This window comes from Comamonas flocculans (assembly GCF_007954405.1).
Classification (GTDB): Bacteria; Pseudomonadota; Gammaproteobacteria; order Burkholderiales; family Burkholderiaceae_C; genus Comamonas_C; species Comamonas_C flocculans.
In genome coordinates this window covers 439,543-494,119 of the sequence record NZ_CP042344.1, presented here as the reverse complement: position 1 = coordinate 494,119, position 54,577 = coordinate 439,543, and the positions used below count along the sequence as shown (strand labels likewise).

Below are 54,577 nucleotides of genomic sequence, written 5' to 3'. Positions count from 1 at the left end.
GCACACCCGCGTGCTGGTGCTGGGCAGCTTTCCGGGCGTGGCGTCGCTGCGTGCGCAGCAGTACTACGGCCACCCGCAGAACCAGTTCTGGCGGCTGCTGGCCGCGCTCTGGCCGCGGCAGCCCATGCCCGGGCCGCAGGACTATGCGGGGCGCTGCGCCTGGGTGCTGGCGCGCGGCCTGGGCATCTGGGACGTGTACGCCACCTGCCTGCGCGAAGGCAGCCTGGACACCAGCATACGCAATGCCCGGCTCAACGATTTCGCCGGTCTGCGCGCGCGCCTGCCGCAGCTTGCGGCCATCGCGCACAACGGGGGCGAGAGCTTCTCGCGGGCGCGGCGCGTGCGTGAGGACATGGGTCTGGCCTCCGGTTCGCCCGTCGCCTCGCTGCGCCTGCCTTCCACCAGCCCGGCCAATGCCTCCTGGAGCTTCGCGCGCAAGTGCGCGGCCTGGGAGCAGGCCTTCACGCAATGCGGACTGCTCTGATGCCACGCAAACCCCCGATCGAACTGCCCGAGGTCAGCATCTCCGACGATGGCGAGCTGCGCCACCTGCATCTGGGCACACCCTGGATCCAGGGTTCGATGCGCGTGGACGCGCCCTTCGACATCGCGCTCGAATACGTGCAGCGCATGATGGCCTGGCTGCTGTTCGTCGAGCCCGACAGCGTGCCCCGGCGCCGCGCGATGCAGCTCGGGCTGGGGGCCGGGGCCATCACCAAGTTCTGCTGCAAGCGCCTGCGCATGCATGCCACCGCGGTGGAGCTCAACCCGCAGGTGGTGCATGTGTGCCGCAGCTGGTTCAAGCTGCCGCCCGACGGCGCGCGGCTTTCGGTGGTGCAGGGCGACGCGGGCGAGGTGATCCGCGATCCGCGGTATCTCGCGAACGTCGACGCGCTGGCGGTGGACATGTACGACGACGACGCGGCCGCGCCGGTTCTCGACAGTGCGGACTTCTACCGCGACTGCCGCGCCGTGCTGACCGACGACGGCTGCATGACGGTCAACCTGTTCGGGCGCAGCAGCCGCTACGAGGAGAGCCTGGCGCGCATCTGCGAGGCCTTCGGCGCGCAGGCCGTCTGGGCCTTCCGGCCCACGCGCGAAGGCAATACCGTGGTGCTGGCCCAGCGCCACGCGAGCCGGCCCCGGCGGGCATTGCTGCTGCAGCGCGCCCAGGTGGTGGAAGAGCGCTGGGGCCTGGTGGCGCGCAAATGGCTGCGCACCCTCAAGCCCGTGGCGCCGTGATTTTTGCGGCACCATAGCGCCATGAGCTCCGCCGCCACCCCGCACCCGACCCGCCCCCGCCACCATCCGCAGGGCCCGCTGCACTGGCGCCAGGTGGTGGACTGGCTGTGCGAGGACGGCGTGATCTCGGAAGACCAGGCCGAGCGCACCGTGGAGCGCTGCGCCAGCGCCGAGAGCAGCCAGCACCCGCTGGTGCGCCTGGCGAGTGTGTCCATGGCGCGCGCCAGCGATGGCAAGGTGCTGGATCTGGATGCGCTGACCGAGTTCGTGGCCGGGCGCACCGGCCTGCCCTTTCTGCGCATAGACCCGCTCAAGGTCAACGTCGGGCGCGTGGCCGAGGCCATGAGCGCAAGCTACGCCGAACGCCACAAGATCCTGCCGGTGCAGATCTCCAACACCGAGATCGTCGTTGCCACGGCCGAGCCCTTCATCACCGATTGGGTGGTTGAAATTGAGCGCCAGGCCAAGCGCGGCGTGCGCCGGGTGCTATCAAGCCCGAAAGACATCACCCGTTACACCGCGGAGTTCTACGCTCTGGCCAAGTCGGTGCGTTCGGTGCAAAAAAGCGGCTCCAGCGCCGCCGGCAGCAGCTTCGAGCAGCTGGTGGAGCTGGGGCGCGCCAACCGCCAGCTCGACGCCAACGACCAGGGCGTGGTGCGCGTGGTCGATTGGCTCTGGCAGTACGCGTTCGATCAGCGCGCGAGCGACATCCACATGGAGCCGCGGCGCGAGCAGGGGGTGATCCGCTTTCGCATCGACGGCGTGCTGCACACGGTCTACCAGATTCCGATCGGCGTGCTCAACGCCATGGTGGCGCGCATCAAGCTGCTCGGGCGCATGGACGTGGTGGAAAAGCGCCGCCCGCAGGACGGGCGCATCAAGACGCGCAACCCCGGGGGGCAGGAGGTGGAAATGCGCCTCTCGACCCTGCCCACGGCCTTTGGCGAGAAGATGGTGATGCGCATCTTCGACCCGGACAACACCGTCAAGGACCTGGGCGCCCTGGGCTTCACCGCGCACGACGCGACGCGCTGGGAGCAGCTCATCGGCCGCCCGCACGGCGTGATCCTGGTCACCGGCCCCACGGGCTCGGGCAAGACCACCACGCTGTATTCCACGCTCAAGCGCGTGGCCACGGAGGAGGTGAACGTCAGCACCGTGGAAGACCCGATCGAGATGATCGAGCCGAGCTTCAACCAGACCCAGGTGCAGCCGCAGATCGACTTCACCTTTGCCGAGGGCCTGCGCTCGCTGATGCGCCAGGACCCGGACATCATCATGGTGGGCGAGATCCGCGACCTGGAAACCGCCGAGATGGCGATCCAGGCGGCGCTCACCGGCCACCTGGTGTTCTCCACGCTGCACACCAACGACGCACCCAGCGCCATCACACGGCTGATGGAGCTGGGCGTGCCCTACTACCTGATCAATGCGACGCTGCTGGGGGTGCTGGCGCAGCGCCTGGTACGCACCCTGTGCACGCACTGCCGCCGGCGCGAGCGCGACGCCGACCCGGCCGAGATTGCCGAGATCATCAAACCCTGGAAGCTCAGCGGCGGCTACCGCGCCTACCGCCCGGTGGGCTGCATCGAATGCCGCATGACCGGCTTTCGCGGGCGCATGGGCATCTACGAGCTGCTCACCGTGACCGAGGCGCTGCGCGGCAAGATCTCGCAAAGCCCCTCGATCGACGAGCTGCGCCGCCAGGCGGTGAGCGACGGCATGCGCCAGCTGCGCCTGGCCGGCGCACTGCGCGCCGCCGAAGGCGCGACCACGATAGGCGAGGTGGTGGCCGCCACGCCGCCGCTGCAATGAAGCGCGGCGGCTGCGCAGATAATTTGCGCCTTGTTGCATGAGGGCGGGTCGGGCTCGTGAAGATCAAGAACGAAAAGGACTTCTTCGCCGGGTTGCTGTTTCTGGTGCTGGGCACGGGCTACGCCTGGGGCGCCACCAGCTATCCCCTGGGCAGCGCGGCGCGCATGGGTCCGGGCTACTTTCCCCTGCTGGTGGGCGTGCTGCTGGCGCTGCTGGGCGTGCTCATCATGTTCAAGGCGCTGGTGATCGAGACCGAAGGCGGCGGGCGCGTCGGTGCCTGGGCCTGGCGCCCGCTGTTCTTCATACTGGGCGGCAACCTGCTGTTCGGGCTGCTGCTCGTGGGCCTGCCCGCCTGGCATGTCCCCGGCATGGGGCTGATGGTGGCGATCTATGCGCTGGTGCTGGTGGCCGGCATGGCCAGCCGCGAATACCGGCTGCGCGACGCCCTGGTGCTGGCCACGGTGCTGGCCGCCGGCTGCTACCTGGTCTTCGTGCAGGCGCTGAACATGCACCTGCCGGTCTGGCCGCAATTCCTCACGGGCTGAAGACCGCCGCCGAGACCCCCGCATGGAACTGCTCGACCACCTGATCCTGGGCTTTGGCGTTGCCTTCACCTGGCAGAACCTGGTGTACTGCTTCGTCGGCTGCTTTCTGGGTACCTTGATCGGCGTGCTGCCCGGCATAGGGCCGCTGGCCACCATCGCGATGCTGCTGCCGGTGACTTACGCGCTGCCGCCGGTGGCGGCGCTCATCATGCTCGCCGGCATCTACTACGGCGCACAGTACGGCGGCTCCACCACGGCCATCCTGGTGAACCTGCCGGGCGAGGTGTCCTCGGTGGTGACCACCATCGACGGCTACCAGATGGCGCGCCGGGGCAGGGCGGGGCCGGCGCTGGCCTCCGCGGCCATCGGCTCGTTCTTTGCGGGCTGCGTGGGCACGGTGGTGCTGGCGGCGTTTGCGCCGCCGCTGACCGAGCTGGCCTTCAAGTTCGGCCCGGCGGAGTATTTCTCGCTCATGGTGCTCGGCCTGATCGGCGCGGTGGTGCTGGCCTCGGGCTCGCTGCTCAAGGCCATCGGCATGATCGTGCTCGGGCTGATGCTGGGCCTGGTGGGGACCGACGTGAATTCGGGCACGGTGCGCTTTGCGCTGGACATCCCCGACCTGATCGACGGCATCGACTTCGTGCCGATCGCCATGGGCATCTTCGGCTATGGCGAGATCATCGCCAACCTCTCGCGCCCGGCCGAGCACCGCGAGGTGTTTGCCGCCAAGGTCTCGGGCCTCATGCCCAAGGCCGAGGACTTCCGGCGCATGCTGCCCGCGATGCTGCGCGGCACGGCGCTCGGCTCGGTGCTGGGCATCCTGCCCGGGGGCGGGGCGGTGCTGTCTTCCTTCGCCTCCTACACGCTGGAAAAGAAGACGCGCCTCGGCGAGGGCGAACTGCCGTTTGGCGAGGGCAACATCCGCGGCGTGGCGGGGCCCGAATCGGCCAACAACGCGGGAGCGCAGACCTCCTTCATTCCGATGCTGACCCTGGGCATCCCGCCGAATCCGGTGATGGCACTGATGATCGGTGCAATGACCATCCACAACATCCAGCCCGGCCCGCAGGTGATGAGCAGCAACCCCGAGCTGTTCTGGGGGCTGGTGGCCTCGATGTGGATAGGCAACCTGATGCTCGTCGTGCTCAACCTGCCGCTCGTGGGCATCTGGATCAAGCTGCTCACCGTGCCCTACCGCTGGCTGTTTCCCTCCATCGTGCTGTTTTGCGCGCTCGGGGTCTACACCAACAACAACAACCAGTTCGACATCTGGATGGTGGCGCTCTTCGGCCTGGTGGGCTACGTGTTTCACAAGCTGGAGCTCGAGGCCGCGCCGCTGCTGCTCGGCCTGATCCTCGGCCCGATGATGGAGGAATACCTGCGCCGCGCGCTGCTGCTCTCGCGCGGTGACTGGAGCGTGCTCTTCACCCGGCCGCTGTCCGCGGGGCTGTTGATCGCCTCGGCGCTGATGGTGGCGCTGGTGCTGCTGCCGGCCGTCAGCAGGAAGCGTGAAGAGGCCTTCATCGAAGAGTAGGCAGGCGCCGCGCTGGCGGCGTTTACGGAGACTGTCCATGACCGCACCCACCGCGCCGCCTTCGCATTCCCAGCGTGCGCTGCTGCACGAGGAGATCCATGCACGCCCGCCGCAGCCGGTCACCGCGCCGCAGGCGATCAGCCATGTGGTGATGTGGGCCGACGCGCCCGAGCGCGATGCGAGCCGCGCCCATCTGGCGGCGCTGCTGCAACAGCGCGGCCTGGCTGCGCCACCGGCGGGTGCGACGCATTGGCGCGCCGACCTGGGGTCCTTGCGCGTGGTCTGCGAGATGCATACCGAGTTCGTCTCCTGGACCTTCGCCACCGCGCTGGCGCCCGAAGGCCTTGGCCAGGAGCCGCCCGCAGCCGCCCTGGGCGCAGTGCCGGGCGAGTGGCTCGCCGGCCTGCCCGGGCAGTGCCTGTGCCGGCTCGACCTGTGGGTGCTGGACAGGCACAGCCACGCGGACGGGCGGCTGGTGGCGCAGGTGCTGCAGGAAGGCACGCTGGTGGCGTCTTGCGTGGCCGGGGGACAGGCCGAGGTCTACACCGACTTCGCGCTGCGCGCCGACGGCAGCTCGCGCATGGTGTTGCTGGCGGGCAGCCTGTCGCCGCGGCGCCTGGGGCGCGCGGTGCAGCGCCTGCTGGAGATGGAAACCTACCGCATGACCGCGCTGCTGGGCTTGCCGCTGGCGCGCGATGCGGCCGGCGCGCTGGCGCGGGCCGAGCGCGAGCTGGCGCAACTTGCTGAAGCCATCCGCCTGGCCGACCGCGACGCCGAGCCCCGGCTGCTCGACGAGCTCACGCGCCTGGCCGGGCAGGTGGAGAGCCTGTATGCCGCCACGCATGCGCGTTTCTCGGCCAGCAGCGCCTACTTCGACCTGGTGGCGCAGCGCATTCGCGAGCTTGGCGAGACGCCGCTGGCGGGCCTGCAGACCCTGGGCGACTTCATGGACCGGCGCCTGAGCCCGGCGCGCAACACCTGCGAATGGGCGGTGCGCCGCCAGAACGCGCTGTCCGAGCGCGTCTCGCGCACCAGCAACCTGCTGCGCACGCGCGTGGAGATCGCCCAGCAGCAGAGCAGCCAGCAGCTGCTCGCGGCGATGAACCGGCGCCAGGACATGCAGCTGCGCCTGCAGTCCACGGTGGAAGGGCTGTCGGTGGCCGCCATCACCTACTACGTCGTCGGCCTGATCAGCTACCTGGCCCAGGGCGCGCAGGCGCTGGGCTGGCCCTGGAGTGCGCCGGCGACGGCGGCTGCGGCCATTCCCGTGGTCGCGCTGGCGGTCTGGTGGTCGCTCAGGCGCATGCATCATCGGCTCTTCAGGAATTTGCATTGAAACCGGCTCAAACGCAGGTGGGACAAGCGCAAACAGCTCCTGAAAGCGCAGCGCACGGCCTCGTGCTCGCGGCGCTGGGCGCGGTCGCGTTCAGCGGCAAGGCCATCATCGTCAAGCTCGCCTACCGCTACGGCGTCGATGCGGTCACGCTGCTGATGTACCGCATGTTGTTCGCCCTGCCCATCTTTCTCGTCATGGCCTGGTGGGCCGGGCGCGGTCAGCCGCGCCTGTCGGCGCGCGACTGGCGCGGCATCATCGGGCTCGGGGTGTGCGGCTACTACCTGGCGAGCTTTCTGGATTTTGCCGGGCTGGCCTACATCACCGCCGGGCTGGAGCGGCTCATCCTCTACCTCAACCCCACCATCGTGATGCTGCTCGGCTGGCTGCTCTATGGCGAGCGCATGGGCCGCGGCCAGATGCTTGCCATGCTGCTGAGCTATTGCGGCGTGGTGCTGGTCTTCGGCATGGAGGCAATGTCGGGCGGCAACCCGGGCGGGCATATCGCCTGGGGCGTGCTGCTGGTGTTCGGCAGCGCCTTGAGCTATGCCTTCTATCTGGTCTACAGCGGCGCCATGGTGCGCCGCGTGGGCGCGCTGCGCCTGGTCGGCCTGGCCACCAGCGTGGCCAGTGTCTGCTGCGTGCTGCAGTTCCTGCTGGCGAGGCCGCTGTCGGCGGCGCTGGTGGCGCCCGAGGTGATCTGGCTTTCGCTGCTCAATGCCACCGCCTGCACCGCCGCGCCGGTGCTCATGGTGATGCTGGCGATAGAGCGCATCGGCGCGGCGCTGACGGCGCAGACCGGCATGCTCGGGCCGCTGTCCACCATCGTGCTCGCGGCCTGGCTGCTGGGCGAAGCGATCACGCCCTCGATGATCGCGGGCACCACCCTGGTGCTGGCCGGCATTTACCTTTTCACGCGCGCCGGCAGGGCGCGCTAGCGTGGTCTTTCAAGGGAAAACCCGTGTCTCTGCCCCGCGGGCGCTTGGCCATACCGTGCCAAAATCGCGCCCGCCGACCTTCCGGATCGTTTTTGCCGGGGGTCGTTTGTCAAACGCGTGTGAAGGCGTGATTCCGGTCCGGGCCCAAAAGGCCCTGGTGCCGGCTTCGCGGCACGGTCTGCAAGTGCCGTCCAGTCCTGCCCGGGGACTGGCGGTGGCGCCTCAGGCTGCGGCAAGCAGGCGGCACCTCGTGCCGTGTGTGCGCTGACGCACCACCCTAGAAGGACTGTCTTTATGGAAATCCTGCTGCAGCAGATCATCAATGGTCTGGTTCTGGGCAGCATGTATGCCCTCATCGCGCTGGGCTACACCATGGTCTACGGCATCATCCAGCTCATCAACTTCGCCCACGGCGAGGTGCTGATGTTCGGGGCGCTGATCAGCTGGACCTGCGTGGGGTACATGCAGGAGCACATGACTTACCTGCCCGGCTGGGCCATGTTGCTGATTTCGATGCTGATTGCCTGCGTGCTGGCGGCGGTGCTCAACTTCTGCGTGGAAAAGGTCGCCTACAAGCGCCTGCGCAACAGTCCGCGCCTGGCGCCCCTGATCACCGCCATCGGCATGTCGCTGTTCCTGCAGACGGTGGCGATGATGATCTGGAAGCCCACCTACAAGCCCTATCCGGCGCTGCTGCCGGTGGACCCGTACTTCATCGGCGGCGCCGTGATCACGCCGACGCAGATCCTCATCCTGTCGATCACCGTCGTGTCGCTGGCGCTGATGGTCTACGTCGTGGGCTACACCAGGCTCGGGCGGGCGATGCGCGCCACCGCCGAGAGCCCGAGCGTGGCATCGCTCATGGGCGTCAAGCCCGACATGGTCATTTCCGCCACCTTCGTGATCGGCGCCATCCTCGCGGCGATTGCCGGCGTCATGTGGGCGGCCAACTACGGCACGGCCTTTCACACCATGGGCTTCCTGCCCGGCCTCAAGGCCTTCACGGCAGCGGTGTTCGGCGGCATCGGCAACCTGGCCGGAGCCGTCATCGGCGGCGTGCTGCTGGGCCTGATCGAGGCCATAGGTTCGGGCTACATCGGGGACCTCACGGGCGGCGTCCTGGGTAGCCAGTACACCGACATCTTTGCCTTCATCGTGCTCATCATCATCCTGACGCTGCGCCCCTCGGGCCTGCTGGGTGAGCGTGTCGCGGACCGCGCCTGAGAGGAGACGGCACATGGACAAGAAAGTCATCAAATACCTGGCCTGGGGCATCGGACTGCTGGTGCTGCCGCTGATCCTGCAGCAGTTCGGCAATGCCTGGGTGCGCATTGCCGACCTGACGCTGCTCTACATCATGCTGGCGCTGGGCCTGAACATCGTGGTCGGCTACGCCGGCCTGCTGGACCTCGGCTACGTGGCCTTCTACGCCGTGGGGGCGTTTGGCTATGCCTTGCTGGCTTCGCCGCACCTGACGGAGAACTTCCCGGCCATCGCCGCCATGTTCCCGCAGGGTCTGCACATCTCCATCTGGTGGGCGATGCCGCTGGCGCTGCTGCTGGCGGCCGTCACCGGCGTGATTCTGGGCATACCGGTGCTCAAGCTGCGCGGCGACTACCTGGCCATCGTGACCCTGGGCTTCGGCGAGATCATCCGCATCTTCATGAACAACCTGGACCAGCCGCTGAACATCACCAACGGCCCCAAGGGCATCGCCAACGTGGATCCGGTGCACATGTTCGGCGTCGATTTTTCCAAACCGCACAACCTCTTCGGGCTGGAAATACCCTCGGTCACGCTGTACTTCTATCTGATCGTGGTGCTGATGCTGCTGACGGTGTTCATCTGCTATCGGCTGCAGGATTCGCGCATAGGCCGCGGCTGGATGGCCATCCGCGAGGACGAGGTGGCCGCCAAGGCCATGGGCATCAACACGCGCAACATGAAGCTGCTGGCCTTCGGCATGGGCGCGTCGTTCGGCGGCGTCTGCGGCGTGATGTTCGGCGCCTTCCAGGGCTTCGTCTCGCCCGAGTCCTTCAGTTTGATGGAGTCGATCATGATCGTCTCCATGGTGGTGCTTGGCGGCCTGGGCCACATACCGGGCGTGATCCTGGGCGCCATCCTGCTGGCCGCGCTGCCCGAGGTGCTGCGCTACGTGGCCGGCCCGCTGCAAGAGCTGACCGGCGGGCGGCTGGACGCGGCCATCCTGCGCCAGCTTTTGATCGCCTCGGCCATGATCGTCGTCATGCTGCTGCGCCCGCGCGGCATCTGGCCTTCGCCCGAGCACGGCAAGTCGCTGGTGCGCAAATCCTGAATCGGCTGACTGGGCAACGACATGACAGAAGCATCCAACGAGATAGTGCTCAAGGTCTCGGGCATCTCCAAGCGCTTTGGCGGCTTGCAGGCGCTCTCGGACGTGGGCATCACGATACGCAAGGGCCAGATCTACGGCCTGATCGGCCCCAACGGCGCCGGCAAGACCACCTTCTTCAACGTGATCACCGGGCTGTACACGCCCGACAGCGGTCACTTTGAGCTCGGCGGCAAACCCTATGCTCCGCATGCGGTGCACCTGGTGGCCAAGGCCGGCATTGCGCGCACCTTCCAGAACATCCGCCTGTTCGCCGAGATGACGGCGCTGGAAAACGTCATGGTCGGGCGCCATGTGCGCACGCACTCGGGCCTGTTCGGCGCGGTGTTTCGCAGCAGCGGTTTCAGGCGCGAGGAAAAGGCCATCACCCGCCGCGCGCGCGATCTGCTGGAATACGTGGGCCTGTCGGAGTACGCCGACTACAAGGCGCGCACGCTGTCCTACGGCGACCAGCGGCGCCTGGAGATAGCCCGCGCGCTCGCCACCGACCCGCTGCTGGTGGCGCTGGACGAGCCGGCCGCCGGCATGAATGCCACCGAGAAGGTGGCGCTGCGCGAGCTGATCGACCGCATCCGCGGCGATGGCAGCACCATCTTGCTGATCGAGCACGACGTCAAGCTCGTCATGGGCCTGTGCAACCGCGTCACGGTGCTGGACTACGGCAAGCAGATTGCCGAGGGCACGCCGGCCGAGGTCCAGAAGGATCCGAAGGTGATTGAAGCGTATCTGGGCACGGGAGGCCACTGACATGGCGGATAACGAAAAGGCGGTGCTGCTGCGCGTCAAGGGCCTGAAGGTTGCCTATGGCGGCATCCAGGCCGTCAAGGGCATAGACATGCAGGTGCGCGAGGGCGAACTGGTGTCGCTCATCGGCTCCAACGGCGCGGGCAAGACCACGACGATGAAGGCCATCACCGGCATGCTCGGGGCGAGCGATGGCGACATCGAATACCTGGGTCGCTCCATCAAGGGCCGCGGCCCCTGGGACATGGTCAAGGAAGGTCTGGTGATGGTGCCCGAGGGCCGCGGCGTGTTCGCGCGCATGAGCATCACCGAGAACCTGCTCATGGGCGCCTACACGCGCAACGACCAGGCGGGCATTGCCGAGGACGTGGAAAAGGTCTTCGGCATCTTTCCGCGCCTGCGCGAGCGCAAGAACCAGCTGGCCGGCACCATGAGCGGCGGCGAGCAGCAGATGCTGGCCATGGGCCGGGCGCTGATGGCGCGTCCCAAGGTGCTGCTGCTCGACGAACCCTCCATGGGCCTGTCGCCCATCCTGGTGGACACCATCTTCGAGGTGGTGCGCGACGTCTATGCGCTCGGGGTGACCATCGTGCTGGTGGAGCAGAACGCAAGCCGCGCTCTGGCGATTGCCGACCGCGGCTACGTGATGGAGTCGGGCCTGCTTACCATGGAAGGCACGGGCAGCGAACTGCTGGCCGATCCGCGCGTGCGCGCCGCCTACCTGGGCGACGAATCGAGCTGAGTCCGGGGCCTGCGGCCGCAGCATCCGGCCCGCGCCCCTTGCCGGGCGCGCGGGCGCCTTCAGCTCACCAGCTGGCGCAGATGCTCGGGCAGCGGCGCGGATTTTTGCCGCGGGAAATCCACCCAGACCACGGTGGCGCCGCCGGTGGCGTGGACGACGCCGGGCTGGTCGCTGCGCTCCATCACCGCCCAGGTGTCGAAGGACGAACGCCCCGGATTGCTCGCGTAGGTGCGCACCAGCACCTCGGCGGGAAATTCGAGCTGGCGGATGAAGTTGCAGAACGCGTTGGCAATCACCACGCCCTCGCCCTGCGGGTTGATCGGGCAGCCGACCGCCATCAGCCAGTCCAGCCGCGCAATCTCCATGTAGCGGAAATAGACGGTGTTGTTCAGGTGGCCCATAGCGTCCATGTCGCCCCAGCGCATCGGGATGGTGCTCTGATGGACCAGCTTTTTCTCTTCGGGCAGTTCGATTCTCATGGCGCGATTCTGGCGTGTAATCACGTCTTCGGCCGTCGCCGCCCGGACAGCGCACGCCATGAGCTGGTTTCACACCCTTCCCGTTCCCCTGCAGACCATCGCGCTGCTGGCGGCCAGCAACGTCTTCATGACCTTCGCCTGGTATGCCCACCTGAAGAACATGGGCAGCTTCCCCTGGTGGGCCGCTGCGCTGGCCAGCTGGGGCATTGCGCTGTTCGAGTACCTGCTGCAGGTGCCGGCCAACCGCATCGGCCATGCCGAATTCAGCGTGGCCCAGCTCAAGATCATGCAGGAGGTGATCACGCTGTCGGTCTTCGTGCCGTTCGCGTTGCTCTACCTGCACGAGCCGCTCAAGTGGGACTACCTCTGGGCCGGCCTGTGCCTGATGGGCGCGGTGTATTTCATGTTTCGGGGTGCTTGAGCACCGGCGCCGGCGCGCGCCGCTGCGATGCCAGCAGCGCCAGCGCCACGCCGCCGGTGATGCCCAGGGTGGCGAGCACCAGCCGCGTGGTGATGGCCTCGCCGATGAAGACCACGCCGCCCGCGGCAGCGATCGCCGGTACCGTGAGCTGCACCAGCGCCGCGCGCGAGCGCGACAGCCGGGGCAGGGCGCTGTACCAGATGATGTAGCCCAGACCCGAGGTGATCGCGCCCGACACCAGGCCCAGGGTCACGCCCTGCCAGCTCGGGCGCAGGCGCAGGAGCCCGAGGGCGATCAGCACCAGCCCGGCCGGCGCGCTGCGCGCGAAGTTGCCGGCGGAATCGGCCACCGGCGCCTGCGAGCCGCGCCCCACCAGGCAGTACGCGCCCCAGGCCACGCCGGCAACGGCCATCAGCACCGCGCCCGGCAGCGGCGGCGCCACCAGCCCGGGCGAGACCAGATAGACCAGCGCGGCAAAGGCGATGGCCATGCCCAGCCACTCCAGCGGCGCAGGGCGGTCGCCCCGATACACCGCCCAGGCGAGCATGGCTATCTGCACGAAGGCAAACAGGATCAGCGCACCCGGCCCGGTCGGCACCATGACGTAGGCCACCGAGAAGGTGGCGGCATACAGCGTGAGCGAGAACGCCCCCTGCCAGCTGCCGCCCAGCCAGGCAGCGCGCGGCCTGGCGGGCGCACCGGCGCCACGGTCGCCCCCTGCCTGCTTGCGCCGCGCGTGCCAGAGTGCGGCGCACACCAGCACGGCGGCGCCGGCGCTCAGGCGTATGCCGGTGTAGGCGAGGGGGTCGATGGCGCCGTCCGACAGCGCCATGCGCGCCAGCACCGAGTTGGCGGCGAAGGCCAGCATGGCGATGGCGGTGAGGAGGGCGGTCTGCACGCGGCGCAGCAAATGGCGCCTCCGGCAGGAATCGAACCTGCATCTGGCGCTTAGGAGGCGCCCGTTCTATCCATTGAACTACGGCGGCGGAAAACGGCCGATTGTACGGGCATGCCCGGGGCCGGAGAATTCGGGGATTCTTGAAATTGATAGCTGCTGGCGCTTGTGGGTCAAGCGCTGCGGGCCAATTTCGTCCTAATCATAGCGCAGGGTATAGATCAGGTCGAGCGCGCTCTGCGCCCCGGTCTGCCCGCGCAGCGTCAGGCTGCGCGACAGGTCCAGGAAGATGTAGAGCGTGCCCATGGCCCCGGCCAGGCTGTGTTCGTAAGTGACGTACAGCCTGCGCGAGAGGCGCTTGCCCAGCGTGAGCGCGGCGCCGTTCAGGCCGTTCGCGCCATCGGGCCCGCGAAAGCCGATCTCGTCCAGCCCCAGGCGCTGCGCCATGCCGCCGGCCGGGTCGCCGCCGCCGCTGAGCAGGGCCAGCGCCGCCTGCTGCATCAGCGCGGCTTCGGCCCCGCCGGCGGCGGCGCTGCGCCCCAGAACCAGCCAGGAGAGTTTTTCCGCGTCGGGCATCTCGGGGTCGGAGTACAGCCGCGCGCGCGGCGCCAGCGCGCTGCCGCTGACCTGCACGCCCACGCGCTCGCTGATCTGCGGGCGCAGCGCCAGGATGTCCAGTTGCGGGTTGTCCGCCGCGCCGGAAAAGCGCAGCAGCCCGGTTTCCACATCCAGCATCTGGCCCCAGGCGCGGTAGCGTCCCTGTTCGGTGCGAATCTCCCCGAGCACGCGCGGCATCGGCCCGCTCTTGCCGTCGCTGGTGATCTTGAGCCGGCCCTTGAGCCGCGTGGTCAGGCCGCGACCTTGCACCGCGAAGTCGTCGCCCAGGTCCAGCTCGATGTCCATGGCCGGCGCGTTGGCCGCCTGGACCCGGGCGTCCTCCGCATCCTGGGCCGATGGCGCGTCGCCGCCGTGCACCACCACGTCCTCGCCGAGCCTGGGCGCGCTGTCGTCGGGCAGCAGGATGCTTGCGCGGTCGGTCCTGAGCCGTCCGCTGAGCACCAGCTGTCCGTCCTGCAGTTGCGCGTGCAGCTTGCCCGACAGGCTCAGCTGGCGGTCGGCGCGCACCAGCAGCTGCAGCGCGTCGGCCTCGGCGTTCATGTCCATGCGCACCTGCGGGCCCTGCCAGGTGATCAGGCCGCTGCCGCGCAGGCTGCCGCCGTCGCCGGGTGCGCGCGTCAGGTTGCCGCTGGGCCCGAGGATGCGCGCGCCGCTGCCGCTGCCCCCGCGCACGAACAGTTCGGTGATCTGCAACTGCTCGCCCTGCAGGCTGGCGCGCACCCGCCCGTCGCGCAGATCGATGCCGTCGAGCACCGAGCGCACCGCGAAATCGTCGGCGCCGAGTGTGCCGCTCAACTGCGGCATGCCCAGACTGCCCGCCAGCCGTACGTCGGCGCCGAGGCTGCCCTGCACGCGCCAGCCCGGTGGCGCAAACATGGACCACACGCCGACATCGGGCAGCGCTGCGTGCGCACGGCCGGACAGCGGCGCGTCCTGCGCAATCTGCCAGGCGCCGCCCACGCGCTGCAGGGGCACGCTGGCCTGGGCGCTGGCCTGGCCGGCGCGCTCGCTGTCCCAGGCGGCGTCCAGCTTGAGCTCGCGCCCGTCTGCAAGCATTTGCAGTTGCAGCTGGCGCAGGCCGGCGGCGGTGCTCTGGCCGTCGATCGGCAGATGCAGGTCGCCGCCGCTGCGCCGCAGCGTGACGCTGGCCTGCAGGGCCTCGCCCATCTGCACGTCCCAATCGGCGCCCAGCACCAGGTCGCCGCCCAGGCCCAGGCGCTGCAGCAGCGGCGTGGGTTCGGCGTCCAGCGCGTTGGCCCAGGCCAGCGGCAGGTCGCGCAGGCTGCCCCGGGTGTTCAGCCGCAGCGCCTGGGGCGCCGCGCCAGCGGCGGGCAGGGCCAGGTGCAGGGCTTCGGCCTGCAGCAGGGCGGCGCCCGCCTGCGGACCTTCGAGGCGCGCGTCCAGCGCGCTGGCGTCGATCTGCAAGCCCGCCTGCGTCCGCAGCACCAGCGTGGCTGGCGACTGCAGCTGCAGCCGCCAGGGGCCGGGGCGCCGGCCCTGGCGCGCCTGCAGCGACAGCTCGGCCAGATGCGCCTGCCAGTGCCCCTGGCCCAGCACAGCGGCGCTGCCCCGCAGGTGCACGCCGGCGCTGAGCAGCGCTTCGTCCCGACCCTGGCTGGCGCTGGCGTCCAGGCTCAGCGCCATGTTCGCGGGCGTGCCCTCCAGGCGTGCCTGCAGCTTGCGCAGCGCCAGCGGGGCGCCTGCGGCCGGCCGGTAGTCCAGCTGCGGCACCTGCAGCGTGGCCTGTACGGCGGGCGCCTCGGCGGCGCTCTTCCCCTGGGCCGCGTCCAGCAGCGTCTGCCAGCCGCCTTGCCACTGCGCCTGCAGCCGCCCCTGTCCCTTGATTTCGGCCTGGGTCAGTTCGGGCGGCAGCGGCAGCGGCAGCGGCAATGCGCCCAGCCAACCCTGCAGCGCCTGCGCGTTCTGCAGCGCCAGCTCGACCTGGCCCTTGCCGCGGCGCGGCGCCAGTTCGCCTTGCAGCTGCAGGCTGGCGCCGGGCACGCTGGCGCCGACGCGGCCGCTGCCGGCGCGTGCCGCCAGGTCGAGGCTGAGCCCGCTTGCCTGTACCTTGGCCTGCAGCGCGGCCAGGGTCAGCGTGGAGATGTGTATCGTCTCGCCCTGCCAGCGCGCCTTGAGCTGCAATTGCTCGAACTGCCAGCGGTCGCGCTGGTGCGCGGCGGCGCCGCGCAGGCTGGCCTGCAGGTCCAGGCCATCCTGCAGCGAACCTGAGGCGCTGATCTCGCCGTTCACCGGCGCCGCTTCCAGTTGCCGGTGCAGCAGCGCGGGCTTGAGCTCGTGCACGCTCAGCCTGCCCTGCAGCGCGCCGCTGGCAAGCCCGTAGCGCGCCTGCTGCACCTCGATGCGGCCGCTGCCCACTTCGACGCGGGCGCTGTCGAGCTCTAGCAGCGAGCCATCCAGGCGGGCGCTCGCCTGCAGCGCGCTCAGGGGCAGGCGACCCGCGTCCCACGGGCCGGAGAAAGCATTGGTCAAATCGGCCTGTAGCGCCCATCCAGCTTGCGCTGGCTGCTCCTGTGGATGTAGCGACAAGCGCCCGGTGAGTTCGGTCTGCGGCGCGGCTGGCCAGAGCAGCGCCAGATTCAGCGCCTGCAGTTGCGCGCTCGCTTCGTGCAGCGGCTGCGTGGCCCAAGGCAGCACGGTGGCGCTGGCCCGGGCCCGCAGCGGGTTGCCGTCTTCACCCTTGAGCCGGGCATCCAAGACCAGGCGCGCATCGTGCCCGGCCAGCGGGCCTGCGGCCTGCACCCGGGCGCTGGCCGTCACGGGAGCGCCGTCTGGCGCCAGCCGCGCCTGCAGACCGGCCTGCAGCGCCGCCTCGAGCTGCATGGGCGCGGCGCCCTGCAGCGTCGCCTGCAGGCGGTAGTCGCCGTCGGCAAAGCGCAGTTGATCGATGCGCAGCTGGTGCAGGCGCCCGTCCCAGTCGTAGTGGCCGCGCAGCGCGGCGAGCGTGGGCGGCGGCCCCCCGCTCGGCGCGTTCCAGACGATCTCGTCGGCCGACAGCGGCGTGCTGACGTGCAGCGGCAGCACCAGCTGCTGCAGGGGTTCGGTCTCTTCGGCGGCCGGCTCGGGCTGCTGCAGCGGGGTGAGTGCGACACGGTGCGCGTGCAGTTCGGTCACCCGCAGTTCTCCGTGCAGCAGCGCCAGCGGCTGCCAGGCGATGCGCAGGCCCTGCAGTTGCAGCGCCAGCCCCGGCTGGCTGAAATCCAGCTGCCCGATCTGCCCGCCATGCAGCAGCGTGCCGTGCACGTCCCTGGCATCGAGCTGCATCGGCGCGGGCAGCTCGCGCGTTGCCAGGCGCAGCACGCTGGCCAGCGAGCCCTCGCTGCCCGCCCAGCCCCAGAGCGCGGCCAGCGCGGTGATCAGCAGCAGCACCAGCGTCACCAGCGCGCGGGCCAGCATGCGCCAGGGACGGCGCCGGGGCCGTGCGGCGGCGGGAGAGGGGCTGGGCTGGGATGCGGTCAAGGCAAAAGGGCGCAGCCCTTGGGGCCACGGAAAGTTTCAGCACGTGGGCCGAGGCAGCAGGCCGAACGCACGGCGGGTTCGTCGGCCGCTGCCCGCCCTCGGCTCGAGCCGCAGCGGCGCCCGCGTGGCTGCGCCAGCCACGGGAGCGAGCGCAAGAGCAAAAGGCGCACTGGCCGCGAGGTGCATGGCGACGATTCTTGCAGATTCCCCGGCATCCGGTGTGCGCGGCCGCTTGCGCCCGGGTCCTCAGAAGCTGAAGCCCAGGCGCAGATGCAGCCTGAGCTGGCGCGATTGCACGCCCCAGGCCAGATCGGCCTGCAGCGGACCGACGGGGCTGGTCCAGCGCAGGCCCGCGCCGATGCCCACGCGCGGGCGCATCTCGGCCGGGGTGTCGCCCACCGCGCCGACGTCGATGAAGGCGGCGCTTTCAAAGTCGGTGAGGTTGCCGCCCAGAGCGATCGGGCGCTGCCATTCGACGCTGGCCACGCTCAGGTAGCGTCCGCCGTAGATCTGGTCGCCCTGCACGCGCGCGCCTATGCTTTGCCAGCTGTAGCCGCGCACGCTGGTGTCGCCGCCGGTCAGAAACAGCAGGGTGGCGGGCAGCGCCGCCTGCTTGCGCGCCAGCAGCGCGCCGCCTTCCAGACGCAGCGCGATGCGGCTGCCGCGGCTGATCTGTTCGTTCATCTGCACGCGCCCGAGCCCGATGAAGGCCAGGCCGCGCAGGCGTGCGCGCACGAAGGGGTCGTGCGAGCTGCGCAGCGTGGTGCCGGCGCCGAGCTCGGCCGCCAGCGCCCAGCCGCGTGTCGGGGCCGTAGGCCGGTTCAGGCGCTGCAGCGTCCAGCCCCAGTTGGCGCTGAGGGTGGCAGCCATGGGCGGAGCGTCGTCGCCGTGGCTGCGGCTCAGGTCGTATTGCAGCCATTGGCTGCGTTCGATGTGTTCGCCGCTCTGGCTGCGCCCAAAGCGCCATTGGGTACTGTCGGTGACGAAGCTGCCGGTGGTCTCGCGCTTGAGCAGCGCGCCGCCGGTCCAGCGCCAGCCTTGCGCATTGGGCAAGCCCATCCAGTCGGTGGAAAGGCTCTTGAGCTTGTTGCTCAGCTGCACCTTGCTGAGCGCGCGCCAGCCCAGCCAGGGCAGGCGGTTGTGCGTGTGGTCCAGCGAGAGGCGCGCGCCGCTGTCGGTGGAAAAGCCCACGCCGAACACCGCCTTCTGCAGCTTTGCCTCGCGCACATGGGCGATCACCGGAGCGCTCACTTCGCCGGGCGCATCCCCCGGCTCGGCCTTGGCCTCGTCCGTTTCCAGCGTGAGAAAGACGCTGTCGTAGTAGCCGCTCGAGGCCAGGCGCTGCTGGGCATCGAGCAGCGCGCTTTCGCTGTAGACCTCGCCTGTGGGCAGGCGGGCGATGCGCGCGGTGCCGATGCTGTCGTAGCGCCTGCCACCTTCCATGGTCAGCGTGCCGAAGCGGTAGGCCGGGCCGCTCGCGTAGTCAACGCTGAGCGCGGCTTCGGCCGCATCGGCATCGATGTCGGCGCGGCTGTCGGCAATGCGCGCTACCGGGTAGCGCCCCTGCTGCAGGCTGCGCAGCCCCTGGGTCTTGGCCTGGCTCCAGTCGTGCTGGGTGAAGGCGGCGCCCGGTTGCAGCGCAAAGCTCGTCTGCAGGCGCTGTTCGCGGCGCGCGCGCGCCGCCTCGTCGCCGTCGGGGCTGGTGAGGGTGATGCGAGCGCTGCGGACATGGGTCTGCGCGCCGGTCTGCACGCTGACGGTGATCTGCGGCGGCTCGGTCTCGGAGGTGCCGAGCGTGATCTCCGGCTCGAAGTAGCCCAGCGTGGCCAGCAGCTCGCGGGCGTTGTCGGGCACCGTCAGGCTCAGGCGCTGCAGCTCGCTTGCGGTGAGGTCGGGAAGCAGCTGGTAGCGCTGCAGCTCCAGGTGCTTTTGCAGCAGGGTCTGCGCCGCAGGGTCATCGGCCTCGACCCGCAGGGTGAAGGTGGGGGGCGGTGCAACGGCCGCATCGTCCTGCGGCGCCGCAGCCCCGGGCAGCAGGCTGCAGGCGCCCAGCAGCACCGCCAGCACCGGCGCGAGCAGCAGCTGCAGGCGGCGCGCGGGCGTGGGAAAGAGCAGGGTCATGGCGGAGATTGTGGCAAACGCCGTCCGAGGCAAGCGGCGTGCCCGCGGCAGCGGCCGTGCGCCGCGCAGGGGCGCTCAAGGCTGGCAGGGCAGGGCCGCACCGCTTCAGGCCCCGCGTTCAAGGGGCGCGGGCGGGAGCGGCGAAAACGCTTGCCCGCCTACTTGGAGAGCATGCGCATCGCGTCTTCCAGGCCCTTGAGCGTGAGCGCAAACATGCGCTGCCCCATGAGCTGCTGGACGATGGCAATGCTCTGGCGGTACTGCCAGACGCCCTGCGGCTCGGGGTTGATCCAGACGAATTTCGGAAACGCGTTCGTCAGGCGCTGCAGCCATTCGGCGCCGGCTTCCTCGTTGTTGTATTCCACGCTGCCGCCGGGCTGCAGGATCTCGTAGGGGCTCATGGTCGCGTCGCCCACGAAGATCAGCTTGTAGTCCTTGTTGTACTTGCGGATGATGTCCCAGGTGGGGAATTTTTCGGCGAAGCGCCGGCGGTTGTTCTTCCACAGATAGTCGTAGACGCAATTGTGGAAGTAATAGAACTCCAGGTGCTTCATCTCGGCCTTCACGGCCGAGAAGAGCTCTTCCACCCGCTGGACGTGCTCGTCCATGGTGCCGCCCACGTCCATGAGCAGCAGCACCTTCACGTTGTTGTGGCGCTCGGGCACCATCTTGATGTCCAGCCAGCCGGCATTGGCCGCGGTGCTGCGGATGGTGTCCGGCAGGTCCAGCTCCAGCTCGTTGCCCTCGCGCGCGAACTTGCGCAGGCGGCGCAGCGCCACCTTGATGTTGCGTGTCCCGAGCTCCTGCGTGTCGTCGTAGTCGCGGTACGCCCGCTGCTCCCACACCTTGACGGCGCTGCGGTTCTTGCCGGCCCCGCCGATGCGCACGCCCTGCGGGTTGTAGCCGCCGTGGCCAAAGGGACTGGTGCCGCCCGTGCCTATCCACTTGCTGCCGCCTTCGTGGCGCTCCTTCTGCTCTTCCAGGCGCTTTTTCAGCGTCTGCATCAGCTCGTCCCAGCCCAGTTTCTGGATCGCGGCCTTCTGCTCGGGCGTGAGTTCGCGCTCGAGCATCTGGCGCAGCCAGTCGGCCGGGATCTTCTTGCTGAAGTCGGCCAGCAGCTCCACGCCATGAAAGTAGGCCGCGAACGCGCGGTCGAACTTGTCGTAGTGCTTTTCGTCCTTGACCAGCACGGTGCGCGCGAGATGGTAGAAATCGTCCAGGCTCCATGCATCGCTTGACAGCGGACCGACCACCCCGGCCTTGAGCGCTTCGAGCAGCGCCAGGAACTCCTTGACCGAAACAGGGAGCTTGGCGGCGCGCAGGGTATAAAAAAAATCGATCAGCATGAAATCTGGCCCAAACGCCCGTCAGGTTTGCGTGTAGCGCTCCAATAAATATATCAACTGCGCCCGTGCTTCGGGCCATTCACCGGCGCGCATGCTGTACATCACCGTGTCGCGTATGGTGCCGTCGCGGCGCAGCGCGTGGCCGCGGATCACGCCATCCTTGCGCGCGCCCAGGCGCTCGATCGCGCGCTGGCTGGCGAAGTTGTAGTTGTCCGTGCGCCAGCCCACGACGTGGCAACCGAGCGTGTCGAAGGCGTGGCCCATCATCAGCAGCTTGGCCGTGGTGTTCACATGCGTGCGCTGCACGCTCTGGGCATACCAGGTGTAGCCGATCTCCACGCGGCGCACGGCGGGGAGGATGTCGTGGTAACTCGTGCTGCCCAGCACGCGCGAGCTGGCTTCGTCGATCACGGCAAAGGCAAAGCGGTTGCCAGCCTCGCGCGCAGCCAGCGCGGTTTCGATGTAGGCGCGGACGGCCTGCGGCTCGGGCACCGAGGTCACGCGGATGCGCCACAACTCGCCATCGGCCGCTGCCGCGGCCAGTCCGGCTTCGTGCGAGAGCGCCAGCGGCTCCAGCCGCACTCCGCGATCATGCAAAACGACAGGTTCAACAAAGCTCATGGCAATTCACCGGGACAAGCGATGGGCGCCGCCACCGCAAGCGGACACCGCGCAAGGGTCACCCCGCCGCCCCGGGGCCATCGCTCCCCCTTCCCGCAAGGCGCGACTCCGCGAGCGAAGAGGGAGGCGGCGCGTCCGCACGGGGGTACTCATCTATTCCTCTGGTTCATGAAGACCAGCTTTTCGAACAGGCTCACGTCCTGCTCGTTCTTGAGCAGCGCGCCCACCAGCGGCGGCACGCTGACCTTGGCGTCGGGGCTTTGCAGCGCCTCGGGCGGAATCTCCTCGGCCAGCAGCAGCTTGAGCCAATCGAGAAACTCGCTGGTCGAAGGCTTCTTCTTGAGGCCCGGCAGGCCGCGCACGTCGTAGAAGGACTTCATTGCGGCATCGAGCAGCGCGCCCTTGAGGCCGGGAAAGTGCACCTCGACGATCTTCTTCATTGTCTCGGCCTCGGGGAACTTGATGTAGTGAAAGAAGCAGCGGCGCAGGAAGGCGTCGGGCAGCTCCTTTTCGTTGTTCGAGGTGATGAAGACCAGCGGGCGGTGGCGGGCGCGGATCATCTCGCGCGTCTCGTAGCAGTAGAACTCCATGCGATCGAGCTCGCGCAGCAGGTCGTTGGGGAATTCGATGTCGGCCTTGTCGATCTCGTCGATCAACAGCGCCACCGGCTGCTCCGCGGTGAAGGCCTGCCAGAGCACGCCCTTGACGATGTAGTTGTTGATGTCCTTTACCCGCTCGTCACCGAGTTGCGAGTCGCGCAGGCGGCTCACCGCGTCGTATTCGTACAGGCCTTGCTGCGCCTTGGTGGTGCTCTTGATGTGCCACTGCAGCAGCGGCATGGACAGCGCCTGCGCCACCTCCTCGGCGAGCATGGTCTTGCCGGTGCCCGGTTCGCCCTTGACGAGCAGCGGGCGTCCGAGCGTGATGGCGGCATTCACGGCCAGCATCAGGTCGGGGGTGGCGACGTAGTGGGAGGAGCCTTGGAATTTCATGCGGGAAACTGCGTAGGGTTCGGACGTGCAGCGAAGGGCGAGTGCTGCCATAATCTTCGGCACGTCAACAAAAGAGACAACCCAGAGATTGTGTCCGCAAAATGAATAAAGCATTGACTATCGGTTGGGCCGTGGTGGTCGCTTTGGCGACCACCACCGTTTTTGCACAAGAGGCCAAGGGGGACGCCGCTGCGGGGGCGCAGAAGAACGCGATGTGCATCGGCTGCCACAACATCGTCGGCTACAAGGCGAGCTTCCCCGAGGTCTACAAGGTTCCCATGATCTCCGGCCAGAATGCCGCCTACATCAGCGCCGCGCTGCAGGAATACAAGAAGGGCGAACGCAAATTCCCCACCATGCGCGGCATCGCCATCACGCTGACCGAGCAGGACATGGCCGACCTGGGCGCGTTCTACGCCGCCGACGGCAAGCAGATCGAAGTCCCCGAGAAGCCCGCGACGGAGCCCGGCTCCGAGGTCGCCCAATTGCTGGAAAAGGGCGCCTGCGTTTCCTGCCACGGCGAGAACTTCTCCAAGCCCATCAGCGACGCCTACCCCAAGATCGCCGGGCAACACCCCGACTACCTCTACGTCTCGCTGCGCGGCTACAAGAACCCAAAGGAAGGGCCGTACTCGGGGCGCAACAACGGCGTGATGAGCGGCATCGCCGCGCAGTTCAGCAACAACGAGCTGCGCGCGCTGGCCAATTACATAGGCTCACTCGACGGGCAGCTGCAGATCGTGCCCGAGCCGCGCTTTCGCTGAACCAGCGCCCGCCGGACACCAGCCCGCCACCGTGCGGGCTTTTTTTCGGCCCGCGCGCAGTGGTTCAGTCGCGGGTGGCGCGCCGCTGCACGCAGGCGAGGTAGGCGTCGCCGTCGGGTGCTCGCCCGCTCTGCTGGGCCTCCCAGAGCATGCTGCCCAGGCACTCCATCGCCGCATGGTGGGCTTCGTGCAGCGAACCCAGCCGGGCGCTGAGCAGCTCCACCGCCTGGCGTATGCCGCGCGGCTGGTCGATGCTGCACTGCTCGCTGATCGACAGGTGCATGGAAAGATGCAGGAAGGGGTTGGTCTGGCCCGGGCGCGTGTCGTAGTTGGTGGCGATGGCGGTGGCCTCGTCGCTCAGGTCCGCCTGGTACTCGGGGTGCTCCTGCAGCCACAGTCCCGCCAGGGTTTCGATCGCCTCCAGGGGAGCGCCGTCGCGCTGCTTGCGCTGGACGGTGCAAAAGAAACGGCGCACATCGGCCTGGGTGGGGTTGAACATCGAAGAGGCGGTGCAGGGGTCGCGGGTGCATCTATTATTGGCCGATTCGTTTTTCGGGAGCCGTCGCCATGAAGCTGGCCAGTGTGCAGATCCAGGGGCAGGTCCGGGCCGCCGTGGTGCAAGGGGCGCAGGTGGCCACGATAGGTGCGCCCGGCGAGGACCTCGGTGCGCTGCTGCGCGCCGGCACCTCGATTTCCGAATTTGCCGCGCTGGCGGCGCAGGCCGGTGAATGGCATGCGCTTTCCGACGCGCAGTTCCTCGCGCCCGTGCCGCGCCCGGGCAAGGCCGTCTGCGTGGGGCTGAACTATGCCGACCACACCCGGGAAAGCCGCATGGAGCAGCCGGCACACCCCACGCTGTTCATGCGCTGCGCGAGCAGCCTGGCGGCGCACGAGAGCGCGGTGCGCCGCCCGCCCGGAGACGACAGTCTGGACTTCGAAGGCGAGATGGTGGTGGTGATCGGTACCGGCGGGCGCCACATCCGCCGCGAGGCGGCGCTCAGCCACGTGTTCGGCTATGCGGTGGGCAACGACATTTCGGTGCGCGAGTTCCAGTTCCGCTCGCCCCAGTGGACGCTGGGCAAGAACGTGGACGGCACCGGCCCCTGGGGGCCATGGGTGGTCACGGCCGATGCGCTGCCGCCCGGTGGCTCGGGCCTGAAGATAGAAACCTGGCTCAACGGGCAGGTCATGCAGTCGGCCAACACCAGCGACATGATTTTCGATGTGGCCACCCTCGTGGCCAGCGTGAGCGAAGCGATGACGCTGGAGCCGGGCGACATCCTCTTTTCCGGCACGCCGGCCGGGGTCGGCATGGGTCGCACGCCCGTGCGCTACATGCAGCCGGGCGACGTGGTCGAGGTGGGCATAGAGCGCCTGGGGCTGCTGCGCAATCGCATCGTTGCCGGTTGAAGCGGGCGGCGCTCAGGCGGCGTCCGGCGTGTCGTTGGCCGGCGGCGCTGCGTCGTCGTTGGCGGGGTGCTCGCGCAGGCGCTCCTGGCGCTCGCGCGCCATCTGCTCCACCAGTTGCTCGCGGCCCTGCCTGGCCGCGGCGATGAAGCGTTCGCGGTCCTTGTGGTGCGGGTACAGGCGCTCGGCCAGTTCCAGGTTGTAGGCGCGAAAGCGCTCCACCGTGTGGCGCGACTCCATCTCATCGAGGCCCATGCACTGCAGCACCGCCTTGGCGCTTTGCAGGCTGGACTCGAACAGCTCGCGCTCGACCAGCGTCACGCCCAGGTCGCGCAGCGCATGCCAGTGCGAGATGTCGCGCGCACGCGCCACGATCTGCAGGTGGGGGAAGTGCTTGCGCGCCACCTGCACGATCTTGATCGACTGCTGCGGCGTATCGACCGCCACCATCAGCACGCGCGCGTGTTCGGCGCCGGCCTTGCGCAGCAGGCGCGCGCGCGTCGCATCGCCGAAGAACACGCGATAGCCGAAGGTGTGCGCCACTTCCAGCATTTCCACGCTGTGGTCCAGCACCGTGGTGGGCACGCCCTGCGCCAGCATCACGCGCGCGACGATCTGGCCGTAGCGCCCGAAGCCCGCGATGATGACGGGCGCGCGTTGCGGCTCGACCAGGGCGGCGTCCGGCGTGCCCTGGTGCGGGTTGCTCTGCGCGTAATGGCGCTGCAGCGCGCGGTCCATGGGCACCAGCAGCAGCGGCCCCAGCAGCATCGACAGGGTGACCGCCGCGATCAGCATGGAGCCGATGTCCGAAGGCAGCGCCTGGAAGTTCATCGCCGTCTGGAACACGACGAAGGCGAACTCTCCACCCTGGGTGAGCAGCAGCGTGAACACCGGCCGCTCCTGCTCGGGCATGCCGGTGGCGCGCGCCAGGAAGTAGATCGCCACCGCCTTCAGGCTCAGGAAGCCGGCGACGAGCGCCAGCATCTTCAGCGGTGAAGCCAGCAGCACGCCGAAGTCGATGCTCATGCCCACCGCGATGAAGAACAGGCCGAGCAGCAGTCCCTTGAAGGGTTCGATGTCGGTTTCCAGCTCGCTGCGGTATTCGCTGTCGGCCAGCAGCACGCCGGCCAGAAAGGCGCCCAGCGCCATGGACAGGTCCATCACCACCATCAGCATGGCGATGCCCACCACCAGAAACAGCGAGGTGGCGGTGAAGATCTCCGGCGTCTTGCTCTGCGCCACCCAGCGCAGCACCGGGCGCAGCATCAGCCGCCCGCCCAGGATGATGGCGCCGACCACGCCCAGGGTTTTGAGCACCTCGGCCAGCAGCGCCTCGCCGGTGCCGGGCAGCGCGTTGCCCGTGGCGCCCAGCAGCGGCAGCAGCGCCAGGATGGGGATGGCCGCGATGTCCTGGAACAGCAGGATGGAGAAGGCGTGTTGTCCGCCTTCGCTGCGTATCAGGTTGCGCTCGGCCAGGATCTGCAGCGCAATCGCGGTGGACGACAGCGCCAGCCCCAGCGCGGCGACCAGCCCGGTGCGCCAGGGCAGGCCCCAGAGCCAGGCCGCCGCACCCAGCAGCAGCGTGCAGGACAGCATCTGCGCCCCGCCCAGGCCGAAGATGGGCCGGCGCATGCTCCACAGCCGGCTGGGCTGCAGCTCCAGCCCGATGAGAAACAGCATCAGCACCACGCCGAACTCGGCGAAGTGCAGGATGTCCTGCACGTTGCTCACCAGCGCCATGCCCCAAGGGCCTATGGCAATGCCGGCCGCCAGGTAGCCGACGATGGCACCCAGCCCCAGCGCCCGCGTGAGCGGCACGGCAATCACCGCGGCCGCCAGGTAGGTGAAGCCGTAGGTGAGCCAGACGGGCGCTTGTGCCATGGTGCCGAATGCGGTGCGGGTGTGGATGCGGTGGCGTGCGGGCGGCGCGCTCTGGCGCCATGCACATGGAAGCGATTTTCACGCAAGGGCGTTGACAGCGGGGAGCGCGGCGGCGCCTGCGTTAGAGTAGCCGCAGGCGCGCGGTTGTGTGGCGCGGCCGTCCTTCCCTGGATTGATAGCTGCAAGCGCTTGCCCCACAAGCGTTTGGGGCCGATTTGATGAGTAAGAAAAGAGGTGGTGCATGGCCTTGATTGCGGTTGCGAATCCCAAGGGCGGGGTAGGCAAATCCACGCTGGCCACGAACATCGCCGGCTACTACGCCAGCCGCGGCAGGGATGTCGCGCTGGGTGACATCGACGGGCAGCAGTCGGCGCGCTGGTGGCTGGAGCAGCGCCCTGCGGCGGCGCGCCCGATCGCGCTGTGGGAAGCCAGCCCCGACTGGCTGGGCCGCCCGCCGCGCGAGGCGCACAGTGCGGTGCTCGACACGCCCGCGGGCCTGCAGGGTTGGCGGCTCAAGGACGTGCTGCGCAAGGCCGACCGCGTCGTCGTGCCGCTGCAGGCCAGCGTCTTCGACATCTTTGCCACGCGGCAGTTTCTCGATGAGCTGCACGAGATGCACGCGGGCGAGTCGCAGCGCATAGGCATCGTCTGCATGCGGGTGGATCCGCGCACCCATGCGGCCGACCAGTTGCAGGAGTTCGTGGCCACGCTGGGTCTGCCGGTGCTGGGCCATCTGCGCAGCACGCAAAACTATGTGCATCTGGCCGCCCATGGCCTGACGCTGTTTGACGTCTCGCCCACCCGCGTGGCGCGCGATCTGGAGCAGTGGCAGCCGCTGTGCCGGTGGCTCGACGCCGCCTGAGCCCGCTCAGCCGGCTGCGGGGGCGGCTCCGGCAAAGCCGTTTTGCCGCCAGGCCTCGAATACCGTGACGGCCACCGCGTTGGAGAGGTTGAGGCTGCGCTGATCGGGCCGCATGGGCAGACGCAGCCGCTGTTCGGGCGCGAAGCGCTCGCGCAGCCAGGGCGCGAGGCCGCGCGTCTCCGAACCGAACACCAGCCAGTCGCCCGGCTCGAACGCGACCTCGTGCGTGGACCGCCGCCCGTGCGTGGTCAGCGCGAACATGCGCTGCGCGCGCGGCTGCGCTTCATCGAGCAGTGCCTGCCAGCTGGCATGGCAGCGCACGTCGGCCCATTCGTGGTAGTCCAGGCCCGCGCGGCGCAGCAACCGGTCCTCCATCGAAAAGCCCAGCGGCTCCACCAGGTGCAGCCGGCAACCGGTGTTGGCCACCAGGCGAATCACGTTGCCCGTGTTGGGCGGTATTTCGGGCTCGACCAGGACGACGTGGAACATGGGTCCCGATTGTGGCGTGCCTGGGCCCGGCCTCAGGGTGTGCGCGCAAACACCAGCGCACCCACGCTGAGTGCGCCGCCACCGCGCAGCACCTCGGCCGCCGCATGCAGGCTCGCGCCGGTCGTCATCACATCATCGACCAGCAGCACGCTCTTGCCCGGGAGTTGGGCTTGCGCCGCCGGCGTCAGCCGGAACGCGCCCTGGAGATTGCGCAGGCGCTCGCGCCGGTCCAGCCGCGTCTGGGCGGTGGTCTCGCGCGAGCGCACCAGCCAGTGCGCTCGCAGCTTGGTGCGCGCCAGCGCGCGTGCCAGCAGCTGGGCCTGGTTGTAGCCGCGTTCGCGCAGCCGGCCCGGGGCCAGCGGCAGCGGCACGAGCGCGTCGCAGGCCGCAACCATCTCGCACGCATCAGGGCGGGTGCGCATCAGCTCGGCCAGCGCCGACGCCACACCGGGCGCGCCATGGAACTTCAATTGCGTGACCAGGCCGGACCAGGGCCAGGCGTAGTCCACCACCGCAACGCAGGCATCGAGCCCCGAGGGTTCACGCAGGCAGTGCCCGCATGCCGGCGCGCCATCTGCCAGCGGCAGGGCGCAGCGTGGGCAACGCCGGCGCAGCGGCGCGAGCGTGCTCGCGCAGTCGACGCAGATGCGCTGCGCCGGCCAGGCGCGGCAGACGACGCAGCGGCTGGGCAGCCACCCGGCCCCGGCGAACGATGTCCCCAACAGCCGAGTGAAGAGCATGGGCTCAATATACTCGCGCGGGTTTGCAGGACGCCATGCCGGAAAAGACCCCACCCACGATAGACCCCGCCGCCGCCGCCCGCTGGCATGCGCTGGCGGCTGAACCCTCACCCTGGCTGCATGAGGAAGTGGCGCGTCGCATGCAGGAGCGGCTCAGCTGGATCGTGCGCCCGCCCGACAACTGGTGCCATTGGGACCCGGTGCGCGGCGGCCTGCAGGCGCATGCCACGATCGCCGCCGGTTTGCCCCGCGCCCCGCAATGGATCCACGAGACTTCCAGCGCCGCCGCCCAGGCCGTGGCACGCCGCGAGCTGGCCCCCGCATGGTGGAGCGCCGCGCGCTGGCGGGGGCCGCGCCAGCACTTTGCCGAACCCGCTCCGGCGAGCATGCAGATGCTCTGGGCCAACATGGCGCTGCATGTGAGCGCGCAACCCCAGGCGCTCGTCGCCCGCTGGCACCGGGCGCTCGCGCCCGATGGCTTCCTGATGTTTTCCTGTCTCGGACCGGACACCGTGCAGGAGCTCAGGGCGCTCTATGCCCGCTTGGGCTGGCCACAGCCCAGCCACAGCTTCACCGACATGCACGACTGGGGCGACATGCTCGCCGCCGCCGGCTTTGCGGAGCCGGTGATGGACATGGAGCGCATCATCCTGACCTTTGCCAGCCCCGAGCGCCTGCTGCAGGAATTGCGCGGCCTGGGGCGCAATCTGCACCCCGAGCGCTTTCCTGCGCTGCGCGGGCGCCAGTGGAAACGCGAGCTCGAGCACGCCATCGCCGAGCAGCTGCCGGACCCGAAGAACGAGGGGCGCCTGGCCCTGACTTTCGAAATCATCTACGGGCACGCGTTCAAGCCTGCAGCGCGCGCCCCGCGCGAGCAACGCTCGTGGACCAAGACCAAGACCGAGTACCTCGCGCAGATGGGTGCCAATCCCGCTGTCAAGCAACACCCTGGCGCATAAATGGTTAGAATTTTCGACTGACAAGAAACGGTGGCCCTGCCCGTCGTGGTGAGCTCGCCCAGCGCCGACCGCAGTGTCCGCCTGGCGCGCAGAACCTGCACTCGGGAGCCGCCGCAAACGGAGACAAGGTGCCACGCAGCGTGGCCCGGATGGACATTGAACGTGTCAAGAATCATGCATGTGCGCCGCCGTGTCGCGGCGCAAACCTTTCGTCGTACACGGCATTCGGGGCGGTCTGCATCCTGCGGGATGCGGGCCCTTGCCGCCCGTGGTGCGTGGGCTGCTGCCCGCGCTGAACGTGCTTTGCAGAGAAGTGGGAGAACTATGAGAAGCATTTCCAACCGGCTGGCTGCGCCCCTGCTCGTGTGTGGCACCTGGCTGGCAAGCACCGCCCATGCGGTCCAGGACCTTCCCGGAGGGCCGGCGGTCAACCAGCTCAACCTGCACCCGCCGGTCACCAAGATCGCCGAGGCGCAAAGCGACCTGCACTGGATGCTTCTGATCATCTGCACGCTGATCTTCATCGGCGTGTTCGGCGTGATGTTCTATTCGGTGATCAACCACCGCAAGTCGCGCGGCGCCAAGTCGGCCAACTTCCATGAATCCACCATGGTCGAGGTGACCTGGACGGTCGTGCCCTTTCTGATCGTGATCGGGATGGCGGCGCCGGCCACCAAGGTCATCGTGGCGCAGAAGGACACCACCAACCCCGACATCACGATCAAGGCGACCGGCTACCAGTGGAAGTGGGGCTACGACTACCTTGCAGGCGAAGGCGAGGGCATCGGCTTTCTCTCCACCATTGATCCTGAACAGCGTGCCTTGTCCAGCGCCGGAACGCCCAAGGGCGACGACTACCTGCTCAAGGTGGACAACCCGGTGGTGGTGCCGGTCAACAAGAAGGTGCGCGTGATCACCACCGCCAACGACGTGATCCATTCCTGGTTCGTACCCTCCTTCGGGGTCAAGCAGGATGCGATTCCCGGCTTCGTGCGCGACACTTGGTTCCGTGCGGAGAAGATCGGCGACTACTACGGCCAGTGTGCCGAGCTCTGCGGCAAGGAACACGCCTACATGCCGATCCACGTGAAGGTGGTCTCGGGCGAGGACTACACCAAGTGGGTGGACGAGCAGCACAAGAAGGCCGCAGCTCTGCTGGACGATCCGAACAAGGTGTGGGAGCTCGCACCGCTGGCCGAGCGCGGCGCCAAGGTGTATGCGGCCAATTGCGCCGCCTGCCACCAGCCCAATGGCCAGGGTGGCGGCGCGATCAAGGCGCTCGATGGTTCGGCCGTCGTCAAGAGCGACGACCATGCCAAGCAGATCCAGATCGTGCTGCATGGCGCGGCCAATGGCGCCATGCCGCCCTGGAATGCGCTGAGCGACACCGATCTGGCGGCGGTCGTCACCTACACCAAGAACGCCTGGTCGAACAAGACCAGCCAGGTGGTCCAGCCTTCCGAAATCGTGGCCCAGCGAGCCAAATGAGTGCTGATGCACAACGCGTAACGAGGAGTCGAGCATGAGTGCAGTTTTGGACAATCACGGCCAGGTGGGCGGCCTCGCGCAGGGGCACGACCACCACCACCACCACATGCCTACGGGCTGGCGTCGCTGGGTGTTTGCCACCAACCACAAGGACATCGGCACGATGTACCTGCTGTTCTCCTTCACCATGCTGATGGTGGGGGGCACGCTGGCGATGCTGATCCGTGCCGAGCTGTTCCAGCCGGGCCTGCAGATCGTGAATCCGGAGATGTTCAACTCCTTCACCACGATGCACGGCCTCATCATGGTGTTCGGCGCCATCATGCCGGCCTTCGTGGGCTTCGCCAACTGGATGATTCCGCTGCAGATCGGCGCTTCGGACATGGCGTTCGCGCGCATGAACAACTTCAGCTTCTGGCTGCTGGTGCCCGCCGGTCTGATTCTTTCGGCCACCTTCTTCATGCCGGGCGGCGCGCCCGCAGGCGGCTGGACGCTGTACGCGCCGCTGTCGCTGCAGATGCCGATGTCTCTCGACTACGCCATCTTCTCGCTGCACATCATGGGCGCCTCTTCCATCATGGGGGCGATCAACATCATCGTCACCATCCTGAACATGCGCGCTCCGGGCATGAAGCTCATGCAGATGCCGATGTTCTGCTGGGGCTGGCTGATCACCGCCTACCTGCTGCTGGCGGTGATGCCGGTGTTTGCCGGCGTGCTCACCATGACGCTGACCGACCGCCACTTCGGCACCAACTTCTTCGTCGCCGCCGGCGGCGGTGATCCGGTCATGATGCAGCACATCTTCTGGTTCTTCGGCCACCCCGAGGTCTACATCATGATCCTGCCGGCCTTCGGCATGATCAGCGAGATCATCCCGGCCTTCGCGCGCAAGCGCCTGTTCGGCTACACCTCCATGGTGTATGCGATTGCGGCCATCGCCACCTTGTCGATGATCGTCTGGGCGCACCACATGTTCACCGTGGGCATGCCGGTCACCGGCCAGCTGTTCTTCATGTATGGCACCATGCTGATCGCGATTCCGACGGGTGTGAAGGTGTTCAACTGGACGGCCACCATGTGGCGCGGCTCCATGACTTTTGAAACCCCCATGCTCTGGGCGGTGGGCTTCATCTTCGTGTTCACCATCGGCGGCTTCACCGGCGTGATTCCGGCCGTGGTGCCGGTGGACACCCAGATCCAGGATACCTATTACATCATTGCCCACTTCCACTACGTGCTGGTGGCGGGCTCGCTGTTCGCGATCTACGGTGCGTTCTACTACTGGTCGCCCAAGTGGACCGGCTACATGTACAACGAGACGCGCGGCAAGATCCACTTCTGGTGGTCGATGATCTCCTTCAACGTGGCCTTCTTCCCGATGCACTTCCTGGGCCTCGCCGGCATGCCGCGCCGCTATGCCGACTACCCCATGCAGTTCGCCGACTTCAACATGATTGCCTCCATTGGCGCCTTCTTCTTCGGCCTGGCCCAGGTGTACTTCTTCTTCGCCGTCGTGGTGCCGCTGATGCGCGGCAAGGGCGAGAAGGCGCCGCAGCGTCCCTGGGAAGGTGCCGTCTATGGCCTGGAGTGGGAACTGCCTTCGCCGGCGCCCTTCCATTCCTTCACCACGCCGCCCAAGCTGGACGCGAGCGCCACGCGCATCGCCGGCTGAAGGCACGAGGGCAGCGCGCCGCGACAGGAGAGACTGGAGATGTCTGGCCAGGACCAGCGTAAACGCAATCTGCGCCTGGGCTTGATCCTGGCGTCCATCGTGCTCGTGCTGTTTTTCGGCATCATGGTGCGCTGGGCGCTGCTGGGAGGCTGAAACAGTGAACCTCGGTGTCGAAAACGCCAAGATGGTGGGCAAGCTGCTGGTGGTGGCCTGCGGCATGTTTGCCTTCGGCTACAGCCTGATCCCCTTGTACAAGGCGATCTGCGAGGTCACGGGCATCAACATCCTCTCGCGCCAGGAAGGCCAGGTGCCGGGCAATGCCTACACCGGCGAATCGGCCAAGACGCTGGCCAGCAACACCCAGGTGGATCGCTCGCGCACCATCACGGTGCAGTTCGATGCCAATGTCCGCGGTCCCTGGCATTTCAAGCCGGAGAAGACCAGCTTGCAGGTGCACCCGGGCGAGCTGGCCACCGTGATGTACGAATTCCAGAACGTGCAGGACAGGCGCATGGCGGCCCAGGCGATTCCAAGCTATGCGCCGCGCCAGGCCGGCCCGCACTTTCACAAGCTTGAATGCTTTTGTTTCAGCCAGTACACGCTCGATGCCGGTGAAAAGAAGCAGTGGCCGGTGACCTTCGTGATCGATCCCAAGCTGTCCAGGGACGTGCAGACCATCACGCTGTCCTACACCTTCTTCGAGGTCGGAGGTCGCACGCCGGCCGCGCCGCAATCGACCGCCGCCCTGGTGCCGGCTGCAGCCGCGCTGCAGGCGGGCTCATGAATCGGAAGGCGGAGCGCGGTTCATGGCTGCAGACGCTGCGCATCGTGGCCTGGTCGCTGATCGGCATACGCAACGGCAGGCGCCACAGCGAAGACCAGCGCAAGGTCGGGGTGGTGGCGCTGATGTTCACTGCCCTGGGCGCGGTGCTGCTGTTCGTGCTGGTGCTGCTCGCGCTGGTGCACTGGATAGCCTGAGCGTCAGGCATTAACAAGTGTTGAATGAGAAATTGAAGATCGAGGAGCTGAAATGAGCACATCTACCCAAGGGGTTACCCCGTATTACTTTGTGCCCGAGCCTTCGCGCCATCCGATCACGGCAGTCTTCGGGCTGTTCTGGATGATCGTCGGCGCGGCCAGCTGGATGAACGGCTTTGGCTGGGGCAAGTGGGCGCTGCTGTTCGGCGTGCTCTGGTGGCTGGGCGTGCTGTTCCAGTGGTTTCGCGATGCGGCGCACGAGAGCGAGGCCGGGCTCAACAGCCGGCGCATCGACGTGTCTTACCGCTGGGGCATGAGCTGGTTCATCTTCTCGGAAGTGATGTTCTTCGGTGCCTTCTTCACCGCGCTGTGGTGGGGGCGCGCGCACTCGGTGCCGGAACTGGGCAACCTCGAGCACGCCATTCTCTGGCCCGATTTCAAGGCTGTTTGGCCCAGCGTGGCCGCGGGCGCCACCGGGTCGCCCGGGGACATCATCGAGCCGTTCAGCACCGTCGGGCCGTTCTGGCTGCCGACCATCAACACCGCGCTGCTGCTCACCTCGGGCGTGACGCTGACCATTGCCCACCATGCGCTGCTGGCCAACAACCGCGGCAAGACCATTGCCTTCATGTGGGTGACGGTGCTGCTGGGTCTGACCTTCCTGTGCGTGCAGGGCTATGAGTACTACCACCTCTATACCGAGCTCAACCTCAAGCTCGATTCGGGCATCTACGGCTCCACCTTCTTCATGCTCACGGGTTTTCATGGCTTTCACGTCTTCGTGGGCATGGTGACGCTGTTCTTCATCACCATGCGGCTGCAGGCCGGGCATTTTTCGCCGCAGCACCATTTCGGTCTTGAGGGCGCTGCCTGGTACTGGCACTTCGTGGACGTGGTCTGGCTGGGTCTGTACATCCTCGTGTACTGGATGTGAGCAAGGCGGCGGCCTGTGCCGCCCACCAGAGGCACCAGGGCGCCGCAAGGCGCCTTTTTGCCGCTTCCGTGAAGCTGGCCTTCAGGCTTTGCCCGCAAGCAAGCCGGTCGGGAGGATGTAGCCCAGCTTGTAGGCGGCCAGCAGGCAGACGAAGAGCACGATGGAGAGGATGACGCGCACCGCGAGCGCATGGGCCATGCGCGTGCTCGATGGCTGGTCGTCCTTGGGGTCTCCGCGCACCATGAAGACATAGGCTGCACCGAGGCTGGCGATAATGGCAAGGAATGCCAAGGCAATGATGATTTTCATGGTGCGTGCTTCCGATGGTTGATGCGGGGCGCTCTGCGTCCGGTTTGCGCTTTGCGTTGATTGCCGTGGCGGCGCTGGCGATGGCCGTGGCAACCGGATGGCTCGGTAGCTGGCAATTGTCGCGCGCGCACGAGAAACTTGCCGCGCATCAGGCCATGCTCGACCGTGAGCAGCTTGCGCCCTGGTCCGCTGCGCAGTTGCTCGCCGCCCTGGCGCAAGACCCGGCGCTGGCGCAGACCCAGGCCTACCATCCAGTGCAGCTGCGCGGGCGCTGGCTTGCGGATGCGACGGTGTATCTGGAAAACCGCCAGATGCACGGCAAGCCCGGCTTCTACGTCTACACGCCGCTGCAGCTTGCCGGCAGCGGCCAGGTGCTGGCGGTGCAGCGCGGCTGGGCAGCGCGAGACTTCAGTGACCGCACCCGCCTGCCGCAACTGGCGCAGCCCGAGGGCGAGATCGTGCTGCGTGGCCGTATCGCGGGCGAGCCGGGCCGGCTTTTCGAGTTTGCCGATGCGCCGGATGCCAAGGGCGCTGGCCAGATACGGCAGAATCTGACGATTGCCGCCTACGCGGCCGATTATTCGCTGGATCTGCTGCCCTTGACCGTGGTGCAGACCGACGCGGCAGACGATGGCTTGTTGCGTGACTGGCCCGCGCCGGACAGCGGCGTGGACATGCACTATGGCTACGCCTTTCAATGGTTTGGGCTCTGCGCCCTGGTGGTTGTGCTTTATGTCTGGTTCCAACTCATCCGACGCCTTGGCGGCCGCCGCCGCTGAATCGACCGATCCGGTGCAGCTGACGGTGCACAGCCTGCCCGGTGCCCTCGAGGCCCGGCGGTTGCCCGACTCACGCAAGGGCCGCTGGCAGCTTTGGCTGATGCTGGCAGTTTGCGTGGCGCCGGTGCTCGCGTCCTATTTCGTCTATTACGTCGTGCGCCCCAGCGGCGGCTTGCTGAATTTCGGTGAATTGATCGAGCCGCAACGGCCCATGCCGCAAGCTCAGCCCATCCAGGCGCTCGACGGCTCGGCCGGGGTGCTCGGTGATCTGCGCGGCCAGTGGCTGTTGCTCAGCGTGGCCGACGGCGCCTGCGACGAGGTCTGCCGCAACAACCTTTACTTCCAGCGGCAGCTGCGCGAGAGCCTGGGCGAGGGGCGTGACCGCATCGACTGGGTCTGGCTCATCATGGACGACGCCGCTCCGCCGCAGGAGATCCGCGATGCCTTGCGTGATGCGACGGTGCGCCGCATCGACGCGCAGGCGCTGCAGCGCTGGCTTGCACCCTCAACCGGGCATGCGCTGCCTGAGCAGCTCTATCTGGTCGATCCGCAGGGCAACTGGATGATGCGCTTTCCGCCCCAACTGACGATCGCGAGCGCGGAGCGGGTGCGCAAGGATTTGTCGCGCCTGCTGTACGCCTCCGCCGCCTGGGACCGGCCCGGCCGGGGAGAGGGCAAATGAACGCTGCGCACACCGCACTCTACGACTGGGCGCCGGTCTGGGAACTGCTCGCTTTCGGCGCGCTGATCGCCCTGTTTCCGCTGGCCTGGACCGCCTGGCGCCACCGCCATGGCAGTGGCTCAAGGCGGCTGCAGGCGCTGACCGCGCTCACGTTGTTCCTCACTTTCGACCTGGTGCTCTTTGGCGCCTTCACGCGCCTGACCGATTCGGGCCTGGGCTGTCCCGACTGGCCGGGCTGCTACGGCCAATCCAATCCGCTCGGGGCCAATGCCGAAATCAGCGCCGCCCAGGCCCAGCTGCCCAGCGGACCGGTGACGCACACCAAGGCATGGATAGAGATGATCCACCGCTATCTCGCGACCAGCGTGGGCGCGCTCATCGTCGTGCTGACGATCGCCGCGTGGTGGCAATGGCGCCGTCACCGCCGAGGCCTGGCGCCGGCTCCGGTGCTGGGACGCTGGTGGATGCTGGCCACCTTCCTCTGGGTCTGTCTGCAGGGCGCATTCGGCGCCTTGACGGTGACGATGCGGCTGTTTCCGGCCATCGTCACGCTGCACCTGCTGGGCGGGGCGGTGCTGCTGATGCTGCTGTGCGTGCCGGCGGTGCGCCTGAGCCTGGCGGTGGAAGGCCGCTCGCCCGCGCCGGTTGCGCGCGGGCTGCGTCACGGTCTTGTCGCCTGCATGCTGCTGGTGCTCGCGCAGCTGCTGCTGGGGGGCTGGGTCAGCACCAACTATGCGGTGCTTGCCTGCACCAGCTTTCCGACCTGCCAAGGCAGCTGGTGGCCACCGATGGCTTTTGCGGAAGGCTTTCAGCTCTGGCGCGAGCTGGGCCTGCGGGCGGACGGCAGCCACATCAGCTTCGAGGCGCTGACCGCGATCCACTACACCCACCGGCTGGCGGCCTACGGGGTGCTGCTTGCGCTGGCGGTGGTGGCCGTGCAGCTGCGCCGACGCGCACCGGCACTCGCTGCCCAGGCCAACTGGCTGTGGCTGCTGCTGGTGCTGCAGTTTCTTACCGGCCTGTCCAACGTGGTGCTGGACTGGCCCCTGGTGGCCGCGGTCCTGCACACGGGTGGCGCGGCCGCGCTGCTGGTGGTGCTGACCTGGGCCCTGTCCGCCAGCACCGGCGCCCCGGCGGGGCCTGCATCCAGCGCAGCAGGAGCTTCTGCATGACAGCAGCACATACCTCCGACACCTCCATGGCCGGCGCCGACGCGGCGCCCCGGGCAGCACGCCCCTTGCCCCCGCGGGCGCGCCAGTTTTATGCACTCACCAAACCCGGGGTGGTGCAGCTCATCGTCTTCTGTGCCTTCATCGGCATGGTGATGGCGGTGCCGGGCTGGCCCACGGTGCGCGAATGGCTGAGGATGGCGATCGCCAGTTTTGGCATCTGGTGCGTCGCCGGTGCAGCGGCGGCGGTGAACTGCATCATCGAGCAGTCCATGGATGCGCGCATGAAGCGCACCGCCTGGCGCCCGACCGCCAGGGGTGAACTGACGAACCGACAGACCCTGTTGTTCGCCACCGTGCTGGGCCTGGTGGGCTGCGTCGTGCTGCAGGTACTGATCAATGCGCTCACCATGTGGCTGACCTTCGCCACCTTCGTCGGCTACGCCATCATCTACACCGTGGTGCTCAAGCCGATGACGCCGCAGAACATCGTCATCGGCGGCGCCTCGGGGGCCATGCCGCCGGTGCTGGGCTGGGCCGCGATGACGGGTCAGGTGGGGCCCGAGGCGTGGATCATGTGCCTGATCATCTTTCTGTGGACGCCGCCGCATTTCTGGGCGCTGGCCCTGTACCGGGTGGAGGACTATCGCAAATCGGGCCTGCCCATGCTGCCGGTCACCCACGGGAACCAATTCACGCGGCTGCACGTCTTCCTGTACACCTGGGTCTTGTTCGCAGGCTGCCTGATGCCGTTCGTCTACGGCATGAGTTCCTGGATCTACCTTGCGGCCGCAGTGGTGCTGAGCCTGATGTTCTGCTGGTACGGCTTTCGGCTGTGGCGCAATTATTCCGACGCACTCGCACGCAAGACCTTTCGCTTTTCCATCATGCACCTGAGCCTGCTGTTTCTGGCGCTGCTGGTGGACCACTACGTGTTCTGAGCCTTGCAATGCACAAACGAGGATTCTTCAAATTCATAGCTGCTGGCGCAATGTCAGCAAGCCTTGCAGGCTTATTTTCTGCTTGTACCGAAGCGCCCAAACCAGCCTTCAAGGGTGTGGACATCACGGGCGTGGACTACGCACGCGACCTGCCGCTGACCGACCAGTTCGGCCAGCGGCGCCACATCAAGGACTTTGCCGGCAAGGTGGTGGCGGTCTTCTTCGGCTACACCCACTGCCCCGACGTCTGCCCGACCACGATGAGCGAGCTGGCGCAGGTCAAGGCCGAACTCGGCATCGACGGCGACAAGTTCGTGGCGGTCTTCGTCACGGTGGACCCCGAGCGCGACACGCCGGAGATTCTCAAGGCCTACATGGCCAATTTCGATCCGGCTTTCATCGCGCTGCGCGGCAGCCCCGAGGAGCTTGCCGCGGTGGCCAGGGACTTCAAGATCTTCTACAAGCAGGTCGAGGGCCCGACGCCCACCAGCTACACCATGGACCATTCGGCGGGCATGTACATGTTCGACCCCGGCGGCCATCTGCGGCTGTTCCAGCGCTACGGCAGCCCGGTGCAGGCGCTGGTGGACGATACGCGCACCCTGCTCGCCGAGAAGGGGCGCGGCTGAGGCGCGCCGGCGCCGGGCCGCGCAGGCCTGGGCAGCGCCTCAGGCGTACTGCACCAGGGCCTTCTTCATCTTCTTCATCGCCGCCACCTCGATCTGGCGGATGCGCTCGGCGCTCACGCCGTACTCGGCCGCCAGGTCGTGCAGCGTCATGCCGCCCGAGCCGTCGTCGTTGACGTTGAGCCAGCGCTCTTCGACGATGCGCCGGCTGCGCTCGTCGAGCTCCTGCAGCGCGGTGGCGATGCCTTGCGTGGCCAGGGTGTCGCGCTGGCGCGATTCGATCACCCGCGTCGGCTCATAAGCGGCGTCGCTGAGGTAGGAGATCGGACCGAAGCTCTGCTCGCCGTCGTCGCTCGGCGCCGGGTCGAGCAGCACGTCGCCGCCGGACATGCGCGTCTCCATCTCCATGACTTCCTCGCGCTTGACCTTGAGCTGCTCGGCCATGGCGTCGATCTCGTGCTCGGAGAGCGTTTCGCGATAGGTTTCGGCGTTCTCGGCCTCGGCCTTGAATTCCTGCTTCATCGAGCGCAGGTTGAAGAACAGCTTGCGCTGGGCCTTGGTGGTCGCCACCTTGACCATGCGCCAGTTCTTCAGGATGTATTCATGGATCTCCGCCTTGATCCAGTGCATGGCATAGCTGACCAGGCGCACGCCCTGGTCGGGGTCGAAGCGGCGCACGGCCTTCATCAGGCCGATGTTGCCTTCCTGGATCAGGTCGCCGTGGGGCAGGCCGTAGCCCAGGTATTGCCGCGAGATGGAAACCACCAGGCGCAGGTGCGAGAGCACCAGCCGGCCCGCGGCTTCCAGGTTGTTGTCCTCGCGCAGCTGGCGTGCGAAACGCTGCTCCTCGTCGAGCGTGAGCATGGGCAAACGGTTGGCCGCCGTGATGTAAGCGTCCAGATTGCCCAGCGGCGGCACCATGGCCCAAGGGTTGGCAGGCGTCAGGGCGGTGCTGGTACGGGCTTCGGACAAGGTCATGGGAGCGGTCCTTTCTGTGTCTTGGTCTAAATGTTAGCACTCGGTTAGGTAGAGTGCCAAAACCGAAGTTCCCCCGAATGTCACGTTCCGAAGGGCGCCTTGTGCAGGCAAATGGCGTGCGGGGTCGCCTGTGCCCCCTGCGCCCCCTGCGCCGGCCCCCTTGGTGAAGCGGGGTGCGGGCCCCGGCCTTGCGTGGCTGGCAGGCAGGGCGGGTCTGGGGTAGTCTGGCGGTGGCCGCGTGACGGTCAAATGGTGGAAAGCACACGCAAGGCCAGCTGGGCGGCGGCGTGCGGGCTGCAGGGAGCTTGGGACGATGACGGGATTTGAGACGATTGCGGTCGTGAGCACCACGGTCGCGCAGGCGCAAGATGCGGAGCGGCTTGCGGCGCTGGCGCTGCAACAACGCCTGGCAGCCTGCGTACAGGTGGTGCAGGTGCAATCGCACTACCGCTGGAAGGGTGCGTTGCAGCGCGAAGCCGAATGGCGGCTCGACGGCAAGACGGCGCAGGCGCAGGTGCCGGCGCTGCTGGCTTTGCTGCGCGCCCACCATCCCTATGAACTGCCCGAACTGGCGGTGAACCTCTGCCAGGTGAGCACCGCCTATGCCGACTGGGTACGCGCCGAAACCGGCGATGCCGCGCAGGGGGCCGGCCAGGCTTAGGCGGCGCGCGGCCGGTACCTCTGGGGCAGTGCCGGCGCCATCTCAGAGCTGGGCGCGCACGGACGCCTCGAAATCGGCCAGCGGTACCGGCCGGCCGAACAGGTAGCCCTGGAACTTGCGGCAGCCCTGGTCGAGCAGCAGCGCGTGGTGCGCCCGGGTTTCCACGCCTTCGGCCACCACGGTGAGCTGCAGCGAATCGGCCAGCGTGATGATGCTGCGCGCAATCGCCGCATCCGTGGGGTTGTCCAGGATGCCGCGCACGAAGCCCTGGTCGATCTTCAGTTCCGACAGTGGCAGGCGTTTGAGGTAGCCCAGGCTGGAATAGCCGGTGCCGAAGTCGTCGAGCGAGAGCCATAGCCCCAGCGTGCGCAGTTGTTGCATGATTTCGATCACGCCCTGCACGTTGCTCAGCAGCACGCTCTCGGTCAGCTCCAGCCTGAGGCGTTCGGGGTTGGCGCCGCTGCGCGCAAGCAGGCTGGCAAGCTCGCCGACGAAGCCCTCCTGCAGGAACTGGCGCGCGCTGATGTTGAGTGACAGGCTCAGGGCGCGCAGGTCTGCCTGGGTCTGCCAGTGCGCCTGCTGCCGCATGCCGGCCTGCAGCACCCACTGCCCGATTTCCATGATTTGCCCGGTCTCTTCAGCGAGCTGGATGAACTGCGCCGGCCCCACGAGGCCGTGGACCGGGTCGTTCCAGCGCAGCAGCGCCTCGGCGCCGACGATGCGGCCGATTTCGTCCACCTGGGGTTGGTAGTACAGCTCGAACTGGGCGTGCTTGAGCGCCTGGTGCAGCCGGCTTTGCAGGCCGGCGCGGGCGTTGGCCGCGGCCTGCATGTGCGGGTCGAAAAAACGCAGGGTGTTTCGCCCCTCGTCCTTGGCCCGGTACATGGCCAGGTCGGCCTGCTTGAGCAGCTCGTCCACGCTGGTGGTGTGTTCGTCGATCAGCGCGATGCCGAGGCTTGCCGTCAGCTGCTGCTCCTGTCCCTGCAATTCGTAGGGGCGGCGCAGTTGGGCGAGCAGCTTTTCGGCCAGCGGCCGCAGCACGGCGGGCGCCGGCACGTCCGAGCTGCCCAGGTGCGGCAGCAGCACCACGAACTCGTCACCCCCCAGTCGCGCCACGGTGTCCTGCTCGCGCACGCTGGTCTGCAGGCGCCGCGCGGTCTGCGTCAATACCTGGTCGCCGGCTTCGTGTCCATGGCTGTCGTTCAGGGTCTTGAAGTGGTCCAGGTCGAGGAAGAAGAGCGCAGCGAAGGAGTCGTTGCGCCGGCACTCCAGCAGCACCTGCTGGACACGGTCGACCAGCAGCCGCCGGTTGGGCAGGCCGGTCAGTGCGTCGAAATAGGCAAGGTAGCGCGCCCGCTCTTCGGCCGCCTTGCGCACCGAAATGTCGATGTCGATGGAAAAGGCTTCGGGCGCCTGTCCCTGCACCTGGATCAGCGCATGGCTGGCGTATACGTCGACTTCGCTGCCGTCCTTGCGGCGTACGCGCGCTTCGCCCGGCGGGATGGGGCTGCCGGTGCTGAACATGCGCGCCGACGCAGCGCGCGCCCGCGCCACGGTATCGGGGCGCACCACCAGGCTGACGATATCCTTGCCCAGCACTTCGCCTGCCGTGTAGCCGTAGAGTTGTTCGGAGGCGCCATTCCAGAAGGTGATGCTGCCGTCGGCCAGATAGCCCTTGACCGACACCATGGGCAGATTGCTGAGCACGCTGCGAAAGCGTTCTTCGGACTCGCGCAGCAGCACTTCGGAGTGCACCTGATCGGTGCGGTCGCGCGCGATGAAGACCACCGCCCCGCGCCCGCGCACCGGCACCCCCACGGGCTGGCAGCGGCCCTCGAAGTGGCGCAGGCCTGCCGGTGTCATCAGGGTGTATTGCAAGGTCTGGGCCTGCCCGCTCTGCACGGCGCGGGTGATGGCCTCATGCACGTGTCGCGCTATTTCGGGCGGCAGCTGATCGTCGATGTTCTGGCCCGGCAACTGCGACAGCGGCGCGGTGGCCAGCGTGGCGTCGGAAGACATTACTTCCAGGTAGTTTCCGTCGACGTCGATCAGCATCAGCAGGTCGGGCGCCGAGCGGGTGACGGCCTGCAGGCGCGCGGCCGTCTCGGCCAGCGAGGCTTCGGTGCGCAGATGGCGCTCGATGTCGCCGAGCATCCAGCCCAGCAGCGCCGTCGCGGGTGCCAGCACGGCGAGGAAGGGCAGGGCGAGCTTGCTGTTGACGTGCGCGACGGTCGCAGGCTCCAGCGCCTGGAACAGGGCGAGCGCGAGCAGATGCAGCAGGACGCCGAAGGCCAGATAGTGCGCCACGCCGCGCCCGACGTAGCCCTGCTGGCTGGCCCAGCGGTAGAGCAGCCCGAGTGCGCTCGACGCCACGATGACGAGGCTGCCCACCACCAGACCGCCGCCGCCCAGGGCAATGCGCGCGGAGGCTGCCATCGCGGTGGCAATCAGCGCCGGCAGCCAGCCGCCAAAGAGTGCCGCCATCGCCAGCACCACGGAGCGCGCGTCAAAGAACACCCCCGGCGCAAGCTGCAGCGGGGTGTACATGCCGACGATGCAGATGCTGCCGAACAGCAGGCCCGAAAGCACGCGTCCGGGCCAGGGCCGGCGGATCGCCAGGCGGGCCAGCACGCTCTGCAGGAAACACAGAGCCAGCAGGAGGGCCGCGCCTTGGATCAGTGCCAGTGTCATCGTTGCCGCGTGTCAAACGGGGGCTGGGGGGCGCATCATCGGCGAAATCTCCGGTTCGGTAAATTGCGACAGCCGCTGGCCGCCGGGGCGTGGCGTCAGGGGTTGCACACTCGAACACTGGCACCGGCATGGGTGCGCAAAAAAGGAAAAGGGGTTTCAGTCTCCCGACTGAAACCCCTCGTCTCTTTTGGTGCGGCTGGCAGGAATCGAACCCACGACCCCTTGGTTCGTAGTTTTGCAGCCGCTGGCAAGTAGTTGATTTTTATAGTTCTGGCGCCATCCATTCCCATAGATTGCGCACGTTGTGTACAGGTTTTATCGAGCATGTCCCCCGGGATTCCCCATGAATCCAGCATCAACATCAGGCCAGCGCAGCACTGCGAAACACTTCAGCAGCCCACTGGTTGAGGCTTTGCCCGCGTGCCTGCGCGGCGATCTGCGCCTGCAGGTGAACCTCGGGCGGCACGCGCAGCATCATGTTGCCGCTGGCGGGCTTGAGCGGCTGCTTGCCGATCTTCGCGCAGGTAGCCAGGTAGTCATCGACGGCTTCCTCAAACGCCGCGCGCAGTTCGGCCACGGTTTCGCCGTGGAAACCGATCACGTCGGCAATGCCGAGGATGCGGCCAGCGAAGATGGCGTCGCGTTCATCGAACTCGACACGGGCGGTGTAGCCCTTGTGGGTCATGGTGTTCATGGTTTCACTCCGATCAGGGTCAGAAAATCGCGGGTCTGCTCCACCTGGTACGCCTTGGCCTCCTTTGCCGGGTGGGGGCGATGGAAGGCGGCGACGTGGCCGTCCTTCACGAAGCGCACGCGGCTGCCATTGCCCTCTACCAACGCACACCCGGTGGCCATGAGCAGGGATTCGATGGTCGCCCATTCCAGCGTCTTGCTGGTGGGCTTGGCAAACACGGCTTCAAGGGCTTTGCGCTGCTTGCTGTTCATGCGCCGGATGATAGCAAATAGTGCAATCTATTGCAATCATTTTTTGCAATCTTTTGTGCTGTCGTTCGCCATGGCGGAAATGGCTGTGCGAGGCATACAGCGGAAATCAGGTCAATGGGAATCGTCGCAGCAATTCCTCGCCTGGGTCTTTCTTGTGTGCTTCGCAGATCTTGCGTATGGCCACGCGGCACGCTGCGCGCTCAATAGGGGTGAGCGGACGAATCCAGTCGCCATTGTTCGACCCCTTGGCAATAGCGCGCATCCCCGAATCGTCCACCGGCGACATTTTCAGGGATTCCAGTGCGCCATTCACGGTAGGGAAGTGTGTTGCCCTGAATTGCCCGATCAATACCCGCGTGCCGGCGATCAGGCTGTCGACCACGGGGCGCTGATCTGCCCATTGCACATACCACGGCAATGCTTCGTCGGATCGGTGCTCCAATACGCGCCGCCAGAAATCGCACCGATCCAGCACCTCACCGGTTTGAAGGTCGGTTATCTGAAGAAAGGCCGCCCACTCAATCTCGATGCGGGACTTCGCGGGCCATGCCAACCCACCGAATGCTGCGCGATGACTTTCCCACCGGCTGGGCGCAACATCCAGCGTGCAGGCCTTTCCCCGGCGGAGGAACTGCACTCGGAATCTGGGACTGTCTGGCGCTTCTACCCAAGGAGATTGTTTAAGCGCCCCGGGCAACTCGTCCGAAAACGCCATGTCAGTTGTCGGCAGGCCGCACCACTCCCACAGCCCACGGGCCTTGATGTCCCGGCCCGTATTGATTTCCTTGACGGCCTCGATCTGATCGAACTTGAACAGGCGCATCTCGCCCATCAGGTAGCACCACGCTCGCACGCCCTCCGTTGTGGCGTAAGGGCGGATAGGGAAGATGTCGCGTCTCACCACATTACCGAAGTCCTCTCGGTAGCGGATGTGGAACAGCGGCCGAGCATGGGGAGGGGGCGTTTGACTCATGGTGGCGTGCCTTCCTGTACGTCGTTGACTGCGAGCAATGGTACGCGTTACGCTACGGGCAGGATCGACGCCGCCAAGGTCGAACGCGTCATTAGAAAACTGCACGAGAAACACGCCATCGGCGCAACGCCCGCGCAAAGACTTACGCGAAAAAAAACGAAAAACGGACGCGCGAACGCGATCCTCGCGTTGTACTGGTCAAAGGGTGACGCGGCAGAGTGGGCACTACTGTTCACGCCCGGCGAGCTTGCCGAGTCAGAGCAACTGCACGAAATCACAGGAAAACACCGTCTCGTATTCCTCAACTACGAGCTCATGCGCCACGGCGCGCGCGGGCGCGCCGCGTGGACGTGGGGGCGGCCGAAAACGGAGATGTCAGAGCACTACGCGATGCTTGACGATGCGCGCCATCGGCGCCGCGCCGACGAGCTCGCTGCGCACTTGCTGCGTCTCGCAAATCAACCGGGCTTTCACGGCGTGCGCGAGCAGTCAAAAGCGCTGTTCGAGTACGCACGGCGGCGCGGCTACGCTGGCGAGCTGCTGACGCTGTACTACCTGCGCAAGGTCTCGCACGGCGAGCGCTTCGCGCTGTAGCGCAAAAACTGTTTACCCATCCGGACAGAAAAAAGAAAAGGACTTACAGCGAAGACGCTGTAAGTCCTTGATTTTAATGGTGCGGCTGGCAGGAATCGAACCCACGACCCCTTGGTTCGTAGCCAAGTACTCTATCCAGCTGAGCTACAGCCGCGAAGCGCGCAACTATAGCACAGCATTTGGGCGCACGCAGGCAAGTTTGCCCGGTTTTTCAGGCGCTTCAGCGCTTGGCGTAGCCCAGGCAGGCGCCGGCATTGGGCATGCCCTGGCATTCGCGGTACAGGCGCTTTTCGCGCTCGGCGGTGCTCTCGCCCGAATGGTTTTGCGAGGGCTTGACGCGGGTGCTGCGCTTCTTGGCCGGCGCGTGCGTGGTGGCGCTCGCCTTCTTGTTCTTGCTGGCGCCGTGGGAGGCGGGCGCCAGCGCCAGCAGGCCGGTGGCGGCGATGGCAAGCGCGAGTCCGCGCAGCGCTGAACGCAGGGCAGGGGCCGACAAACGGAGACGGGCAGGGGCGGGACGCGGCATGGCTTTGCGCAGGGGTCGAAGAAAGCGGTGATGGTGGCACGGGTGCGAGCGGGCAGGCACGGGGTTTGCAAGCATGGCCGCAATGGGGCCGGCGCCGTATAATCCGCGGGTTTTGCATGGTGCAGAACGCACGCCAGAGGCCCTTCCAGCTGCTGGCGCAAGTCACACCGGAGCCTGCGCGGCGCACCCATGCGCGCCGCAGCCAGCGCCCAATTTTCAGGAAACATCATGATCTCTTCCACAGCCAAGGCCGAAGTCGTCAAGGCCAACGCCCGTTCCGCCTCGGACACGGGCAGCCCCGAAGTGCAGGTGGCGCTGCTGACCGCGCGCATCAACGAACTGACCCCGCACTTCAAGCAGCATGTGAAGGACCACCATGGCCGCCGCGGTCTGCTGCGCATGGTGAGCCGCCGTCGCAAGCTGCTCGACTACCTCAAGGCCAAGGACGCCGAGCGCTACACCGCGCTGATCGCCAAGCTCGGCCTGCGCAAGTAAGCGCCGGCCACGGACGACGCCTGTGCTGGTAACCCTGGCCCAGGCGTTTTCTTCTTTTCGCAAGGACACCAGACAGAGCGAAGCTGTGTCATTCCAAATGGGCATTGGCTCTTCTTTTGAGAGCTGCCAGCGCCCACCTGGAATGGCATCGCGATCTGTTTGACCTTGAAACCCATGCTGCACGATCGCTAGCAGCTACTTTTTCAGGAGTTACCGATGACCATCTTCAACAAGATCACCAAGACCTTCCAGTGGGGCCAGCACAGCGTGACGCTGGAAACCGGCGAAATCGCGCGCCAGGCCGGCGGCGCCGTGCTGGTGCGCATGGACGACACCGTGGTGCTGGCTACCGTGGTCGGCTCCAGGAACCCCAAGCCCGGCCAGGACTTCTTCCCGCTGACGGTGGACTACATCGAGAAGACCTACGCCGCGGGCAAGATTCCGGGCAACTTCTTCAAGCGCGAGGCCAAGCCCAGCGAGCACGAGACGCTGACCAGCCGCCTGATCGACCGCCCGATCCGCCCGCTGTTTCCCGAGGGCTTCTACAACGAAGTGCACGTGGTCATCCACACCGTTTCGCTCAACCCCGAGGTGGACGCCGACATCGCCGCCCTGATCGGTACCAGCGCGGCGCTGGCGATTTCCGGCATCCCGTTCAATGGCCCGATCGGCGCGGCGCGCGTGGGCTACATCAACGGCGAATACGTGCTCAACCCCGGCCAGACCGAGCGCAAGAACAGCCAGCTCGACCTGGTGGTGGCGGGTACCGAGGCGGCCGTGCTGATGGTCGAATCCGAAGCCCAGCAGCTGCCCGAAGACGTGATGCTCGGCGCCGTGGTTTTTGGTCATGAGCAGGGCAAGATCGCGATCAACGCCATCCACGAGCTGGTGCGCGAAGCCGGCAAGCCCGCGTGGGACTGGCAGGCGCCGGCCAAGGACGAAGCCCTGATCGCCAAGGTCAACGAACTGGGCGAAGGCCTGCTGCGCGCGGCCTACCACAACCGCAACAAGCAGCTGCGCACCCAGGCCTGCCGCGAGGCCTACGCCGCCGTGAAGGCGGGCCTTGCCGAGCAGGGCGTGGAATTCGACGCCGTGAACGTGGACAACCTGCTCTTTGAGCTGGAAGCGCGCATCGTGCGCAGCCAGATCCTGGCCGGCGAGCCGCGCATCGACGGGCGCGACACGCGCACCGTGCGCCCCATCGAAATCAGCACCGGCGTGCTGCCGCGCACCCACGGCTCGGCCCTGTTCACGCGCGGCGAGACCCAGGCGCTGGTGCTGACCACGCTGGGCACCGAGCGCGACGCCCAGCGCATCGACGCGCTGGCCGGCGAATACGAAGACCGCTTCCTGTTCCACTACAACATGCCGCCCTTTGCCACCGGCGAAGTCGGGCGCATGGGCTCGACCAAGCGCCGCGAGGTCGGCCATGGCCGTCTGGCCAAGCGTGCGCTCATCGCCTGCCTGCCGAGCAAGGACGAGTTCCCCTACACCCTGCGCGTGGTCTCCGAGATCACCGAATCCAACGGTTCGTCTTCGATGGCCTCGGTCTGCGGCGGCTGCCTGTCGCTGATGGATGCCGGCGTGCCGATGAAGGCGCACGTGGCCGGCATCGCCATGGGCCTGATCAAGGAAGACAACAAGTTCGCGGTGCTCACCGACATCCTCGGCGATGAGGACCACCTGGGCGACATGGACTTCAAGGTGGCCGGCACCACGGCGGGCATCACCGCGCTGCAGATGGACATCAAGATCCAGGGCATCACCAAGGAAATCATGCAGGTCGCGCTGGCCCAGGCCAAGGAAGCGCGCATGCACATTCTGGGCAAGATGCAGGAAGCGCTGGGCGGCGCCAAGGAAGAGATCAGCAGCTTCGCGCCCAAGCTCTACACCATGAAGATCAACCCCGAGAAGATCCGCGACGTGATCGGCAAGGGCGGCGCCACCATCCGCCAGCTGACCGAGGAAACCGGCACGCAGATCAACATCGAGGAAGACGGCACCATCACCATCGCCAGCAACGACGCCGCCAAGGCCGACGAGGCCAAGCGCCGCATCGAGCTGCTGACGGTGGAGGCCGAGGTCGGCCAAGTCTACGAAGGCCCGGTCACCAAGATCCTGGACTTCGGCGCGCTGGTGAACATCCTGCCCGGCAAGGACGGGCTGCTGCACATCAGCCAGATCGCGCACGAGCGCGTGGAGCAGGTCAGCGACTACCTGAAGGAAGGCCAGATCGTCAAGGTCAAGGTGCTGGAAACCGACGACAAGGGCCGCGTCAAGCTGTCCATGAAGGCGCTGCTGGAGCGCCCCGCGCGCGAAGACCGCCCCGAGGGCGAGAACGGCGGGCGTCGCGACTACGGCGACCGCGGCGACCGCGGCGAGCGGGGCCACCGTCGCAATGGGCGCGAGCACGAGCGCACCCCGCGCGATGAAGCCCCGCGCGACGAGGCCGGCGGTCAGGGAGAGGCTTGATACCTTGAAAAGGATAGCTGCAAGCGATTGCCCCGCAAGCGTTTGCACCTGATTTTGTTGTAAATTCATGAAGGATGTGATGCGCGCCGTGGAGATCGCCGGCTTTGGTCCGGCGCAGAACCTGCGCCTAGTCGAGCGGCCGCTGCCGCGGCCCGGCGCGGATGAGCTGCTGATCCGCGTGGGCGCCAGCGGCATCAACCGCCCCGACGTGCTGCAGCGCCAAGGCCACTATCCGCCGCCGCCGGGTGCTTCCGACCTGCCGGGGCTTGAAGTGGCCGGCGTCATCGTGCGCGGTGACGAAGCGGCGATGGCGCGCGCCGGCCTGAAGGTGGGCCAGCGCGTCTGCGCGCTGCTGGCCGGTGGCGGCTATGCCGACCACTGCGTCGCGCCCGTCGCGCAGTGCCTGCCGGTGCCGGACGGCCTGAGCGACGTGCAGGCGGCATCGCTGCCCGAAAACTACTTCACCGTCTGGAGCAACGTCTTCGACCGCGGCCGGCTGCAGGCCGGCGAAACCCTGCTGGTGCAGGGCGGCAGCAGCGGCATAGGCGTGGCTGCCATCCAGCTGGGCAAGGCCTTTGGCGCCACGGTGCTGGCCACCGCCGGCAGCGATGAAAAATGCGCCGCCTGCCTGCGCCTGGGGGCCGACGCCGCGATCAACTACCGCACGCAGGACTTCGTGGCCGAGGCGCAGCGCCTCACCGCGGGGCGCGGCGTGGACGTGGTGCTGGACATGGTCGCGGGCGACTACATCGCGCGTGAAGTGCAGTGCATGGCCGAGGACGGGCGCATCGTCATCATCGCGGCGCAGGGCGGCACCCGGGCGGAGTTCAATGCCGGTCTGGTGCTGCGCAAGCGCCTGCTCATCACCGGCTCCACGCTGCGCGTGCGTCCCGTCGCCTTCAAGGGGGCCATCGCCCAGGCGCTGCGCGAGCACGTCTGGCCGCTGCTGGCCAGCGGCGCGGTGCAGCCCGTCGTCCACGCCACCTTCGCGGCGGCGCAAGCGGCCGACGCCCACCTGCTGATGGAGTCCAACCAGCACATCGGCAAGATCGTCCTGACCTGGTGAACGCATGAGCACACGTCCCAAATTCATTGCCGGCAACTGGAAGATGAACGCCAGCCTGCAGGCCAACGCCGCGCTGCTGCAGGCGCTGCGCCAGGGCCTGCAGGGGCAGGAGCCGGCCTGCCGGATCGCCGTGGCCGTGCCCGCGCCCTATCTGGCGCAGGTTGGCCAGCTGCTGCAGGGCAGCGCGGTGGCGCTCGGCGCGCAGGACGTCTCGCGCCACGAGCAGGGTGCCTACACCGGCGAGGTTTCGGCCGCCATGCTGGCCGACTTCGGCGTGCGCTACTGCCTGGTCGGACATTCCGAGCGGCGCCAGTACCACGGCGAGACCGACGCCGACGTCGCCGCCAAGGCAGCCCGGCTGCTGGCGCACGGCATCACGCCCGTGGTGTGCGTGGGCGAGTCGCTGGCCGAGCGCGAAGCGGGGCAGACGCTGGCCGTGGTGCAGCGCCAGCTGGGCGCGGTGCTCGGCGAGCTGGGCAGCGCCGCAGAGGGCATCGTCGCGGCCTACGAGCCGGTCTGGGCCATAGGCACGGGCCGCACCGCCACGCCCGAACAGGCCCAGCAGGTGCACGCGGCGCTGCGCGGCCAGCTCGCCGCGGCGCTGGCGGCGGCGGCCGAGCCGATTCCCGTGCTGTATGGCGGCAGCATGAACCCTGGCAACGCGGGCGAGCTGCTGGCCCAGAGCGACATCGACGGCGGCCTGATCGGGGGCGCGGCCCTGAAGGCCGAAGACTTCCTGAAAATCATCAGCGCAGCACAAGCTGTGCAAGCGCAGTAAGCTACAAATCCCGGAGCAAACTCCCATGCATCTCCTGCTCAACATCGTTTTCGCCGTTCAAATGCTCACGGCCATCGCCATGGTGGCGCTGATCCTGGTGCAGCACGGCAAGGGCGCCGACATGGGCGCGGCCTTTGGCAGCGGCAGTGCCGGCAGCCTGTTCGGCTCCAGCGGCAGCGCCAACTTCCTCTCGCATACCACGGCGGTGCTGGCCACCATTTTTCTGGTGGCCACGCTCACGCTCGCCTACTTCGGCAACCAGCGTCCGACGGACAACAGCGTGGGCAGCGTGCTGGAGACGCCGGCAGCGGTGGCTCCCGCCACGCCCGCTCCCGATACGGGCGCGGCAGCGACCGATGTGCCGGCGGACAAGCCGGGTAGCGACAGCAGCCAGATCCCGACCAAATGAGCGCCCGGCGCTCGCATGAAAAAGCCCCCGGACACGCCAGTATGAGGGTTTTTACCGGGTAGAATCGTCCGTTGTCCGGGGCTTTGAACATCGAACAGCAGTTCGGCCCTCTTGCAGTCCCGGCAGCTACAGCATGCCGTCGTGGTGGAATTGGTAGACACGCTATCTTGAGGGGGTAGTGGCGAAAGCTGTGCGAGTTCGAGTCTCGCCGACGGCACCACCTTCAAGGTCGGATGGTTTCCTTTGCAGGGGGTGACCATGCGGCCTTCGTGAAAAGCAGATCGACCCGATGAACCTTGATGCCTACCTCCCCGTACTCTTGTTCATTCTGGTCGGTCTGGCGATCGGGGTCGTGCCGCTCGTCCTGGGCTGGATCCTCGGCCCCAACCGGCCCGATCCGGCGAAGAATTCTCCCTACGAATGCGGTTTCGAGGCCTTCGACGACGCGCGCATGAAGTTTGACGTGCGCTACTACCTCGTTGCCATTTTGTTCATTCTCTTCGACCTCGAAATCGCCTTTCTCTTCCCCTGGGCCGTGGCGCTGCGGGAGGTGGGCATGCCGGGTCTGATTGCCGTGTTCATCTTTCTCGGCATCCTCGTCGTGGGCTTCATCTACGAATGGAAAAAGGGTGCGCTCGAGTGGGAATGAGTGTCCGTCTGAAGGGTTTTTGTCATGATTGAAGGCGCGATGAAGGAAGGCTTCGTCACCATGAGCTACGACGCCGTGGTGAACTGGGCCAAAACCGGCTCGCTGTGGCCCATGACCTTCGGTCTGGCCTGCTGCGCGGTGGAGATGATGCACGCCGCCGCCGCGCGCTACGACCTGGCGCGCTTCGGCGCCGAGGTGTTTCGCGCGAGCCCCCGCCAGTCCGACCTGATGATCGTCGCCGGCACGCTGTGCAACAAGATGGCGCCGGCGCTGCGCAAGGTCTACGACCAGATGGCCGAGCCGCGCTGGGTCATCTCCATGGGCTCGTGCGCCAACGGCGGCGGCTACTACCACTACAGCTACTCCGTGGTGCGCGGCTGCGACCGCATCGTGCCGGTCGACGTCTACGTGCCCGGCTGCCCGCCGACGGCCGAAGCCTTGATCTACGGCATCATCCAGCTGCAGCAGAAAATCCGCCGCACGCAAACCATCGCGCGCGCTTGAGAAGGGGCATCGACATGACGGATGTGGCAATACGCCCCGAAGAACTGCGCGATACCGTGGCCCGGGTGCTCGGTGCCAAGGCGCGCGAGGTGACGCTGGTGCTGGACGAGGTCACCGCCGTGGTGGGGGCGCCCGACTATCTGGCGGCGATGCGGCTGCTGCGCGATGCGCCCGAGTGCAAGTTCGACCAGCTCATCGACCTGTGCGCGGTGGACTATTCCAGCTGGCGCGACCTGGGTGCCGAAGGCCCGCGCTTTGCCGTGGTCGTGCACCTGCTGTCGGTGGCGCTCAACCAGCGCCTGCGGGTGCGCGTGTTCTGTCCCGATGACGACTTTCCCGTGGTGCCCTCGCTGTGCCCGATCTGGAGTGGCGCCAACTGGTTCGAGCGCGAAGCCTTCGACCTGTACGGCGTGGTCTTCGACGGCCACGAGGACCTGCGCCGCATCCTTACCGACTACGGCTTCATCGGCCACCCCTTCCGCAAGGACTTTCCGCTGTCGGGCGAAGTGGAGATGCGCTACGACGAGACCCAGCGGCGCGTGGTCTACGAGCCCGTGACCATAGAGCCGCGCGAAGTGACGCCGCGCATCATCCGTGAAGAACACTATGCGGGCCTGGACCGCGGCGACCAGTGGCTGGGCGGAGTCAATCGCTAATGGCTGAAATCAAGAACTATTCCCTGAACTTCGGTCCGCAGCACCCGGCGGCGCACGGCGTGCTGCGGCTGGTGCTGGAGCTCGACGGCGAAGTCATCCAGCGCGCCGACCCGCACATCGGCCTGCTGCATCGCGCCACCGAAAAGCTCGCCGAGCACAAGACCTACATCCAGTCGCTGCCCTACATGGACCGGCTGGACTACGTCTCGATGATGTGCAACGAGCACGCCTATTGCCTCGCCATCGAGAAGCTGTTGGGTCTGGAAATTCCGATCCGCGCCAAATACATTCGCGTGATGTTCGCCGAGATCACGCGGCTGATGAACCACCTGATGTGGCTGGGCTCGCACGGCCACGACTGCGGCGCGTCGACCATGCTGCTGTGGACCTTTCGCGAGCGCGAAGACCTCTTCGACATGTACGAGGCGGCCTCGGGTGCGCGCATGCACGCGGCCTATTTCCGCCCGGGCGGCGTCTACCGCGACCTGCCCGACAGCATGCCGCAGTACAAGCAGAGCAAGGTCAAGAGCGCCAAGGCCATCGAGGAGCTCAACCGCAATCGCCAGGGTTCGCTGCTGGACTTCATCGACGACTTCACCCAGCGCTTCCCGGCCTGCGTGGACGACTACGAGGTGCTGCTGACCGACAACCGCATCTGGAAGCAGCGCACCGTGGGCATAGGCGTGGTCACGCCCGAGCGCGCGCTCAACCTCGGCCTCACGGGGCCGATGCTGCGTGGCTCCGGCATTGCCTGGGACTTGCGCAAGAAGCAGCCCTACGAGGTCTACGACCAGATGGATTTCGACATCCCCGTGGGCAAGACGGGCGACTGCTATGACCGCTACCTGGTGCGCGTCGAGGAAATGCGCCAGTCCAACCGCATCATCAAGCAGTGCGTGGACTGGCTGCGCGCCAATCCCGGCCCGGTGATCGTGGACAACTACAAGATCGCTCCGCCGCCGCGCGTCAAGATGAAGACCGGCATGGAGGACTTGATTCACCATTTCAAGTTCTTCACCGAGGGCTTTCGCCTGCCCGTCGGCGAGACCTACGTGGGCACCGAACACCCCAAGGGCGAGTTCGGCATCTACCTGGTGAGCGACGGCGCGAACAAGCCCTACCGCCTGAAGATCCGCGCGGCGGGCTTTGCCCACCTGGCCGCCTACGACGAGCTGGTGCGCGGCCACATGATTGCCGATGCCGTGGCCATCATAGGCACGATGGACATCGTGTTCGGAGAGATAGATCGATGATCAGCGAAGCAAC

Annotated in this window: 57 protein-coding genes and 3 tRNA genes (2 of these 60 running past the window's edge); 40 read left to right on the top strand and 20 right to left on the bottom strand. The window is 67.3% G+C overall.

Annotated elements, in window-relative coordinates; all coding sequences use genetic code 11:
- The 11 genes from FOZ74_RS02545 to FOZ74_RS02495 form a co-directional block, all read left to right on the top strand.
- Positions 1 to 484, top strand: partial view of a DNA-deoxyinosine glycosylase gene (locus FOZ74_RS02545; protein WP_146914045.1) — the 3' portion only. It extends 32 nt beyond the left edge of the window; only the last 484 of its 516 coding nucleotides appear in the window; its start codon lies beyond the left edge, outside the window; its stop codon occupies positions 482 to 484.
- The gene (locus tag FOZ74_RS02540) at positions 484 to 1,242 is read left to right on the top strand and encodes a spermine/spermidine synthase domain-containing protein (protein ID WP_146911598.1); all 759 of its coding nucleotides are present in this window, start codon (positions 484 to 486) and stop codon (positions 1,240 to 1,242) included. The genes FOZ74_RS02545 and FOZ74_RS02540 overlap by 1 nt, the downstream gene beginning before the upstream one ends.
- 21 nt (positions 1,243 to 1,263) lie before the next feature.
- Positions 1,264 to 3,057, top strand: coding sequence for a type IV pilus assembly ATPase TfpB (gene tfpB, locus FOZ74_RS02535; RefSeq protein WP_146911597.1), 1,794 nt, complete (start codon positions 1,264 to 1,266; stop codon positions 3,055 to 3,057).
- A gap of 56 nt (positions 3,058 to 3,113) precedes the next feature.
- On the top strand, positions 3,114 to 3,602 hold the full coding sequence (locus tag FOZ74_RS02530; RefSeq protein WP_146911596.1) for a tripartite tricarboxylate transporter TctB family protein: 489 nt from the start codon (positions 3,114 to 3,116) through the stop codon (positions 3,600 to 3,602).
- Positions 3,603 to 3,624: 22 nt separating this feature from the next.
- Entirely contained in the window at positions 3,625 to 5,136 is a 1,512-nt protein-coding gene (locus tag FOZ74_RS02525) for a tripartite tricarboxylate transporter permease (RefSeq protein ID WP_146911595.1), read from the top strand.
- A 37-nt stretch (positions 5,137 to 5,173) separates the two neighbouring features.
- Positions 5,174 to 6,472, top strand: coding sequence for a DUF3422 family protein (locus tag FOZ74_RS16230; RefSeq protein WP_146911594.1), 1,299 nt, complete (start codon positions 5,174 to 5,176; stop codon positions 6,470 to 6,472).
- Positions 6,469 to 7,407, top strand: a complete 939-nt coding sequence (locus FOZ74_RS02515) for a DMT family transporter (protein WP_146911593.1) — start codon at positions 6,469 to 6,471, stop codon at positions 7,405 to 7,407. Before FOZ74_RS16230 ends, FOZ74_RS02515 begins: the two co-directional genes overlap by 4 nt.
- A gap of 294 nt (positions 7,408 to 7,701) precedes the next feature.
- Positions 7,702 to 8,631, top strand: coding sequence for a branched-chain amino acid ABC transporter permease (locus FOZ74_RS02510; protein WP_146911592.1), 930 nt, complete (start codon positions 7,702 to 7,704; stop codon positions 8,629 to 8,631).
- Positions 8,632 to 8,644: 13 nt separating this feature from the next.
- Positions 8,645 to 9,721 (top strand): ABC transporter permease subunit, encoded by a 1,077-nt coding sequence (locus FOZ74_RS02505; RefSeq protein ID WP_146911591.1) that lies wholly within the window; start codon positions 8,645 to 8,647, stop codon positions 9,719 to 9,721.
- A gap of 21 nt (positions 9,722 to 9,742) precedes the next feature.
- Positions 9,743 to 10,525 (top strand): ABC transporter ATP-binding protein, encoded by a 783-nt coding sequence (locus FOZ74_RS02500; RefSeq protein ID WP_146911590.1) that lies wholly within the window; start codon positions 9,743 to 9,745, stop codon positions 10,523 to 10,525.
- A 1-nt stretch (position 10,526) separates the two neighbouring features.
- The gene (locus FOZ74_RS02495) at positions 10,527 to 11,264 is read left to right on the top strand and encodes an ABC transporter ATP-binding protein (RefSeq protein ID WP_146911589.1); all 738 of its coding nucleotides are present in this window, start codon (positions 10,527 to 10,529) and stop codon (positions 11,262 to 11,264) included.
- 59 nt (positions 11,265 to 11,323) lie between these two features.
- Here FOZ74_RS02495 and FOZ74_RS02490 read toward each other — a convergent pair whose 3' ends face one another.
- Entirely contained in the window at positions 11,324 to 11,743 is a 420-nt protein-coding gene (locus FOZ74_RS02490) for an acyl-CoA thioesterase (RefSeq protein ID WP_146911588.1), read from the bottom strand.
- Between the two features lie 58 nt (positions 11,744 to 11,801).
- Here FOZ74_RS02490 and FOZ74_RS02485 point away from each other — a divergent pair, with 58 nt between their 5' ends.
- Entirely contained in the window at positions 11,802 to 12,164 is a 363-nt protein-coding gene (locus FOZ74_RS02485; protein ID WP_146911587.1) for a DMT family protein, read from the top strand.
- Here FOZ74_RS02485 and FOZ74_RS02480 read toward each other — a convergent pair.
- The 7 genes from FOZ74_RS02480 to FOZ74_RS02450 all read right to left on the bottom strand — a co-directional run bounded on the left by FOZ74_RS02480 (position 12,145) and on the right by FOZ74_RS02450 (position 22,234).
- Positions 12,145 to 13,062 carry a DMT family transporter gene (locus FOZ74_RS02480; RefSeq protein WP_146911586.1) on the bottom strand — a complete coding sequence of 306 codons (918 nt, stop codon included), beginning with the start codon at positions 13,060 to 13,062 and terminating at the stop codon, positions 12,145 to 12,147. The two genes, FOZ74_RS02485 and FOZ74_RS02480, sit on opposite strands and share 20 nt — an antisense overlap.
- A gap of 13 nt (positions 13,063 to 13,075) precedes the next feature.
- Positions 13,076 to 13,150: transfer RNA gene (locus FOZ74_RS02475), tRNA-Arg, on the bottom strand.
- Positions 13,151 to 13,257: 107 nt separating this feature from the next.
- Positions 13,258 to 17,154, bottom strand: coding sequence for a translocation/assembly module TamB domain-containing protein (locus tag FOZ74_RS02470; protein ID WP_255437744.1), 3,897 nt, complete (start codon positions 17,152 to 17,154; stop codon positions 13,258 to 13,260).
- 246 nt (positions 17,155 to 17,400) lie between these two features.
- Positions 17,401 to 19,275 carry an autotransporter assembly complex protein TamA gene (locus FOZ74_RS02465; protein WP_146911585.1) on the bottom strand — a complete coding sequence of 625 codons (1,875 nt, stop codon included), beginning with the start codon at positions 19,273 to 19,275 and terminating at the stop codon, positions 17,401 to 17,403.
- 158 nt (positions 19,276 to 19,433) lie between these two features.
- On the bottom strand, positions 19,434 to 20,621 hold the full coding sequence (locus tag FOZ74_RS02460) for a vWA domain-containing protein (protein WP_146911584.1): 1,188 nt from the start codon (positions 20,619 to 20,621) through the stop codon (positions 19,434 to 19,436).
- A 21-nt stretch (positions 20,622 to 20,642) separates the two neighbouring features.
- Positions 20,643 to 21,242 (bottom strand): GNAT family N-acetyltransferase, encoded by a 600-nt coding sequence (locus FOZ74_RS02455; RefSeq protein WP_146911583.1) that lies wholly within the window; start codon positions 21,240 to 21,242, stop codon positions 20,643 to 20,645.
- A 149-nt stretch (positions 21,243 to 21,391) separates the two neighbouring features.
- Entirely contained in the window at positions 21,392 to 22,234 is an 843-nt protein-coding gene (locus FOZ74_RS02450) for an AAA family ATPase (RefSeq protein ID WP_146911582.1), read from the bottom strand.
- A gap of 101 nt (positions 22,235 to 22,335) precedes the next feature.
- On the opposite strand from FOZ74_RS02450, the gene FOZ74_RS02445 reads away from it, so the two are divergent.
- Positions 22,336 to 22,998 (top strand): c-type cytochrome, encoded by a 663-nt coding sequence (locus FOZ74_RS02445; RefSeq protein ID WP_146911581.1) that lies wholly within the window; start codon positions 22,336 to 22,338, stop codon positions 22,996 to 22,998.
- Between the two features lie 64 nt (positions 22,999 to 23,062).
- Here the strand turns inward: FOZ74_RS02445 and FOZ74_RS02440 are convergent, their stop codons facing one another.
- Positions 23,063 to 23,497, bottom strand: a complete 435-nt coding sequence (locus tag FOZ74_RS02440) for a DUF1841 family protein (protein ID WP_146911580.1) — start codon at positions 23,495 to 23,497, stop codon at positions 23,063 to 23,065.
- Positions 23,498 to 23,565: 68 nt separating this feature from the next.
- Here FOZ74_RS02440 and FOZ74_RS02435 point away from each other — a divergent pair, with 68 nt between their 5' ends.
- Positions 23,566 to 24,408: a fumarylacetoacetate hydrolase family protein gene (locus FOZ74_RS02435; protein ID WP_146911579.1), complete on the top strand. Its 843-nt coding sequence runs from the start codon at positions 23,566 to 23,568 to the stop codon at positions 24,406 to 24,408.
- A gap of 12 nt (positions 24,409 to 24,420) precedes the next feature.
- On the opposite strand, the gene kefC is transcribed toward FOZ74_RS02435, so the two are convergent.
- Positions 24,421 to 26,286 (bottom strand): glutathione-regulated potassium-efflux system protein KefC, encoded by a 1,866-nt coding sequence (gene kefC, locus FOZ74_RS02430; RefSeq protein ID WP_146911578.1) that lies wholly within the window; start codon positions 26,284 to 26,286, stop codon positions 24,421 to 24,423.
- Between the two features lie 241 nt (positions 26,287 to 26,527).
- On the opposite strand from kefC, the gene FOZ74_RS02425 reads away from it, so the two are divergent.
- Positions 26,528 to 27,148 (top strand): ParA family protein, encoded by a 621-nt coding sequence (locus FOZ74_RS02425; RefSeq protein WP_146911577.1) that lies wholly within the window; start codon positions 26,528 to 26,530, stop codon positions 27,146 to 27,148.
- Positions 27,149 to 27,154: 6 nt separating this feature from the next.
- Here FOZ74_RS02425 and FOZ74_RS02420 read toward each other — a convergent pair whose 3' ends face one another.
- Positions 27,155 to 27,637 (bottom strand): tRNA (cytidine(34)-2'-O)-methyltransferase, encoded by a 483-nt coding sequence (locus FOZ74_RS02420; protein ID WP_146911576.1) that lies wholly within the window; start codon positions 27,635 to 27,637, stop codon positions 27,155 to 27,157.
- A gap of 32 nt (positions 27,638 to 27,669) precedes the next feature.
- Positions 27,670 to 28,377 carry a ComF family protein gene (locus FOZ74_RS02415; RefSeq protein ID WP_146911575.1) on the bottom strand — a complete coding sequence of 236 codons (708 nt, stop codon included), beginning with the start codon at positions 28,375 to 28,377 and terminating at the stop codon, positions 27,670 to 27,672.
- Between the two features lie 35 nt (positions 28,378 to 28,412).
- Here FOZ74_RS02415 and FOZ74_RS02410 point away from each other — a divergent pair, with 35 nt between their 5' ends.
- The 7 genes from FOZ74_RS02410 to FOZ74_RS02385 all read left to right on the top strand — a co-directional run bounded on the left by FOZ74_RS02410 (position 28,413) and on the right by FOZ74_RS02385 (position 34,411).
- Positions 28,413 to 29,336, top strand: coding sequence for a methyltransferase domain-containing protein (locus FOZ74_RS02410; protein WP_146911574.1), 924 nt, complete (start codon positions 28,413 to 28,415; stop codon positions 29,334 to 29,336).
- 324 nt (positions 29,337 to 29,660) lie between these two features.
- On the top strand, positions 29,661 to 30,824 hold the full coding sequence (gene coxB / locus FOZ74_RS02405) for a cytochrome c oxidase subunit II (protein WP_146911573.1): 1,164 nt from the start codon (positions 29,661 to 29,663) through the stop codon (positions 30,822 to 30,824).
- A 34-nt stretch (positions 30,825 to 30,858) separates the two neighbouring features.
- Entirely contained in the window at positions 30,859 to 32,499 is a 1,641-nt protein-coding gene (gene ctaD / locus FOZ74_RS02400; RefSeq protein ID WP_146911572.1) for a cytochrome c oxidase subunit I, read from the top strand.
- Between the two features lie 39 nt (positions 32,500 to 32,538).
- On the top strand, positions 32,539 to 32,652 hold the full coding sequence (locus FOZ74_RS16110) for a cytochrome oxidase small assembly protein (RefSeq protein WP_222434178.1): 114 nt from the start codon (positions 32,539 to 32,541) through the stop codon (positions 32,650 to 32,652).
- Between the two features lie 4 nt (positions 32,653 to 32,656).
- Positions 32,657 to 33,283, top strand: a complete 627-nt coding sequence (locus FOZ74_RS02395) for a cytochrome c oxidase assembly protein (protein WP_146911571.1) — start codon at positions 32,657 to 32,659, stop codon at positions 33,281 to 33,283.
- Positions 33,280 to 33,477: a DUF2970 domain-containing protein gene (locus FOZ74_RS02390; protein WP_146911570.1), complete on the top strand. Its 198-nt coding sequence runs from the start codon at positions 33,280 to 33,282 to the stop codon at positions 33,475 to 33,477. The genes FOZ74_RS02395 and FOZ74_RS02390 overlap by 4 nt, the downstream gene beginning before the upstream one ends.
- A gap of 52 nt (positions 33,478 to 33,529) precedes the next feature.
- Positions 33,530 to 34,411 (top strand): cytochrome c oxidase subunit 3, encoded by an 882-nt coding sequence (locus tag FOZ74_RS02385; protein ID WP_146911569.1) that lies wholly within the window; start codon positions 33,530 to 33,532, stop codon positions 34,409 to 34,411.
- An 81-nt stretch (positions 34,412 to 34,492) separates the two neighbouring features.
- On the opposite strand, the gene FOZ74_RS02380 is transcribed toward FOZ74_RS02385, so the two are convergent.
- The gene (locus tag FOZ74_RS02380) at positions 34,493 to 34,720 is read right to left on the bottom strand and encodes a twin transmembrane helix small protein (protein WP_146911568.1); all 228 of its coding nucleotides are present in this window, start codon (positions 34,718 to 34,720) and stop codon (positions 34,493 to 34,495) included.
- A gap of 80 nt (positions 34,721 to 34,800) precedes the next feature.
- Here FOZ74_RS02380 and FOZ74_RS02375 point away from each other — a divergent pair, with 80 nt between their 5' ends.
- Genes FOZ74_RS02375 through FOZ74_RS02355 form a run of 5 tightly spaced genes read left to right on the top strand, consistent with a single transcriptional unit; the run spans position 34,801 to position 38,920 of the window.
- The gene (locus FOZ74_RS02375; protein ID WP_255437741.1) at positions 34,801 to 35,499 is read left to right on the top strand and encodes an SURF1 family protein; all 699 of its coding nucleotides are present in this window, start codon (positions 34,801 to 34,803) and stop codon (positions 35,497 to 35,499) included.
- A complete protein-coding gene (locus tag FOZ74_RS02370) occupies positions 35,453 to 36,181 on the top strand; it encodes an SCO family protein (RefSeq protein ID WP_146911566.1) in 729 nt (242 codons plus the stop codon). The genes FOZ74_RS02375 and FOZ74_RS02370 overlap by 47 nt, the downstream gene beginning before the upstream one ends.
- The gene (locus FOZ74_RS02365; protein WP_146911565.1) at positions 36,178 to 37,353 is read left to right on the top strand and encodes a COX15/CtaA family protein; all 1,176 of its coding nucleotides are present in this window, start codon (positions 36,178 to 36,180) and stop codon (positions 37,351 to 37,353) included. Before FOZ74_RS02370 ends, FOZ74_RS02365 begins: the two co-directional genes overlap by 4 nt.
- 26 nt (positions 37,354 to 37,379) lie before the next feature.
- Complete coding sequence (cyoE, locus tag FOZ74_RS02360) at positions 37,380 to 38,291, top strand: heme o synthase (RefSeq protein ID WP_146914043.1); 912 nt, start codon at positions 37,380 to 37,382, stop codon at positions 38,289 to 38,291.
- 8 nt (positions 38,292 to 38,299) lie between these two features.
- Complete coding sequence (locus FOZ74_RS02355) at positions 38,300 to 38,920, top strand: SCO family protein (protein WP_146911564.1); 621 nt, start codon at positions 38,300 to 38,302, stop codon at positions 38,918 to 38,920.
- Between the two features lie 39 nt (positions 38,921 to 38,959).
- Here the strand turns inward: FOZ74_RS02355 and rpoH are convergent, their stop codons facing one another.
- Positions 38,960 to 39,895 carry an RNA polymerase sigma factor RpoH gene (gene rpoH / locus FOZ74_RS02350; protein WP_146911563.1) on the bottom strand — a complete coding sequence of 312 codons (936 nt, stop codon included), beginning with the start codon at positions 39,893 to 39,895 and terminating at the stop codon, positions 38,960 to 38,962.
- A gap of 313 nt (positions 39,896 to 40,208) precedes the next feature.
- Between rpoH and cutA the strand changes: the two genes are divergently transcribed.
- Positions 40,209 to 40,556 carry a divalent-cation tolerance protein CutA gene (gene cutA / locus FOZ74_RS02345; protein ID WP_146911562.1) on the top strand — a complete coding sequence of 116 codons (348 nt, stop codon included), beginning with the start codon at positions 40,209 to 40,211 and terminating at the stop codon, positions 40,554 to 40,556.
- A 42-nt stretch (positions 40,557 to 40,598) separates the two neighbouring features.
- On the opposite strand, the gene FOZ74_RS02340 is transcribed toward cutA, so the two are convergent.
- From FOZ74_RS02340 to FOZ74_RS02325, 4 genes are all read right to left on the bottom strand, one after another.
- A complete protein-coding gene (locus FOZ74_RS02340; protein WP_146911561.1) occupies positions 40,599 to 43,247 on the bottom strand; it encodes an EAL domain-containing protein in 2,649 nt (882 codons plus the stop codon).
- 361 nt (positions 43,248 to 43,608) lie between these two features.
- Entirely contained in the window at positions 43,609 to 43,941 is a 333-nt protein-coding gene (locus tag FOZ74_RS02335; protein WP_146911560.1) for a type II toxin-antitoxin system HicB family antitoxin, read from the bottom strand.
- Complete coding sequence (locus FOZ74_RS02330) at positions 43,938 to 44,192, bottom strand: type II toxin-antitoxin system HicA family toxin (protein ID WP_146911559.1); 255 nt, start codon at positions 44,190 to 44,192, stop codon at positions 43,938 to 43,940. The genes FOZ74_RS02335 and FOZ74_RS02330 overlap by 4 nt, the downstream gene beginning before the upstream one ends.
- A gap of 106 nt (positions 44,193 to 44,298) precedes the next feature.
- Entirely contained in the window at positions 44,299 to 45,165 is an 867-nt protein-coding gene (locus FOZ74_RS02325; protein WP_146911558.1) for a hypothetical protein, read from the bottom strand.
- Positions 45,166 to 45,189: 24 nt separating this feature from the next.
- On the opposite strand from FOZ74_RS02325, the gene FOZ74_RS02320 reads away from it, so the two are divergent.
- Entirely contained in the window at positions 45,190 to 45,759 is a 570-nt protein-coding gene (locus FOZ74_RS02320; protein ID WP_146911557.1) for a hypothetical protein, read from the top strand.
- Between the two features lie 77 nt (positions 45,760 to 45,836).
- Here the strand turns inward: FOZ74_RS02320 and FOZ74_RS02315 are convergent.
- Together FOZ74_RS02315 and FOZ74_RS02310 are read right to left on the bottom strand one after the other, a co-directional pair.
- Positions 45,837 to 45,913, bottom strand: a tRNA-Arg gene (locus FOZ74_RS02315).
- A 66-nt stretch (positions 45,914 to 45,979) separates the two neighbouring features.
- Positions 45,980 to 46,252, bottom strand: a complete 273-nt coding sequence (locus FOZ74_RS02310; protein WP_186764636.1) for a hypothetical protein — start codon at positions 46,250 to 46,252, stop codon at positions 45,980 to 45,982.
- A 258-nt stretch (positions 46,253 to 46,510) separates the two neighbouring features.
- On the opposite strand from FOZ74_RS02310, the gene rpsO reads away from it, so the two are divergent.
- The 11 genes from rpsO to nuoE all read left to right on the top strand — a co-directional run.
- Positions 46,511 to 46,777, top strand: coding sequence for a 30S ribosomal protein S15 (gene rpsO / locus FOZ74_RS02305; RefSeq protein WP_146911556.1), 267 nt, complete (start codon positions 46,511 to 46,513; stop codon positions 46,775 to 46,777).
- Between the two features lie 216 nt (positions 46,778 to 46,993).
- On the top strand, positions 46,994 to 49,249 hold the full coding sequence (gene pnp / locus FOZ74_RS02300; RefSeq protein ID WP_146911555.1) for a polyribonucleotide nucleotidyltransferase: 2,256 nt from the start codon (positions 46,994 to 46,996) through the stop codon (positions 49,247 to 49,249).
- Positions 49,250 to 49,316: 67 nt separating this feature from the next.
- Positions 49,317 to 50,315 carry an NAD(P)H-quinone oxidoreductase gene (locus tag FOZ74_RS02295; RefSeq protein WP_146911554.1) on the top strand — a complete coding sequence of 333 codons (999 nt, stop codon included), beginning with the start codon at positions 49,317 to 49,319 and terminating at the stop codon, positions 50,313 to 50,315.
- A gap of 4 nt (positions 50,316 to 50,319) precedes the next feature.
- Entirely contained in the window at positions 50,320 to 51,093 is a 774-nt protein-coding gene (gene tpiA / locus FOZ74_RS02290) for a triose-phosphate isomerase (protein ID WP_146911553.1), read from the top strand.
- Between the two features lie 25 nt (positions 51,094 to 51,118).
- Positions 51,119 to 51,502: a preprotein translocase subunit SecG gene (secG, locus tag FOZ74_RS02285; RefSeq protein ID WP_146911552.1), complete on the top strand. Its 384-nt coding sequence runs from the start codon at positions 51,119 to 51,121 to the stop codon at positions 51,500 to 51,502.
- A gap of 135 nt (positions 51,503 to 51,637) precedes the next feature.
- Positions 51,638 to 51,722, top strand: a tRNA-Leu gene (locus tag FOZ74_RS02280).
- 69 nt (positions 51,723 to 51,791) lie between these two features.
- The gene (locus tag FOZ74_RS02275) at positions 51,792 to 52,151 is read left to right on the top strand and encodes an NADH-quinone oxidoreductase subunit A (protein ID WP_146911551.1); all 360 of its coding nucleotides are present in this window, start codon (positions 51,792 to 51,794) and stop codon (positions 52,149 to 52,151) included.
- 24 nt (positions 52,152 to 52,175) lie between these two features.
- Positions 52,176 to 52,655: a NuoB/complex I 20 kDa subunit family protein gene (locus tag FOZ74_RS02270; protein WP_146911550.1), complete on the top strand. Its 480-nt coding sequence runs from the start codon at positions 52,176 to 52,178 to the stop codon at positions 52,653 to 52,655.
- A gap of 14 nt (positions 52,656 to 52,669) precedes the next feature.
- Complete coding sequence (locus FOZ74_RS02265; RefSeq protein ID WP_146911549.1) at positions 52,670 to 53,311, top strand: NADH-quinone oxidoreductase subunit C; 642 nt, start codon at positions 52,670 to 52,672, stop codon at positions 53,309 to 53,311.
- Positions 53,311 to 54,564 (top strand): NADH-quinone oxidoreductase subunit D, encoded by a 1,254-nt coding sequence (locus FOZ74_RS02260; protein WP_146911548.1) that lies wholly within the window; start codon positions 53,311 to 53,313, stop codon positions 54,562 to 54,564. The genes FOZ74_RS02265 and FOZ74_RS02260 overlap by 1 nt, the downstream gene beginning before the upstream one ends.
- Positions 54,561 to 54,577: the beginning of an NADH-quinone oxidoreductase subunit NuoE gene (gene nuoE / locus FOZ74_RS02255; protein ID WP_146911547.1), read on the top strand. It continues 475 nt past the right edge of the window; the window shows 17 of its 492 coding nt (coding positions 1–17); the start codon lies at positions 54,561 to 54,563; its stop codon lies beyond the right edge, outside the window. Before FOZ74_RS02260 ends, nuoE begins: the two co-directional genes overlap by 4 nt.

Coding starts and splice junctions, on each gene's coding strand:
- FOZ74_RS16230 (WP_146911594.1), top strand. CDS start 5,174: ATGACCGCACCCACCGCGCCGCCTTCGCATTCCCAGCGTGCGCTGCTG.
- FOZ74_RS02390 (WP_146911570.1), top strand. CDS start 33,280: ATGAATCGGAAGGCGGAGCGCGGTTCATGGCTGCAGACGCTGCGCATC.
- FOZ74_RS02425 (WP_146911577.1), top strand. CDS start 26,528: ATGGCCTTGATTGCGGTTGCGAATCCCAAGGGCGGGGTAGGCAAATCC.
- FOZ74_RS02490 (WP_146911588.1), bottom strand. CDS start 11,743: ATGAGAATCGAACTGCCCGAAGAGAAAAAGCTGGTCCATCAGAGCACC.
- FOZ74_RS02265 (WP_146911549.1), top strand. CDS start 52,670: ATGACGGATGTGGCAATACGCCCCGAAGAACTGCGCGATACCGTGGCC.
- FOZ74_RS02275 (WP_146911551.1), top strand. CDS start 51,792: ATGAACCTTGATGCCTACCTCCCCGTACTCTTGTTCATTCTGGTCGGT.
- FOZ74_RS02455 (WP_146911583.1), bottom strand. CDS start 21,242: ATGAGCTTTGTTGAACCTGTCGTTTTGCATGATCGCGGAGTGCGGCTG.
- kefC (WP_146911578.1), bottom strand. CDS start 26,286: ATGGCACAAGCGCCCGTCTGGCTCACCTACGGCTTCACCTACCTGGCG.
- FOZ74_RS02295 (WP_146911554.1), top strand. CDS start 49,317: ATGAAGGATGTGATGCGCGCCGTGGAGATCGCCGGCTTTGGTCCGGCG.
- FOZ74_RS02410 (WP_146911574.1), top strand. CDS start 28,413: ATGCCGGAAAAGACCCCACCCACGATAGACCCCGCCGCCGCCGCCCGC.
- secG (WP_146911552.1), top strand. CDS start 51,119: ATGCATCTCCTGCTCAACATCGTTTTCGCCGTTCAAATGCTCACGGCC.
- tpiA (WP_146911553.1), top strand. CDS start 50,320: ATGAGCACACGTCCCAAATTCATTGCCGGCAACTGGAAGATGAACGCC.
- FOZ74_RS02385 (WP_146911569.1), top strand. CDS start 33,530: ATGAGCACATCTACCCAAGGGGTTACCCCGTATTACTTTGTGCCCGAG.
- FOZ74_RS02540 (WP_146911598.1), top strand. CDS start 484: ATGCCACGCAAACCCCCGATCGAACTGCCCGAGGTCAGCATCTCCGAC.
- FOZ74_RS02260 (WP_146911548.1), top strand. CDS start 53,311: ATGGCTGAAATCAAGAACTATTCCCTGAACTTCGGTCCGCAGCACCCG.
- FOZ74_RS02375 (WP_255437741.1), top strand. CDS start 34,801: ATGGCCGTGGCAACCGGATGGCTCGGTAGCTGGCAATTGTCGCGCGCG.
- FOZ74_RS02500 (WP_146911590.1), top strand. CDS start 9,743: ATGACAGAAGCATCCAACGAGATAGTGCTCAAGGTCTCGGGCATCTCC.
- cutA (WP_146911562.1), top strand. CDS start 40,209: ATGACGGGATTTGAGACGATTGCGGTCGTGAGCACCACGGTCGCGCAG.
- FOZ74_RS02485 (WP_146911587.1), top strand. CDS start 11,802: ATGAGCTGGTTTCACACCCTTCCCGTTCCCCTGCAGACCATCGCGCTG.
- FOZ74_RS02335 (WP_146911560.1), bottom strand. CDS start 43,941: ATGAACACCATGACCCACAAGGGCTACACCGCCCGTGTCGAGTTCGAT.
- tfpB (WP_146911597.1), top strand. CDS start 1,264: ATGAGCTCCGCCGCCACCCCGCACCCGACCCGCCCCCGCCACCATCCG.
- pnp (WP_146911555.1), top strand. CDS start 46,994: ATGACCATCTTCAACAAGATCACCAAGACCTTCCAGTGGGGCCAGCAC.
- ctaD (WP_146911572.1), top strand. CDS start 30,859: ATGAGTGCAGTTTTGGACAATCACGGCCAGGTGGGCGGCCTCGCGCAG.
- FOZ74_RS02435 (WP_146911579.1), top strand. CDS start 23,566: ATGAAGCTGGCCAGTGTGCAGATCCAGGGGCAGGTCCGGGCCGCCGTG.
- cyoE (WP_146914043.1), top strand. CDS start 37,380: ATGGCCGGCGCCGACGCGGCGCCCCGGGCAGCACGCCCCTTGCCCCCG.
- FOZ74_RS02355 (WP_146911564.1), top strand. CDS start 38,300: ATGCACAAACGAGGATTCTTCAAATTCATAGCTGCTGGCGCAATGTCA.
- FOZ74_RS02505 (WP_146911591.1), top strand. CDS start 8,645: ATGGACAAGAAAGTCATCAAATACCTGGCCTGGGGCATCGGACTGCTG.
- FOZ74_RS02460 (WP_146911584.1), bottom strand. CDS start 20,621: ATGCTGATCGATTTTTTTTATACCCTGCGCGCCGCCAAGCTCCCTGTT.
- FOZ74_RS02380 (WP_146911568.1), bottom strand. CDS start 34,720: ATGAAAATCATCATTGCCTTGGCATTCCTTGCCATTATCGCCAGCCTC.
- FOZ74_RS02465 (WP_146911585.1), bottom strand. CDS start 19,275: ATGACCCTGCTCTTTCCCACGCCCGCGCGCCGCCTGCAGCTGCTGCTC.
- FOZ74_RS02495 (WP_146911589.1), top strand. CDS start 10,527: ATGGCGGATAACGAAAAGGCGGTGCTGCTGCGCGTCAAGGGCCTGAAG.
- FOZ74_RS16110 (WP_222434178.1), top strand. CDS start 32,539: ATGTCTGGCCAGGACCAGCGTAAACGCAATCTGCGCCTGGGCTTGATC.
- FOZ74_RS02510 (WP_146911592.1), top strand. CDS start 7,702: ATGGAAATCCTGCTGCAGCAGATCATCAATGGTCTGGTTCTGGGCAGC.
- rpoH (WP_146911563.1), bottom strand. CDS start 39,895: ATGACCTTGTCCGAAGCCCGTACCAGCACCGCCCTGACGCCTGCCAAC.
- FOZ74_RS02420 (WP_146911576.1), bottom strand. CDS start 27,637: ATGTTCCACGTCGTCCTGGTCGAGCCCGAAATACCGCCCAACACGGGC.
- FOZ74_RS02370 (WP_146911566.1), top strand. CDS start 35,453: ATGTCTGGTTCCAACTCATCCGACGCCTTGGCGGCCGCCGCCGCTGAA.
- FOZ74_RS02450 (WP_146911582.1), bottom strand. CDS start 22,234: ATGAAATTCCAAGGCTCCTCCCACTACGTCGCCACCCCCGACCTGATG.
- rpsO (WP_146911556.1), top strand. CDS start 46,511: ATGATCTCTTCCACAGCCAAGGCCGAAGTCGTCAAGGCCAACGCCCGT.
- FOZ74_RS02525 (WP_146911595.1), top strand. CDS start 3,625: ATGGAACTGCTCGACCACCTGATCCTGGGCTTTGGCGTTGCCTTCACC.
- FOZ74_RS02325 (WP_146911558.1), bottom strand. CDS start 45,165: ATGAGTCAAACGCCCCCTCCCCATGCTCGGCCGCTGTTCCACATCCGC.
- FOZ74_RS02340 (WP_146911561.1), bottom strand. CDS start 43,247: ATGACACTGGCACTGATCCAAGGCGCGGCCCTCCTGCTGGCTCTGTGT.
- FOZ74_RS02415 (WP_146911575.1), bottom strand. CDS start 28,377: ATGCTCTTCACTCGGCTGTTGGGGACATCGTTCGCCGGGGCCGGGTGG.
- FOZ74_RS02270 (WP_146911550.1), top strand. CDS start 52,176: ATGATTGAAGGCGCGATGAAGGAAGGCTTCGTCACCATGAGCTACGAC.
- coxB (WP_146911573.1), top strand. CDS start 29,661: ATGAGAAGCATTTCCAACCGGCTGGCTGCGCCCCTGCTCGTGTGTGGC.
- FOZ74_RS02440 (WP_146911580.1), bottom strand. CDS start 23,497: ATGTTCAACCCCACCCAGGCCGATGTGCGCCGTTTCTTTTGCACCGTC.
- FOZ74_RS02445 (WP_146911581.1), top strand. CDS start 22,336: ATGAATAAAGCATTGACTATCGGTTGGGCCGTGGTGGTCGCTTTGGCG.
- FOZ74_RS02365 (WP_146911565.1), top strand. CDS start 36,178: ATGAACGCTGCGCACACCGCACTCTACGACTGGGCGCCGGTCTGGGAA.
- FOZ74_RS02330 (WP_146911559.1), bottom strand. CDS start 44,192: ATGAACAGCAAGCAGCGCAAAGCCCTTGAAGCCGTGTTTGCCAAGCCC.